Annotated in this window: 36 protein-coding genes and 1 pseudogene; 18 read left to right on the top strand and 19 right to left on the bottom strand. The window is 73.3% G+C overall.

The annotated features are described in order from the left end of the window. Positions 1-203: 203 nt before the first annotated feature. Positions 204-398, bottom strand: a complete 195-nt coding sequence (locus ACYUD3_RS28725; RefSeq protein ID WP_470975845.1) for a hypothetical protein — start codon at positions 396-398, stop codon at positions 204-206. Positions 399-670: 272 nt separating this feature from the next. On the opposite strand from ACYUD3_RS28725, the gene ACYUD3_RS28720 reads away from it, so the two are divergent. The 5 genes from ACYUD3_RS28720 to ACYUD3_RS28700 all read left to right on the top strand — a co-directional run bounded on the left by ACYUD3_RS28720 (position 671) and on the right by ACYUD3_RS28700 (position 6,462). Continuing rightward, complete coding sequence (locus ACYUD3_RS28720) at positions 671-1,063, top strand: ankyrin repeat domain-containing protein (RefSeq protein ID WP_470975842.1); 393 nt, start codon at positions 671-673, stop codon at positions 1,061-1,063. Positions 1,064-1,479: 416 nt separating this feature from the next. Next, a complete protein-coding gene (locus ACYUD3_RS28715; RefSeq protein WP_470975839.1) occupies positions 1,480-2,898 on the top strand; it encodes a HEAT repeat domain-containing protein in 1,419 nt (472 codons plus the stop codon). A gap of 182 nt (positions 2,899-3,080) precedes the next feature. Beyond that, positions 3,081-4,211 carry a glycosyltransferase family 4 protein gene (locus tag ACYUD3_RS28710; RefSeq protein WP_470975836.1) on the top strand — a complete coding sequence of 377 codons (1,131 nt, stop codon included), beginning with the start codon at positions 3,081-3,083 and terminating at the stop codon, positions 4,209-4,211. Further along, positions 4,208-5,482: a glycosyltransferase gene (locus ACYUD3_RS28705; protein ID WP_470975833.1), complete on the top strand. Its 1,275-nt coding sequence runs from the start codon at positions 4,208-4,210 to the stop codon at positions 5,480-5,482. Before ACYUD3_RS28710 ends, ACYUD3_RS28705 begins: the two co-directional genes overlap by 4 nt. Then, entirely contained in the window at positions 5,479-6,462 is a 984-nt protein-coding gene (locus ACYUD3_RS28700; protein WP_470975830.1) for an SGNH/GDSL hydrolase family protein, read from the top strand. Before ACYUD3_RS28705 ends, ACYUD3_RS28700 begins: the two co-directional genes overlap by 4 nt. A 191-nt stretch (positions 6,463-6,653) precedes the next feature. Here ACYUD3_RS28700 and ACYUD3_RS28695 read toward each other — a convergent pair whose 3' ends face one another. The 5 genes and pseudogenes from ACYUD3_RS28695 to ACYUD3_RS28675 all read right to left on the bottom strand — a co-directional run bounded on the left by ACYUD3_RS28695 (position 6,654) and on the right by ACYUD3_RS28675 (position 11,459). Then, positions 6,654-7,523: a 5-oxoprolinase subunit C family protein gene (locus tag ACYUD3_RS28695; RefSeq protein ID WP_470975827.1), complete on the bottom strand. Its 870-nt coding sequence runs from the start codon at positions 7,521-7,523 to the stop codon at positions 6,654-6,656. 191 nt (positions 7,524-7,714) lie between these two features. After that, positions 7,715-8,326, bottom strand: a pseudogene (gene pxpB, locus ACYUD3_RS28690) (5-oxoprolinase subunit PxpB); the annotation flags it as partial. Between the two features lie 240 nt (positions 8,327-8,566). Further along, positions 8,567-9,319, bottom strand: a complete 753-nt coding sequence (locus tag ACYUD3_RS28685) for a LamB/YcsF family protein (protein ID WP_470975824.1) — start codon at positions 9,317-9,319, stop codon at positions 8,567-8,569. Between the two features lie 32 nt (positions 9,320-9,351). Next, positions 9,352-10,176 (bottom strand): putative hydro-lyase, encoded by an 825-nt coding sequence (locus ACYUD3_RS28680; protein WP_470975821.1) that lies wholly within the window; start codon positions 10,174-10,176, stop codon positions 9,352-9,354. Continuing rightward, complete coding sequence (locus ACYUD3_RS28675) at positions 10,173-11,459, bottom strand: MFS transporter (protein ID WP_470975818.1); 1,287 nt, start codon at positions 11,457-11,459, stop codon at positions 10,173-10,175. Before ACYUD3_RS28675 ends, ACYUD3_RS28680 begins: the two co-directional genes overlap by 4 nt. A gap of 134 nt (positions 11,460-11,593) precedes the next feature. On the opposite strand from ACYUD3_RS28675, the gene ACYUD3_RS28670 reads away from it, so the two are divergent. The 4 genes from ACYUD3_RS28670 (at position 11,594) to ACYUD3_RS28655 (ending at position 19,470) form a co-directional block, all read left to right on the top strand. Beyond that, positions 11,594-12,289 carry a GntR family transcriptional regulator gene (locus ACYUD3_RS28670; protein WP_470975815.1) on the top strand — a complete coding sequence of 232 codons (696 nt, stop codon included), beginning with the start codon at positions 11,594-11,596 and terminating at the stop codon, positions 12,287-12,289. Between the two features lie 82 nt (positions 12,290-12,371). Continuing rightward, positions 12,372-13,898, top strand: a complete 1,527-nt coding sequence (locus tag ACYUD3_RS28665; RefSeq protein ID WP_470975812.1) for a hypothetical protein — start codon at positions 12,372-12,374, stop codon at positions 13,896-13,898. Between the two features lie 18 nt (positions 13,899-13,916). Continuing rightward, complete coding sequence (locus tag ACYUD3_RS28660; RefSeq protein WP_470975810.1) at positions 13,917-14,795, top strand: hypothetical protein; 879 nt, start codon at positions 13,917-13,919, stop codon at positions 14,793-14,795. 127 nt (positions 14,796-14,922) lie between these two features. Further along, a complete protein-coding gene (locus tag ACYUD3_RS28655) occupies positions 14,923-19,470 on the top strand; it encodes a hypothetical protein (RefSeq protein WP_470975806.1) in 4,548 nt (1,515 codons plus the stop codon). Between the two features lie 96 nt (positions 19,471-19,566). On the opposite strand, the gene ACYUD3_RS28650 is transcribed toward ACYUD3_RS28655, so the two are convergent. The 6 genes from ACYUD3_RS28650 to ACYUD3_RS28625 all read right to left on the bottom strand — a co-directional run bounded on the left by ACYUD3_RS28650 (position 19,567) and on the right by ACYUD3_RS28625 (position 27,356). After that, positions 19,567-21,123, bottom strand: coding sequence for a GMC family oxidoreductase (locus ACYUD3_RS28650; RefSeq protein ID WP_470975804.1), 1,557 nt, complete (start codon positions 21,121-21,123; stop codon positions 19,567-19,569). A gap of 23 nt (positions 21,124-21,146) precedes the next feature. Continuing rightward, positions 21,147-22,709, bottom strand: coding sequence for an APC family permease (locus ACYUD3_RS28645; protein WP_470975800.1), 1,563 nt, complete (start codon positions 22,707-22,709; stop codon positions 21,147-21,149). Between the two features lie 145 nt (positions 22,710-22,854). Further along, complete coding sequence (locus tag ACYUD3_RS28640; protein ID WP_470975797.1) at positions 22,855-24,321, bottom strand: aldehyde dehydrogenase family protein; 1,467 nt, start codon at positions 24,319-24,321, stop codon at positions 22,855-22,857. Positions 24,322-24,448: 127 nt separating this feature from the next. Beyond that, a complete protein-coding gene (locus ACYUD3_RS28635; protein WP_470975794.1) occupies positions 24,449-25,534 on the bottom strand; it encodes an S-(hydroxymethyl)mycothiol dehydrogenase in 1,086 nt (361 codons plus the stop codon). Positions 25,535-25,768: 234 nt separating this feature from the next. Continuing rightward, complete coding sequence (locus ACYUD3_RS28630; protein ID WP_470975791.1) at positions 25,769-26,596, bottom strand: IclR family transcriptional regulator; 828 nt, start codon at positions 26,594-26,596, stop codon at positions 25,769-25,771. A 235-nt stretch (positions 26,597-26,831) separates the two neighbouring features. Continuing rightward, positions 26,832-27,356 carry a hypothetical protein gene (locus ACYUD3_RS28625; protein WP_470976339.1) on the bottom strand — a complete coding sequence of 175 codons (525 nt, stop codon included), beginning with the start codon at positions 27,354-27,356 and terminating at the stop codon, positions 26,832-26,834. Positions 27,357-27,777: 421 nt separating this feature from the next. On the opposite strand from ACYUD3_RS28625, the gene ACYUD3_RS28620 reads away from it, so the two are divergent. The 4 genes from ACYUD3_RS28620 (at position 27,778) to ACYUD3_RS28605 (ending at position 32,278) form a co-directional block, all read left to right on the top strand. Beyond that, entirely contained in the window at positions 27,778-30,591 is a 2,814-nt protein-coding gene (locus ACYUD3_RS28620) for a nitrate- and nitrite sensing domain-containing protein (protein ID WP_470975788.1), read from the top strand. Further along, on the top strand, positions 30,588-31,007 hold the full coding sequence (locus ACYUD3_RS28615; protein WP_470975785.1) for a roadblock/LC7 domain-containing protein: 420 nt from the start codon (positions 30,588-30,590) through the stop codon (positions 31,005-31,007). Before ACYUD3_RS28620 ends, ACYUD3_RS28615 begins: the two co-directional genes overlap by 4 nt. A 10-nt stretch (positions 31,008-31,017) precedes the next feature. Further along, positions 31,018-31,419, top strand: a complete 402-nt coding sequence (locus ACYUD3_RS28610) for a DUF742 domain-containing protein (RefSeq protein WP_470975783.1) — start codon at positions 31,018-31,020, stop codon at positions 31,417-31,419. Positions 31,420-31,672: 253 nt separating this feature from the next. After that, positions 31,673-32,278 (top strand): GTP-binding protein, encoded by a 606-nt coding sequence (locus tag ACYUD3_RS28605; RefSeq protein ID WP_470975780.1) that lies wholly within the window; start codon positions 31,673-31,675, stop codon positions 32,276-32,278. A gap of 49 nt (positions 32,279-32,327) precedes the next feature. Here the strand turns inward: ACYUD3_RS28605 and ACYUD3_RS28600 are convergent, their stop codons facing one another. The 3 genes from ACYUD3_RS28600 to ACYUD3_RS28590 all read right to left on the bottom strand — a co-directional run bounded on the left by ACYUD3_RS28600 (position 32,328) and on the right by ACYUD3_RS28590 (position 35,742). Further along, positions 32,328-33,947: an EAL domain-containing protein gene (locus tag ACYUD3_RS28600; RefSeq protein WP_470975777.1), complete on the bottom strand. Its 1,620-nt coding sequence runs from the start codon at positions 33,945-33,947 to the stop codon at positions 32,328-32,330. A 182-nt stretch (positions 33,948-34,129) separates the two neighbouring features. Further along, positions 34,130-35,320 carry a lipid-transfer protein gene (locus ACYUD3_RS28595; protein WP_470975773.1) on the bottom strand — a complete coding sequence of 397 codons (1,191 nt, stop codon included), beginning with the start codon at positions 35,318-35,320 and terminating at the stop codon, positions 34,130-34,132. Next, positions 35,317-35,742 (bottom strand): Zn-ribbon domain-containing OB-fold protein, encoded by a 426-nt coding sequence (locus tag ACYUD3_RS28590; protein ID WP_470976337.1) that lies wholly within the window; start codon positions 35,740-35,742, stop codon positions 35,317-35,319. Before ACYUD3_RS28590 ends, ACYUD3_RS28595 begins: the two co-directional genes overlap by 4 nt. A gap of 174 nt (positions 35,743-35,916) precedes the next feature. Here ACYUD3_RS28590 and ACYUD3_RS28585 point away from each other — a divergent pair, with 174 nt between their 5' ends. Next, entirely contained in the window at positions 35,917-36,723 is an 807-nt protein-coding gene (locus ACYUD3_RS28585; RefSeq protein WP_470976335.1) for a M15 family metallopeptidase, read from the top strand. Positions 36,724-36,770: 47 nt separating this feature from the next. Then, entirely contained in the window at positions 36,771-37,307 is a 537-nt protein-coding gene (locus ACYUD3_RS28580) for an NUDIX domain-containing protein (RefSeq protein WP_470975770.1), read from the top strand. Here ACYUD3_RS28580 and ACYUD3_RS28575 read toward each other — a convergent pair. Beyond that, a complete protein-coding gene (locus tag ACYUD3_RS28575) occupies positions 37,298-39,664 on the bottom strand; it encodes a glycoside hydrolase family 31 protein (protein ID WP_470975767.1) in 2,367 nt (788 codons plus the stop codon). The two genes, ACYUD3_RS28580 and ACYUD3_RS28575, sit on opposite strands and share 10 nt — an antisense overlap. A 178-nt stretch (positions 39,665-39,842) precedes the next feature. On the opposite strand from ACYUD3_RS28575, the gene ACYUD3_RS28570 reads away from it, so the two are divergent. Continuing rightward, the gene (locus tag ACYUD3_RS28570; protein WP_470975764.1) at positions 39,843-41,810 is read left to right on the top strand and encodes an acetoacetate--CoA ligase; all 1,968 of its coding nucleotides are present in this window, start codon (positions 39,843-39,845) and stop codon (positions 41,808-41,810) included. Between the two features lie 80 nt (positions 41,811-41,890). On the opposite strand, the gene ACYUD3_RS28565 is transcribed toward ACYUD3_RS28570, so the two are convergent. Then, entirely contained in the window at positions 41,891-43,207 is a 1,317-nt protein-coding gene (locus tag ACYUD3_RS28565) for an aminotransferase class I/II-fold pyridoxal phosphate-dependent enzyme (protein ID WP_470975761.1), read from the bottom strand. Positions 43,208-43,252: 45 nt separating this feature from the next. On the opposite strand from ACYUD3_RS28565, the gene ACYUD3_RS28560 reads away from it, so the two are divergent. Together ACYUD3_RS28560 and ACYUD3_RS28555 are read left to right on the top strand one after the other, a co-directional pair. Further along, positions 43,253-44,542, top strand: a complete 1,290-nt coding sequence (locus tag ACYUD3_RS28560; RefSeq protein WP_470975758.1) for an MFS transporter — start codon at positions 43,253-43,255, stop codon at positions 44,540-44,542. A 28-nt stretch (positions 44,543-44,570) separates the two neighbouring features. Continuing rightward, entirely contained in the window at positions 44,571-45,467 is an 897-nt protein-coding gene (locus ACYUD3_RS28555; RefSeq protein ID WP_470975755.1) for a hypothetical protein, read from the top strand. Between the two features lie 98 nt (positions 45,468-45,565). Here the strand turns inward: ACYUD3_RS28555 and ptsP are convergent, their stop codons facing one another. Then, the gene (gene ptsP / locus ACYUD3_RS28550; protein WP_470975753.1) at positions 45,566-47,236 is read right to left on the bottom strand and encodes a phosphoenolpyruvate--protein phosphotransferase; all 1,671 of its coding nucleotides are present in this window, start codon (positions 47,234-47,236) and stop codon (positions 45,566-45,568) included. A gap of 96 nt (positions 47,237-47,332) precedes the next feature. After that, on the bottom strand, positions 47,333-47,782 hold the full coding sequence (locus ACYUD3_RS28545) for a PTS sugar transporter subunit IIA (protein WP_470975750.1): 450 nt from the start codon (positions 47,780-47,782) through the stop codon (positions 47,333-47,335). Between the last annotated feature and the right edge of the window lie 361 nt (positions 47,783-48,143).

Raw genomic sequence — 48,143 nt, 5'->3', positions numbered from 1 at the left:
CCCCCCCCCCCCCCCCCCCCCCCCCCCCCCCCCCCCCCAGGCCCCGGCTGACCGTGATCAGCGGGTGGAGGACGTCGGTGGCGCTGTCCGCCGCCGTCCGGGCCAGCTCCCGGCTCCGGGCGATCTGCGCGCTGCCTGGCTTCAGGATGCGGGGGAGGGGGCGGGCCACGGCTGTCTCCTGGAAGTGCGTACGGGACGGGGGATCAGAACTTGATGCCGCCGAGCAGGCTCGCCAGGCTCTCGCCGCCTGCCTTGATGCTGGGGGCGATGGCCGTACTGGCCATGTAGAAGCCGAACAGGGCCGAGACCAGCGCGTGCGACGCCTTCAGTCCGTCCTTGCGGAAGAACAGGAAGACGATGATGCCGAGCAGGACCACACCTGAGATGGACAGGATCATTTGAGTTCTCCTGGTTCGCGGGGACAGTCACCATGAGTACTTCCAGGCTCACAGGATGTATCCATACGATAAAAGGTGCAAAAGGGTGGATTTCTGTGAATTTCCCTCGTTCGGCGGCACTTGGCTTGCGCCGCCCGAACGGGATAATTCCGCCGAACCGGCCTGTCGGTGATCTTTGCCACGGCGGACGTGCCCCAGTCCCACGACGAGCCAGTACCCTGGCGATTCACCCGTACGGCAGAGCGCCGGCACCGAGAGGCGGAGACGAACCCATGGCTGAAGCCCCCGACCCCGAGGTCGTGGAGCTGGCGACCAAGATCTTCGATCTGGCCCGGCAGGGGCGGACCGAGGACCTCGTGACCTACCTCGACGCGGGAGTTCCGGCCGAACTCACCAACGACCGCGGCGACTCCCTCGTGATGCTCGCCGCCTACCACGGCCACGCCGGGGCCGTCCGCGCGCTCCTCGCCCGGGGCGGCGCCGCCGACCGGGTCGGCGACCGCGGCCAGACCCCCCTCGCGGGGGCCGCCTTCAAGGGCGCGACCGAGGTCGCCAGGGTCCTGCTGGAGGCGGGCGCCGACCCGGCCGCCGGCACTCCCTCCGCGATCGACACCGCGCGGATGTTCGGCAGAACGGAACTGCTGGAGCTGTTCGGCGCGCAGTGAGCCGTACGGATCGTGGCCGGCCGCGCGGGTGTGCGGCGGGGTGGGCGACCGGTCTTCGGGCGCTGTGTTTTCAAGCGCTTCAAGAAGCTCGGGGAAGCAGCTCACGGCCACCGGGTGAACAAGTTCTGATCAGGTAAATCGACGACCACGGGGGAGGCGGTACAAGGCCGCCGGAAATTTCGGTCGCGGCAGCTGGAACGGCCGGGTCATCATGACGTCGTGATTCACGGACGCGATGGCTGGGCAGGTGTTGCCGCACCGCGCGGGCCGTGATGCGGTCCGCAGGGCCACCGACGAGAGGCAGAGGAAGATGGTCTACAGCAAGCAAGAGACGGCGGGCGCCCCGACGTGTTGTCACGCGGCCAGGTAGTGCACGATCCCCGGTTGCGTCGACGCTTGATGTGAGGCTGTTTCCCATGTTCGATCCGGTCATAGCGCCCAGCGGAACCCTGCTGGGGCTCCTCCAGAGGGGCCGCGGCGACGGCACGCTGCACGCGCTCACCGCCCCGCGCCCCCAGGCGCTCGCGGCCCTCAACCACTGTGTGCTGCGCGATCCCCGCCACGACTGGCAGGTGGAGAACCGCTCCCTCTACTACGCCCGGCTCTACCTCGACCTCGACGGCGGTCTGGACGAGATCGAGGCGCACCTCTTCGACGCCGAGGACGCCTTCGACACCGAGGAGTCCCGCACCGGCCTCGCCCTGGCCGTCCTCGGCCACCTCGCCTCCTACGGCCGGCGCGACGCCCTGGAGCTGCTGCGCCGCTACGCCGCCACAGGCGCCAACTGGGCCTGGGCCCTGGACGAACTCGCCCTGCGCGACGACGACGCGGGGCTGCGCGCCCTGGCGACGCCCGTGCTGGCCCGGTTCGCCACCGACGCCGACGGCGAGGCCGAACTGGCCGCCGCCGTCCGCGACTCCTTCGAACCGCGGCCCTGGCGGCTGTGGGCCGAGGACCCGCGCGAGTACGTCTCGCTGCGGGTGCGCGCCGCCCAGGAGACCGGCTGCTTCGACCGCTGGCAGCGCCAGATGCGGCCCAGCGGACCCCGCCCGGGCTGGAGCGTCGCCGCCGTCTTCGAATGGGCCCAGCAGGGCCTGGAGCGCGGCGCGGCGCTGCATGTGCCCGCCGCCCGATGTCTGGCCGCCGTCGCGGGCCCAGAGGACCGCTCCGAGATCCTGCGCGCCGCCCAGAACGGCTCGGACGGCGCCCGCTGCACCGCGCTGCGCTACCTCGCCGACAGCCATGACCCGGCCGTCCTCGACCTCGTCGAACAGGCCGTGGCCACCGGGACGCCCCCGGTCGTCGAGGGCGCCGTCGACGCCTTCGAGCGCATGCGCAGCGTCGCCGCCGTCGACCGCGCGCGCGGGTGGGTCCACCGGCCCGATCCGCTCGGCGCCGCCGCCGGACGCGTCCTCGCCTGCCGGGGCGCCACCCGCGACAGCGACCTCGTCCTCGGCGCCCTGCGCGAGGCCGTGCGCGGCGAGGGCTGCGACGCGCCGACCCTGTGGCCCCTCGTCGACGGCGCGGGCCGCCTCGGCATCGTCTGCGCCGCCCCCGTCCTGCGGCACATCTACCGGGAGACGGCCTCCTCCCATCTGCGCGGCCACTGCGCCCGCGCGCTGGCCGCCACCGACCCCTCCTTCCCCGCCGGGTTCGGCGTCGAGTGCCTCTGGGACTGCGAGGAGTCCACCCGCGAGATCGCCGCGCGGCACGCCGAGACCGGGGACACGCGCGTGGTGGAACGCCTGCGCCGGCTCGCCGCCGACCCGGCCGAGGAGGCGGAGGTCCAGACGGCCGTACGCAGCCGGATCGGGCCGGATACCGCCGCCTTGTGATCGTTCCTGATTGAAACCGGGCCCCTCTCTGCGTGCAGAGTGAACAACCGGCGACCCTGGGGTCAGACGGACATGGACGCTGTCTGACCTGCCCGGGCGTGCAGCGCAACGCTCATGGGACGTTTGTCGTTCGGAAAGATCCACTTTGACGCGTCCACGTCCGGCGCGGAGACAACACCCGTATGCGTGTCGTCATCGTGACCGAATCCTTTCCCCCCGACGTGAACGGCGTGGCCCACTGCGCGCTCCAGACCGCCCGGCACCTCGTAGATCGCGGTCACGCCCCCGTCGTCGTCGCCCCGGCCCCCGCGCCGGGACAGCGGCCGGACGCCTCGGCGCCCTGCCCCGTCGTCCACGTCCCCTCCCTCCCGCTCCCCGGCTACCCCCAGGTCCGCGTCGCCCTCCCCAGCCGGCGCCTCGCCGCGACGATCGTCGGACACCAGCCCGACGTCGTCCACCTGGCCAGCCCCTTCGTCCTCGGCGTGCGAGGCATGGCCGCCGCCGCCAAGTTCGGCGTCCCCGCCCTCGCCGTCTACCAGACCGACCTCGCCGGCTACGCCCGCACCTACATGGGCGCCGGGGAAGCCGCCGCCTGGCGGCGCATCCGCTCCGTGCACTCCGCCGCCGACCTCACCCTGGCGCCCTCCAGCGCCTCCCTGCACGACCTCTCCGCACACGGCGTCCCCAGGATCAAGCTCTGGCCGCGCGGCGTCGATACGGTACGGTTCCGTCCCGACCTCCGGGACGAGGCGCTGCGCCGCGAACTCGCCCCCAAGGGTGAGCTGATCGTCGGCTATGTCGGCCGGCTCGCCCCCGAGAAGCAGATCGAACTGCTCGCCGGGGCCTGCGGCCTGGACGGCGTCAAGGTCGTCATCGTGGGCGACGGGCCCAGCCGCCCGGCGCTCGCCGAACAGCTCCCCGGAGCGGTCTTCCTGGGCCGCCGCACCGGCGCCGAACTCGCCCGCCTCTTCGCCTCCTTCGACGTCTTCGCGCACACCGGCCCCTTCGAGACGTTCTGCCAGACCGTCCAGGAGGCCATGGCCAGCGGCGTCCCGGTCGTCGCACCCGCCGCGGGCGGGCCGCTCGACCTCGTCGCCCACGGCCGCACCGGCCTCCTCGTCCCCGTCGGCGACCGGGCCGCCGTCCGCGACGCGATCGCCTCCCTGGCCGCCGATCCCGCCAAGCGCGCCGCGTACGGCGCCGCCGCGCGGGCGATGGTCGAGGGCCGCACCTGGGCGGCCGTCGGGGACCAGCTCATCGGGCACTACGCGGACGTCCTCGCCGCGCGCCGCCGTCAGGTGGTGGCGGCATGAAGACCGACGCCCTGCGCATCGTCCGCCTCGCCAACTTCGTCGCCCCCGCCTCCGGGGGCCTGCGCACCGCTCTGCGCGAGCTGGGCAAGGGCTTCAAGGAAGCCGGCCACGAACCCGTCCTGATCGTCCCGGGCCCCCGCCACACCGACCAGGAGACCGAACAGGGCCGCGTCATCACCCTGCCGGGCCCCCTGGTCCCCGGCACGGGCGGCTACCGCGTCCTCACCGACAAGACCCGCGTCGCCCGCGTCCTGGAGGAGCTCGCCCCCGACCGCCTTGAGGTCTCCGACCGCACGACCCTCAGGTGGACCGGCCGCTGGGCGCGCCGCGCGCGGGTGCCCGCCGTGATGGTCTCCCACGAGACCGCCGACGGCGTCCTGCGCACCTGGGGCCTGCCCGAAGGCGCCGCCCGGCGGGCCGCCGACGCCCTCAACGTCCGCACCGCGCACACCTACGCGCGCGTGGTGTGCACCACCGAGTTCGCCGAGCGCGAGTTCGTCCGCATCGGCGCCCGCAACGTCGTACGCGCCCCCCTCGGCGTCGACCTCGTCGAACGCCACCCCGCGCTGCGCGACCCGGGGCTGCGGGAGCGGTACGCGCGCGCCGACGAGGTGCTGCTGGTGACCTGCACCCGGCTGTCCGTGGAGAAGCGGCCCGGGACCGCCCTGGACGCGCTCGAAGCCCTGCGCGCGCGAGGGGTGCGGGCACGGCTGGTCGTCGCCGGGGACGGGCCTCTGCGCGCGCGGCTCGAACAGCGGGCGCAAGGGCTGCCGGTGACCTTCCTCGGGCACGTCCGCGACCGCGCGGAGCTGGGCGCCCTCCAGGCGTCCGCCGACGTCTGCCTGGCCCCCGGGCCCGCCGAGACGTTCGGACTCGCCGCGCTGGAGGCCATGGCCTGCGGGACGCCCGTCGTGGTCAGCGCCTCCTCCGCGCTGCCTGAGGTGATCGGGGGCGCGGGGGCTGTCGCCGCCGATCGGGGGGAGGCGTTCGCGGATGCTGTTGAGGTGCTTCTTGGGAGGGGGGAGGCGCAGCGGCGGGGCGAGGCACGCGCGCGTGCTGAGTGCTTCGGGTGGAGCACGGCGGTAGACGCGTTTCTTGTTGCGCACGATGCGACGGTGCCGTGTCGTTCTGGCGAGAGGGTGGGCGACGCGACGATACCGTCTCGTTCCGACGTGCCGGGGGACGACGCGACGATACCGTCTCGTCCCGACGTGCCCGGAAGCGGCGCGACGGCACCGTCCCGTCCCGACGTGTCCCGGAGTCTCGCATGAGCCCCGTCCGTTTCGTCGCTCTGGGGGACTCGCTGACCGAGGGGGTCGGTGATCCTGTGGGTGAGGGCTGGCGGGGGTGGGCGGCGCTGTTGGCGGGTGGGCTCGGTGGGGAGCCGGCCGTGTTCACCAACCTGGCCGTCAGCGGCGCGCAGACCCGGGACGTCGTCGAACGCCAGCTGCCGACCGCCCTCGCGCTGCGTCCTGACGTCGCCTCGGTCGTCGTCGGCGTCAACGACACACTGCGCTGCACCTTCGACATCCACGCCGTCACCGCCCGCCTCGACACGGTCTACGGCGCCTTCGCCCGCCGGGGCGTGACCCTGCTGACCGCCTGCCTGCCCGACCCCGGCGCGATGCTCGGCCTCCCCGGCGCCCTCGCCAGGCCGCTCGCCCGGCGCCAGCGCGCGGTCAACACCGTCGTCCACGCGCTCTCCGAACGCCACGGCGCCGTCCACCTGCACGCCGCGGAGGGCGCCTGGCTCGCCGACCGCGCGATGTGGAGCGCCGACCGGCTCCACCCCGGCGAGCGCGGTCACCGGCAGCTCGCGGTGCGCTTCCACGCGCTGCTGGCCGACGCGGGGCTCGCCGACGGGCCCGCGCCGGCCCCGGAACCCGAGTTCCCCGTGCCCACGCGCACGGAGAGCCTGTGGTGGCTGGCGACCCAGGGGAGCGCGTGGGTCGCCCGGCGCTGCACCGATCTGCTGCCGCAGTTGCTGACCCTGGCGGCCGACGAGGTGCGGCACCGGGTGCGGGGGACCAGCGCGCGGCTCGATCTGCGGGCCGCCGCGGCCGTGTCGGCGGCGTTGGGGGCGGTGTCCGTGTCGGCGGCCTCGGCTTCGGCGGCGGCCATGGGGGCGACGGCTTCGATGACCTCTATGGGGTCGGCGACAGCTATAGGGACGGCGGCTTCCGGGGTGCCTATGGGGGGCTCTGGGGTTCCCGGGGTCTCCATGGGGAAGCAGCGGTCAGGGGCGGTGTGAGGGAGGGGCGGGACGCGCTGCTGGGGGGGGCGTTCGATCGGAGGCCGACTGAACGTGGCCGGTCCGAGCGGCGGTGCCCGGGGGATCTCCGGGCACCGCCCCTCTCGTCCCGCCGGTTCGGGGGGTGCTGCCCCTGGTGCTCGATCCACGGCGCCGGTGAGGCGGCAGTCCATGGCGCTCGGGCCGCCGCCTCACCGGCGCCGTACCGCCAGGAACCGCACCGGGGTGCCCGGGACCGCCTGGGCCGCCGCCGCCAGGTCCGGGGTGCGGACGACCGCGATGACCGGGTAGCCGCCCGTGGTGGGGTGGTCGGCGAGGAAGACGACCGGGTGGCCGTCGGGAGGGACCTGGACGGCGCCCAGGACCATGCCCTCGCTGGGGAGTTCGTCCGTGCGGGCACGCTCCAGGGGCGGGCCCTCCGTGCGCAGGCCGATGCGGTTGCTGGCGGGGGAGACGCGGTACGCGCGCGTGGTGAACGTGAGCAGCGCCTCCTTGGTGAACCAGTCCGCGCGCGGGCCCAGGGTGACGCGCAGGAGGAGTTCGGCCGGGGGCGCCGGCTGGGGGGCGGCGTCCACGCGCGCGGGAGGCGCAGCCGGGGTGCCCAGGGGGAGGACCGTGCCGTTGGCCAAGGGGGTGGGGCCGAGGCCGGAGAGGAGGTCGGTGGAGCGGCTGCCCAGAACCGGCTCGACCAGGAAGCCGCCGGAGACGCCGACATAGGAGCGCAGACCGGAGGTGGGGGTGCCGATCTCCAGGAGGGTGCCCGCGGGGACGTGGACCGGGGCACCCCAGGGTGCCGGGCGGCCGTCCACGGTGACCGGGCAGGGGGCGCCCGCGACGGCGACCGTGACGGCCGAACGGGGGCGCAGGGCACAGCCGTTGAGGGTGGTCTCCAGGACGGCGGCCTCCGGCGGATTCCCGACGAGCCGGTTGACCAGCGCCGCCGCGAAGGGATCCAGCGCACCCGAGCGGGGCACACCCAGATGCGCGTGCCCGGGACGCCCCCGGTCCTGGAGAGTGGTGAGGGCACCGGCGCGTACGACGGCCAGAGCGCGGTCGGTCACGTGCGGGTCCTTGGGTCTGCCGGGGGTTTGGGGGCTGCCGGGTTCTTCGCGGTCACGGGGGTCACCGGGTCGTTCGGATTCCCCGGGTCCCCCAGAGCCGCCGAACCCTTCTGATCCCCCGGGCCCCTCGAAGCCGCCGAGCCCTTCGAGTTCGCCGTGTCCTCCGGATCGGCCAAGTCCGCCGCCCCCTTCGCCCCCATCGGCACGAACCGCACCCGTGTCCCCGGCGACAGCAGTGCAGCGGGCGTGCGGGTGTGGTCCCACAGCGCCACCTCTGTCGTGCCGATCAGCTGCCAGCCGCCCGGGGACGAGCGTGGGTACACGCCCGTGTACGGGCCCGCGAGACCGACCGAGCCCGCCGGGACGGCCGTACGGGGGGTCGTGCGGCGGGGGACGGCGTACCGCTCGGGCAGGCCGGTGAGGTAGCCGAAGCCGGGGGCGAAGCCGCAGAAGGCGACGCGGAACTCGGTGGCCGCGTGGACGCGGGCCACCTCGTCCTCGGGGACGCCCCAGTGCGCGGCGACCTCGGCCAGGTCCGGGCCGTCGTAGCGCACCGGGATCTCCACGACCGGCTCCGCGCGCGCCGTGACCGGCGGGATGTCCGTGCCGGCCAGCTCGGCGGCGACGCGGGAAGGGTCCGTGAGGCCGTCCAGGAGGACCGTACGGGCCGCGGGGACGAGTTCACGCACCGTGAGCACTCCGGCCGCCCGGCGGCGCTCCAGCTCGGCGTGCAGCGCCTCGGCCTCCGGCCCCGAACTGGCCTCGACGAGCAGGGCGTCGTCGCCGACACGCAGCACACGCAGCCGCGCGCTCATACGGTCACCTCCTGACCGGCCTGCGGGGATCCTGGGACCGGGTGCGCGGGGCGGACCCGGAGATCCGGAGCCGGCCGACGCGCTCGCGTGAACTGCGCCAGGAGTTCCGGTCCCGTCCCGCGCGCCCGCGCAGATCCTGCCCGTGGTCTCCTCCGCGCCGACCCGCGCGCCCGCGTGGGCCGAGCCCGGAGTCCCAGCTCCTCACCCCGACCGTAACGCCCCGCCCCCTCACGCGAACGCCCCCACCCCGACCCCGGCCTCCTCCAGGCGCCGTCTCACCCGGCGGGCCAGGTCGACGGCGCCCGGGGTGTCGCCGTGGAGGCAGAGGGAGCGGGCGTGGACGGTGATCGGGGTGCCGGTCACCGAGGTGACCCGGTGGTCGCGGGCGAAGCCCAGGGAGCGTGCGACGACCGCCTCGGGGTCGTCGATGACGGCACCCTCCTGCGCGCGCGGGACGAGCGTGCCCGCGTCGGTGTAGGCACGGTCGGCGAACGCCTCCTGGACCGCCGGGAGGCCCGCCTGCGCCGCGAGGTCGAGGAAACGGGAGCCGGGCAGGCCCAGGACGGGCAGGCCGGGGGCGGCGAGGAGGATGCCGTCGACGACCGCGCGGGCCTGCTCCTCGTCGTGGACGATCCGGTTGTACAGCGCGCCGTGCGGTTTGACGTACGCCACGCGCGCGCCCGCGGCCCGCGCGAAGACGTCCAGGGCGCCGATCTGGTAGGCCACTTCGGCGGCCAGCTCGGCGGGCGGCACGTCCATGGCGCGCCGCCCGAAGCCGGCCAGGTCCCGGTAGGAGACCTGGGCGCCGATCGTCACGCCCCGCCCGGCCGCCAGCGCGCACACGCGCCGCATGGTGGCCGGGTCCCCGGCGTGGAAGCCGCAGGCCACGTTGGCGCTGGTGACGACGGACAGGAGCTGTTCGTCGTCGGTGAGCCGCCAGCGGCCGAAGCCCTCGCCGAGGTCGGCGTTCAGATCGATCATGTGCGTCTCCTAGGGACGACGAGGACGGCCGGTCAGCCCACGCGGTACTGCGCGTCGCGGGCGTCGGTCAGGAACATCTGCCCCGGGGCGTGGGTGAGCGCGAACGGCGGCCGGGAGGCCATGACCGCCGCCTGCGGGGTGACGCCGCAGGCCCAGAACACCGGGATGTCGTCGGGCTCCGGGTCCACCGGGCCGCCGAAGTCGGGCCGTGCCAGGTCGGCGACGCCGAGCCCGGCCGGGTCGCCCAGGTGCACGGGGGCGCCGTGCACCGCGGGGAGCCGGCCGGTCTCCCGTATGGCCGTCTCCAGGTGCCGGGCGGGCACCGGGCGCATGGACACCACCAGGGGGCCCGAGAGGCGGCCTGCGGGGCGGCAGGGGCGGTCGGTGACGTACATGGGCACGTTGCGGCCCTGCTCGATGTGGCGGATCGGGACGCCCGCCTCGGACAGCGCCGACTCGAAGGTGAAGCTGCACCCGATGAGGAACGCCACCAGGTCGTCGCGCCAGTACGCGCGTGCGTCGGTGGGCTCGTCCACCAGTTCGCCGTCGCGCCACACCCGATAGCGTGGCAGATCGGTCCGCAGGTCGGCGCCCTCGGCCAGCGGCGTCGTCCAGGAGCCCGCGTCGGTCACGTCGAGCACCGGACAGGGCTTGGGGTTGCGCTGGCAGAACAGCAGCATGTCGTAGGCCCAGTCGGCCGGTACGGCGATCAGGTTGGCCTGGGTGTGGCCCGCCGCGACCCCGGCCGTGGGGCCCGCGAGACCTTCGCGGAAGCGGGCGCGGGCGGCTTTCGGACTCCACGCGTGCGCGCGCGGGTCGACGGCGGCGACAGGGCGGTCGTGGGCAGTGGCTTTCACGTCAGTTCCCTTCCCTTCGTCTCGGGCAGGCCCAGCAGGGCCAGTGCGGCGATGGCGTAGCCGATGGCGCCGAAGACCAGGGCGCCGCCCACGCCCCAGCTGTCGGCCAGGAAGCCGACCGTGGTGGGGAAGACGGCGCCCACCGCGCGGCCGGTGTTGTAGGTGAAGCCCTGGCCGGTGCCGCGCACGGCCGTCGGGTACAGCTCGGCCAGGTACGAGCCGAAGCCGCTGAAGATCGCCGACATGCAGAACCCGAGCGGGAAGCCGAGCACCAGCAACAGGGTGTTCGCGCCGTGCGGGATGTTCGCGTACGCCAGGATGCACACCGCCGAGAGCAGGGCGAACAGCCAGATGTTGCGCCGCCGGCCCAGCCGGTCGGTCAGGTAGCCGCCCGTCAGGTAGCCCAGGAAGGCGCCGGAGATCAGGAATGTCAGATAGCCGCCGGTGCCGACGACCGACAGCTCCCGGTCATTCTTCAGATAGGTCGGCACCCAGGTCGCCAGCGTGTAGTAGCCGCCCTGGACGCCCGTCGACAGCAGCCCGGCGAACAGGGTCGTGCGCAGCAGGGGCCCCTTGAAGATCGCCGTGAACGAGCCCTTGGCGGTGCCCTGTTCGCGTACGGCGCTCGCCCTGGGGGCGTCCTGGACGCGGCGGCGCACCCACAGGACCAGCAGCGCGGGCAGCGCGCCGGTCCAGAACATCACCCGCCAGGCCAGGTCCTCGCCGACGAACGAGAAGACCAGGGTGTAGACCAGCGCGGCCAGGCCCCAGCCGACGGCCCAGGACGACTGGACCGCGCCGAGCGTGCGGCCCCGGTGCTTCGCGCCCGCGTACTCGGCGACCAGGATCGCGCCGACGGCCCACTCGCCGCCGAAGCCGAGCCCCTGGAGGGCGCGGAACACCAGCAGGGCCTCGTAGCTGGGCGCGAAGCCGCAGGCGACGGTGAAGACGGCGTACGTGACCACCGTGATCAGCAGCGCGCGCACCCGGCCGATCCGGTCGGCCAGGACGCCCGCGACGGCGCCGCCGATCGCGGAGACGACCAGCGTGACGGTCGTGAACAGGCCGGTCTGGCCGCTGTCCAGGCCGAAGTACGCGGTCAGCGCGACCATGCTCAGCGGCAGCGTGAAGTAGTCGTACGAATCGAGGGCGTAGCCGCCGAACGCGCCCGCGAAGGCGCGCCGGCCGCGCGGGCCGAGTGCGTGCAGCCAGCCCAGGGGGCCGTCGTCGGCGTTCGTAGGGGAGGGCTTGGGGAGGGCCTGTGGCGGAGGGGTCGTGCTCATGGCGCACCTCGCGGGAGGGGACGGGAATGAGCCGTGCGGGAACTGGCCAGGATGCGTAGCACCGTAGAGGATCGTTCAACGATCCCTCAATACCCATGTTGTTTCGTTCAGGTGTCTGCGGTTGAATTCCGGGCATGGCGGAGCAGCTGACGGGACTGGCGGACGACCGCGCCCTCCTCGGGCGCACGAGCACGGCCGAACGGGTCGCGGACATCCTCAGAGGACGCATCGCCGACGGCTACTTCCCGCCCGGCACCCGCCTGTCCGAGGACAGCATCGGCGGCGCCCTCGGGGTCTCCCGCAACACCCTGCGCGAGGCGTTCCGGCTGCTCACCCATGAACGCCTCCTCGTCCACGAACTCAACCGGGGCGTCTTCGTCCGGGTGCTGAGCGTTCAGGACGTCGAGGACATCTACCGCACGCGCGCACTGGTCGAATGCGCCGTCGTCCGCGGCCTCGACGACCCCCCGTACGCCCTCGACGCCCTCGCCGCGGCCGTCGCCGAGGGGCAGCGGGCGCTGCGCGAAAGTGACTGGAAATCGCTGGGCACGGCGAACATCCACTTCCACCGCGCGCTGGTCGCGCTGGCCGGCAGCGAGCGCACCGACGAGCTGATGCGCAGCGTCTTCGCCGAACTGCGCCTCGCCTTCCACCTGGTCGACGACCCGCGCCGGCTGCACGAGCCCTACCTGGCGCGAAACCACCAGATCCTCCAGGCCCTCCGCGACGGCGAGCGCGACGCCGCCGAGGTGCTGCTCGCCGTCTACCTGCGGGACTCACGCGAACGAGTGACAGAGGCCTACGAACGCCGGGTGTCGGACATGCCCTGAAACGCGCCGGAATCCGGTCGGTCACCCCGGTGGCGGCTTCGCGTTTGGGCCGATGTCAGACCGAGGACCTAGTCTGTGCACCGTGACTTCGCCTGCAACGACGGACCGTGCTCCGGCCCAGCTCAGCGCGGCGCCGCGCCCCGCACCGGGCCCGGCCGCCGACGAGGGCCTGGCGCGCCGGCTGCGCGCCCTCGCCTGCACGGCGCCGATCCACGACCTCGACGCCCGCAAGGCCAACCTCGCCGGCGAGTACTCGGTCTACGGCATGGCGGAGATCGCCCTCGCGGCCATCGACCTCGTCACCCTCAACATGGACTTCGACACCGGCGCCGACCACGACCAGATCGTCGTCCGCCTGCTCCCCCGCATCGCCGCCCAGGCCCCCGACCGCACCCCCGCCGAGCACGAGCGGGTGGCCCGCTGGGTCCTGGAGAACCTCATCAACGTCGGCAGCGTCGACCGGGGCTTCCGCGCCGCCTACGGCACGTTCACGCAGGACGGCGTCTATGTGCGCCGCGACTACGACTTCAAGCTGATCGAGGAAGTCCCCGGCTACGGCGGCGCGGTGTACCTGCGCACCACCGACGAGGCCGTCAACGTCCTGGTCGGCGCCCTCGATACGGACGTCACCAGCGCGCAGATCGCCGCCGAGGTCAAGCTGGAGGTCCTCATCCGGCGCGGCCGGCTCGCCGACGCCCAGCTCGCCGCCGAACAGGCCCGCTACCGCACCGTCCAGTACTCCGAGACCCTGCGCCGCGCCCTGGAGGCCACCCGGCGCAACGTCCGCGCGGTCGACTGGCTCAACACCGTGCCCGACATGATCGCCGAAGCGCTCGACCACGTCGCCGAGCGCTACCGCCACGAGAACGCGATCCTCACCAACATCCGCAAGGCGCGCGACGAGATCGAGGACGCCGAGAACAAGCGCCGCGCCGCCGAACTCGTCGACATCGTCAAGGACTGCATCCGCCGCCACACCCAGCTCCAGTCCCGCCTCCTGGAGGCCGGCCCGCTGTTTCGCGCGGAGCAGGACCGGCAGGCGTTCTCCACCCCCATGACGTCCTCCGGGATAGACCTCTACGGCCATCTCGTCGCCCCCGTCCTGCCGCTGCCCCTGGAGCAGGCCGCCCGCGTCACCGGGGCGTTCTTCGCCCGGGGCGCCGGAATGCGCACGCCGGTGTCCGTGCGGGTCGCCGACCTCGTCGAGATCCTGCTCACGCCCCCCGTCGAACGCGAGCACCTCGGCGCGGAGATGCCGGAGCCCGACCTCATCGCGACCCCCGACGACAGCCGGTTCAGCGAGGAACAGCTGGCGGCGGCCAAGGAGTTGCTCGACCTGCCCGCCGACGCGCCCAGGAGGCTCTCCGGGCTGCTGGCCGAGGCCCGCCGCGCCGACCCCGAACTGCCCTACCTGGTGGCCCTGCTGGCCGTCCACGCGGCGAGCCCCGCCGTGGGCACCGCCTACCGGCAGGGCGAGGAGAAACTGCTGTTCGCCGTGGACGACGGCACCGAATTGGACGACCCCGAGTTCGGCGGGGCCGACCTGATCGTCGGAACCGCACTGTTGGACGCCGCCGCGATGACCGCGGACCGGACCGAGGCGGCTTGATGTTCTGGAGTTCTTGCTGTGAGTGAGCACGTCGAGTGGAGCGAACCGGAGGCCCCCGCCCCCTCGGCCCCTGCCCCCCTGACCCCCGCGGACGCGGCCGACGCCGCCCGGCTCGTCGCCTTCGGCCTCCAGCCCAAGCTACAGCCCGCCCGCGACCAGGAGTACGCCGAACTCCTGCGCCGCTACCGCGAGGACCCCGCGTTCGCGCGGCTCGCCGACGCCGTCGCCACCGGGCTCGGGCTCGTCGTCCTGGAGGTCTCCCCGCGCGCGGGGATGGCCGTCACCGCCGGCGAAGACTCCGTGTTCGCCGTCCGCATGGGCGACTACGCGCGCCGCACGTCCGCCGACGGCGGCGACCGGTTCCTGCACGGCCTCGCGCACCTCGCGGTGGCCGCCATGGCCTTCCCCCGCCCCGAGGACCTCGCCGACGACGGCTATATCGGCCGCGTCAGCGTGCACGGCGTCGACGCGTTCGTACGGCAGGCCTGCCGGCGGCTGGAGGAGCGGGCCGCCGAGGACGGCGAGAACACCGACCCGGCGTCCGACGCGCCCGGTCTGGAGTCCGCGTGGCGGGTGTGGACGCGGCGCAGCGCGACCGGCGCCACCAAGGACGCCCGCCGCCTCGCCGGGTCCACCACCGGCATCGTCGGCAAGGCCGTCGCCTTCCTCACCGACTCCGGGTTCCTCCAGCGCACCGGCGACGACAACGGCGGCACCTACCGCACCACCGCCCGCTACCAGCTCCAGGTACGGGACCTGGCCGGCACCGCCGCCCTGGCCGAACTCCTCGAACTGGGCGTCGTACCCGTCACCGACGGGACGCCGACGCTGATGCCCGCCGAGGAGAGCGAGGACCTGGAGCTGGTCGCCGACGCCGGGCTGCCGTTCCACTCCTGAGCCCCCCCGAAGACCCCTGAGCCCCCCTCAAGCAAGCCGCCGCGAGACACCTGAAGCGCTTTAAAGAGCTTCAAAGCGCTTTAAAACGCTTCAAGAAACACCGCACGATTCAACGACGAGAGCCGCCATGTACGAGCTGTCCCGGGTCCGCCTCTACTCCATCGGGCCTGCCGGTGCGCGCTACGCCGACACCGTGCTCGACCTGCGAGGGGTCGGCGACATCGTCCCCGACCCCGCCCCCACGCAGGCGGAGTTCTTCGCGGACGAGCCCGTCGGCCCGCCCCGCAGGCCCGCGCCCGCGGGCGTGCTGTTCCTGGAGAACGGCGGCGGCAAGTCCGTCCTGCTCAAGCTGATCTTCTCGGTCATGCTCCCCGGCCACCGCAACACCCTGGGCGGCGCCTCCTCCGGCGTGCTGCGCAAGTTCCTCCTCGCCGACGACTGCGGCCACGTCGCCCTGGAGTGGCAGCACGTCCTCACCGGCGAGTGCGTCGTCGTCGGCAAGGTCAGCGAATGGCGCGGCCGGCAGGTCTCCAACGACCCCCGCAAGTTCGCCGAGGCCTGGTACTCCTTCCGCCCCGGACCCGGCCTCTCCCTGGACAGCCTCCCGGTCGCCGAGTCCACCGCCGTACGGCCCCCCGTGGAGGGCGCCTCGGGCGCTCAGGGGCGCCGGCGGACCATGAAGGGCTTCCGGGACGCCATCACCGACGCGGACAAGGCCTACCCGCACCTGGAGGTCCACTGGGAGGAGATCCACGACCGCTGGGTCGAGCACCTCACCGAACTCGGCCTCGACCCCGAACTCTTCCGCTACCAGCGCGAGATGAACGCCGACGAGGGCGAGGCCGCCGGCCTGTTCGCGGTCAAGAAGGACTCCGACTTCACCGACCTCCTGCTGCGCGCCGTCACCGACACCCGCGACACCGACGGCCTCGCCGACCTCGTCAGCGGCTTCGGCAGCAAACTCGGCCGCCGCGCGGAACTCATCGCCGAACGCGACTTCACCGCCGGCTCGGTCGACCTCCTGGGCCGCATCGTCGAGGCCGCGGAGACCCGCGCACGCGCGCGGGACGTCCACGCCGGCGCCGAACGACGCACGCGCGCGCTGGCCCGCCGCCTCTCCGCGCGCGGAGTGCGAGAACGCGTCCGGGCCGCCGACCTCGCCCAGCGCGTCACGGCCGCCGCCTACGCCGTCACCCACTCCGAGGGCGCCCGCGAGCGCAGCGCGCTGATCGCCGCCGAACTCGCCTTCCGGCACGCCTCCCTGGCACTCACCGCCGCCGAGAAGTCCGCCGCCGCCCAGAAACGCGAACTCGCCGACGCCCGCACCCTGCACTCCGCCTGGCAGGCCGCCGAGGTCGTCCTGCGCCACCGCGCGGCCTCCGACCGCGCCGCGCGGGTCTCCGCCGCCATCCAGGAAGCCGAACGCGACGCCGCCCCCGCCCTCGCCGCCCGCGCGAAGGCCGCCGTCGACCTCGTGCGCGCGCTGCACGCCGCCGCCGGCCGCGCCGAAGCCCTCGCCAACGAGGAGGAGGAGCGCTCCGCCGCCCTCCAGGACGTCAGCGAGACCGCCTACCGGGACAACACCGCCTCCGCCACCGAGGCCCAGCGCGCCCGCAGCGAGGCCCAGCACCTGCGCCAGCGCCTCACCGAGGTCGAGCAGGAGATCGCCGAGGCCGTCCGCGCGGGCTGGCTCGACGACAGCACCCCCGACGCCGACCCCGCACGCGCCGCCCTCGCCGCCAGCGACGCCGAGAAGACCGCCGTCGCCGCCTGGGACACCGCCCGCGAAGCCGCCCGCCGAGGCGCTGAGAGCGCCCGTGAGGCCGCCGCGGCCGAGTCCCGCGCCGAACTCACCGCGGCCCGCGCCGCGGACGCCGCGACGGCCGCCGGACGGTCCTACGAGGCCGAACAGCGCATCGCCGAAGCGCTCGCCGCCGAAGAACGGCTCGCCGCGCTGCTCAGCGCCACCGAAGCGCTGACCGCCGCCGACCTCGACCGGTACGCCGACGAACTGCGCGGACTCCTCGACGACGCCGTCACCTCCGCCGAACGCCAGCTCTTCGACCTGCGCACGGCCGCCGCCGACGACGCCCGCATCCTCGGCGCCCTCGGCGACGGCGGACTCCTCCCGCCCGGACCCGACGTCCTGGCCACCGTCGAGTTCCTCGGCGAGCACGGCATCCCCGCCCTGCCCGGCTGGCGCTACCTCGCCCAGTCCGTCGACGCCGCCGACCACGCGCGCGTGCTGGCCGCCCGGCCCGAACTCGTCGACGGCGTCATCATCACCGACCCCGACTCCCACGCACGCGCGCGGGACGCCCTCTCCGACGCCGCCCTGCTGCCCCGCTCCACCGTCGCCGTCGGCACCGCCGCCGCCCTCCTCGCCCCCACCCCGGCCCCCGACACGACCGACACGGGCGTCTTCCTGGTGCCGCCCAACCCGGCCATGCACGACGAACACGCCGCCGACGAGGAACGCCAAGCCCTGCGCGCGCGGGCCACCGAGCGCGACGAGGAGATCCGCCGCCTCGCCGCCCGCCTCGGCAAGGACCGCGAACTGTCCGCACGGCTGAACTCCTGGCGCACCGGCTGCCCCGCCGGACGGCTCACCGAGATGGCCCAGACCGCCGAAGAGGCCCGCGCCTTCGCCGAGGAGACCGAGGCCGAACTCGCCGAGGCACGCACCACGCGCGCGGAGGCCGAGGAGACCGCCGCCGAGGCCGCCCAGGTCCGCGACGAGAAACAGGAGGCCGCCCAGAAGACCCGCCGCGCGGCCGACGCCCTCGCCGGACTCGCCTTCCGGCTGCGCGAACGCGCCGGCTGGCAGGTCCGGCTGCGCGAACTCGCCGACGAGGCCGCCGAGTCCGAGGCCCGCGCCCAGACCTGCCTGGAGCGCGCCCGCGCGGCCGACGAGGACCGCCGCGCCACCCAGCGCGCCGCCGACGACGCCCGCCGCACCGCCCGCGCCCTGCGCGCCGAGCGCTCCGAGATCGCCGGCGCCCCCGACGACGTCCCCGTCGACGACGCCCAGACCCCCGAGACGTCCCTCCCCGCCCTCAGAGAGGCCTACCGGGCCGCCTCCCAGGTCTACGAGAAGGTCGGCGTCGGCGCCGACCTCCGAGCCGAACAGGCCCGCGCGGAGAGCGACGAGAGCGCCGCCCGCGCGGAGCTCGACCGCCTCAGCAACAAAGTCCGCACCCGCGCGGAACAGCTCCTCCAGTCGCCCGACGGCTCCGACAGCCCCTCCCGGCAGGCCGCCGCCGCCCGCGCGGAAGAGCTCGTGCAGCTCCTGGAGACCCGCATGTCCACCGCCAGCGAACAGCTGGGCCGGCTGCGCGGCGAACACGAACGCCTCGCCCCCGAGGACGGCGAGGAGCACACCGGGCTCTCCGAGGAACTCCTCCCGCGCGACGCCGAGCACGCGCAGGCCCTCCTGCGCACGGCCACCACCGAGCTCTCCGCCCGCGCCGAAGCCCTCGCCCAGGCCCGCGAGGCGCACGCCGAACTCCTCGACGCCCACCGCGCGGCCGAGGACGGCGCCGGCGGCTTCGACGAGATCGCCGCCATGCTCCGCGACCTCCTGCGCGAACACACCGCCGACGACGACCAGGAGACCCCCGAGCCCTACCCCGGCTCCCTGGACGACGCCCGCACCTCCGCCGCCGAGGCCCGCCGCTCCCTGCGCGGCTGCGCGGGCGACCTCTCCGCCGCCGAGGCCGCCGTACGCGAGGCCGGCGACGTCCTCGTGCGGCACGCCAACTCCACCCGCTACGAGCAGGTCCGCACGCCCGCGCGGCAGCAGATCCGGGAGCTGCCCGCCGCCGCGCTGCCCGAGCACGCCCAGAAGTGGGCCGACGCCTTCGCGCCCCGGCTGCGCGTGCTCACCGACGAACTCGCCCAGCTGGAGCGCAACCGCGACTCGATCGTGGACCGGCTGCGCGGCCTCGTCGAGTCCGCGCTCGCCACCCTGCGCTCCGCCCAGCGGCTCTCCCGGCTGCCCGAAGGGCTCGGCGAGTGGTCCGGGCAGGAGTTCCTGCGCATCCGCTTCGAGGAGCCCGACCAGGCCACGCTCACCGAACGGCTCGGCGAGGTCGTCGACGAGGCGACCCGGGCCGCCGTGAAGAAGAACTCCGACCTGCGGCGCGACGGGATGTCCCTGCTGCTGCGCGGAGTCGCCGCCGCCCTCCAGCCCAAGGGCGTCGCCGTCGAGATCCTCAAGCCCGACGCCGTGCTGCGCGCCGAGCGGGTGCCCGTCGGGCAGATGGGCGACGTCTTCTCCGGCGGCCAGCTCCTCACCGCCGCCATCGCCCTGTACTGCACGATGGCCGCCCTGCGCTCCAACGACCGGGGCCGCGACAAGCACCGGCACGCCGGCACCCTGTTCCTCGACAACCCCATCGGGCGCGCCAACGCGACGTACCTGCTGGAGTTGCAGCGGGCCGTGTCGGACGCGCTCGGCGTCCAGCTGCTGTACACCACCGGCCTGTTCGACACCACCGCGCTCGCCGAGTTCCCGCTGGTCATCCGGCTGCGCAACGACGCCGACCTGCGCGCCGGGCTCAAATACATCACCGTCGAGGAACACCTCCGGCCGGGACTCCCGAGGGAGATCCCGGCCGGAGAGGCGGTGCACACGGAGATCACGGCGACACGGATGTTCAAGAGGCCGGCGTGAGGGGCGTAACGCTTTAAAGCGCTTTAAAGAACCTAAAGCGCTTTAAAACTCCCCGCCCCCCCGAACCCCCAGGCCCCCGAGCCCGCCCAAGCCCCCTCAAGCAGCCGCATCCTCCCGCACCATGTCCGCGCACTTCTCCCCGATCATCATCGTCGTGATGCACGGATTCACGGTCACCAGATCCGGCATCACCGACCCGTCCGCCACCCGCAGCCCCTCGACCCCCTTCACCCGCAGCCGGGCGTCGAGCGGAGCGGACGGGTCGTCGTCGGCGCCCATCTTCACCGTGCACGCCGGGTGGTAGACGGTGTTGTGCGTCTTGTGGATGTAGTCGAGCAGCTCGTCGTCCGTGCGGACGTCGGGCCCGGGGGCCAGCTCCGCGCCGGCCCAGCCGGACAGGGCGGGCTGGGCCGCTATCTCCCGGGCCAGCTTCAGGCCGTACGTCATGACGCGGGCGTCGTGCTCGTGGGTGAAGTAGCGGGGGTCGACCTTCGGCTTGTCGCGGTAGTCGCGGGTGCGCAGCCGTACCGTGCCGCGCGACTTGGCGCGGGTGACGTTCGGGGTGAGGCAGAAGGCGTTCTCCGAGGTGGGGTAGCCGTGCCGGGCGGTGTTCATGTCGAACGGGACCGAGCCGTAGTGGAACATCAGGTCGGGCCGGTCGAGGCCGGGCTCGGTGTCGTAGAAGATGCCCGCCTCCCACCACTGGCTGGACGCCGTCGGCATGGGCTGTTTGGCCTCCCACATGATGACGCCCTCGGGGTGGTCCTGGAGGTTCTCGCCGACGCCCGCCGAGTCGACGACCACGTCCACGCCGATCTCCCGCAGATGCGCGGCCGGGCCGATCCCGGAGAGCATCAGGAGCTTGGGGGAGTCGATGGCGCCGCAGGACAGGATCACCTCGCGGCGGGCGCGGACCGTACGGGTGTGGACCAGGTCCGGGTCCAGGTACTCGGCGCCGGTGCACCGCCGCCCCTGAAGGACCAGCTTCTTGGCGCGCACGCCCGTGCGGACGTCCAGGTTGGGCCGCTTGCCGAGGACCGGGTGGAGGTAGGCGACCGAGGACGACTGGCGGATGTTGTTCTCGTCCGAGTTGATCTGGAACCAGTTCGCGCCGCGCACGACCGTACGGCCGCTGTTGAACGGTGTCGTCGGGATGCCCGCCTGCGCGCACGCCTCCAGCAGGGCGGTGCCGCAGGGGTCGTCGCCCTTCAGGGTGCGCAGCTTCACCGGGCCGCCGCGGCCGTGGTGGTCGCCGGGGGCGTCGTTGTTCTCCAGCCGCTTGTACAGCGGGAACACGTCGTCCGCGCCCCAGCCGGCGCACCCGCCCGCCGCCCACGCGTCCAGGTCCTCGGCCGGGGCCCAGAAGGCGATGCAGGAGTTGTGCGAGGAGCAGCCGCCGAGCACCTTCGCGCGCGCGTGCCGCATGAAGGAGTTGCCGTAAGGCTGCGGCTCGACGGGGTAGTCCCAGTCGTAGCCGGACTCCAGCAGCCCCATCCAGCGGTCCAGTTTCAGTACGTCGTCGTCGCCGACGTCGCTCGGGCCCGCCTCCAGGACGCAGACCGTGACCGCCGGGTCCTCGGACAGCCGGGCCGCGACGACGTTGCCCGCCGTGCCGCCGCCGACCACTACATAGTCGAACTCTTCGGTGTTCATGGTGAGTTGTTCTCCTCGGTGGTTCAGTCGGCCACGGCCGCTTCGGCGCTCTCCAGGCGGTGTTCGGCGAGGACGCCGGTGCGGTGGCGCTGGACGAACCAGTAGTAGGCGAAGCCGCCGCCCGCGATGACCGCGACGAACAGCACGGCGCCCCAGCGCAGATACCAGTGGAACGGCGCCGCCGCGTTGTAGACCGCGGCGCGCGGCCAGATCAGATTGAGGGTCATCGCGCCGCCCCACAGCACCGCGACGACGTTGACGGGCAGCCCCCAGCGGCCCAGCGAGAACTTCCCGTCCCCGGCCGGACGCCACGTCCCGCGCACCCGGGCGATCAGCATCGGCACGGTCACGCCCAGGTAGGCGAGGTAGATCATGATGATGCCGATGCTGGTGACGACGGTGAAGATCTGCGGCTGGCGGATGTTGACGACCAGGATCGCCAGCGCCAGCACACCGATGATCACCGTCGGCAGGACCGGGGTCTGGAACTTCGGGCTGACCTTCGCCAGCCGCGAGGACGCGGGCAGGTTGTTGTCCCGGGCCATCGCGAACGCCAGCCGGATCGCCGCCGTGTGCACGGCCAGCGCGCACACGGTGACCGCGATCAGCACGCACCACAGCATCGCCTTGCCGGCCGTCGGCCCGAGCACGTCCAGGACGATGTACTGCAACCCGTCCGTGGACAGCTTCTCGCCCTTCAGGTTCGACACGCTCATCAGCGCGAGCAGCAGGATCAGCCCGCCGAGCACGAACGACGCGACGATCGCCCGGATGATCGCCCGCGGCGCGTTGCGCGTCGGATCCAGCGACTCCTCACCGAGCGAGGCCGCCGTGTCGAACCCGTACATGACATAGGCCGAGGCCAGCGAGGCCACCAGGAACGCCCCGAGATACCCGTTCCCGTACGACGCCCCCGTCCCGTTCGTGTCCATGACGACCTGCGGCCCGCGCGTGATGTGCGCGGCGAACAGCGCGATCAGGACGACCGTGGCGATCAGCTCGATGAACACGCCCGCCGTGTTGATGGTCGCCATCAGCTTCACCCCGAACGCGTTGACGAGCGTGGTGAAGAGGATGAGCACGGCGGCCAGGATCACCGCGTTGGTCGCGACGTCGTACGTGCCCGTGCCGTCGCCGACGAACTGGAAGAAGGACGATATCTGCGGCAGCGTCAGCTGGTAGGCGAGGGCGACGGCGGCGATGGAGACGATCGAGGCGATCAGCATCATCCAGCCGGCCAGCCAGCCCAGATGGGGGTTGCCGACCTTCTTCGACCAGTTGTAGACCGAGCCGGCCACCGGGTAGCGGGCGGCGAGTTCGGCGAAGCAGAGGGCGACGGTGAACTGGCCGGCGAAGACCATCGGCCACGACCACCAGTAGGCGGGGCCGCCGCTGCCGTAGCCGAAGTAGAAGAGCTGGAAGGTGCCGGTCAGGATGGAGATGTAGCTGATGCCGGCGGCGAAGGTGTGGAAGTTGCCGAGGGTGCGCTTGAGTTCGGGTTTGTAGCCGAACTCGGCGAGTTCGGTGTCGTCCTGGGAGGCGGCGGTGGGTTGGTGGGGGTCGGACGGTGGGGTGGTGGTGGTCATGAGCTGACTCCTGGGGGAGGGGAGGGAGCGGCTCGCGCGGGTGCCGTAGAACTGTGCGAAACGGGGCAAAACGCTGGAAAGTCGATCGGCTGAAGGCAGGGGGCGGCCCTGGGCGGGTGCGCCCCCGTGCCCTCAGTGCGGCGCGCTAGGCGAACCAGCCCTGCGGCTTCGGGTCGGTGTTGCGCCAGATGTGCTTGGCCTCGCGGTACTCGGCGAGCCCGGCGGGACCGAGCTCACGGCCCGTGCCGGACTGCTTGAAACCGCCCCACTCGGCCTGCGGGACGTACGGGTGGAAGTCGTTGATCCACACGGTCCCGGCCCGCAGCGCCGCCGCGACCCGGTTCGCCTTCGCCTCGTCGCTGGTCCACACCCCGCCGGCGAGCCCGTAGACGGTGTCGTTCGCGAGCCGCACCGCCTCCTCCTCGCCGGTGAACCTTTCGACGGTGAGGACCGGGCCGAAGGATTCCTCGCGGACGACCGACATGTCCGCGGTGCACTCGTCGAGGACGGTCGGCAGGTAGTAGTGCCCGTCGGCGAACAGCTCCCCGTCCGGACGTGCCCCGCCGCAGCGCAGTACGGCGCCCTCGGCGAGCCCGGCGGCGACGTAGGCCTCGACCTTGTCGCGGTGCGCGGCGGAGATCAGCGGGCCGGTCTGCGCCTGCTCGTCGAACGGCCCGCCCAGCCTGATCAGCCCCGCGCGCCGGACGATCTCGTCGACCAGCCGGTCGTGCAGCGCGTCCTCGACCAGCAGCCGGGCACCGGCCGAGCAGACCTGCCCGGAGTGCAGGAAGACGGCGGTCAGCGCCATGTCGACGGCCGCGCCGAAGTCGGCGTCCGCGAAGACGATGTTGGGGTTCTTGCCGCCGAGCTCCAGCGCGACCTTCTTGACCGTCCCCGCGGCGGCGGCCATCAGGGCGCGGCCGGTGTGCAGCCCGCCGGTGAAGGAGACGAGGTCGACGTCGGCGTGCACGGCGAGCGGGGCGCCGGCCTGCGGGCCCGCGCCGAGGACGAGGTTGGCCGTGCCCGGCGGCAGCCCGGCCTCTTCCAGCAGGCGGATCAGGTGGATCGCGGTGTGCGGGGTCAGCTCGCTCGGCTTCAGCACGAACGTGTTGCCGGCCGCGAGCGCCGGGGCGACTTTCCACGCGGTCTGGAGCAGCGGATAGTTCCACGGCGTGATCAGCGCGCAGACGCCGACCGGTTCGTACACGACCCGGCTGTCGACGTCCGTCCGGCCAGTGTCGACGACCCGGCCCGGCTCGGCCGCGACGAGCTTCCCGAAATAGCGGAAGCAACTGGCCACGTCGTCGATGTCGTACGCGCTCTCGACGAGCCGTTTGCCGGTGTCGAGGGACTCCGCGCGGGCCAGCGCCTCCTTGTCGCGCTCCAGGAGCGCGGCCACCCGCAGCAGCAGGTCACCCCGGTCGGCGGCCGGGACGCGGGGCCAGGGTCCGGTGTCAAAGGCCTGGCGGGCGGCGGCGATCGCGTCGTGCGTGTCCTTTGGCCCTGCCTCGTCGACGACCGCCACGAGTGTGCCGTCGGCGGGGCATCGGATCTCACGGGTCGCCTTCTCGCGCGCGGTGCGCCACGCGCCGTCGATGAACAGGTCCGGCATGTGCTTCTTTACCTCCGCAAGTCTTCACGTTCGGTGATCAAAGCCTGAGGGGGCTGCTGCCCCGGTTCACGGAACCCATTCATGGCGGGAGGACGATGTGATGTTCGTCCGGTCCGGCCGGCGCCGCTCACGGCACCACCACCGACCGCAGCACCTCCCCCCGCCGCAGCCTCGCGAACGCCTCCTCCACCTGGTCGAGGGCGATCGCCTCGGAGACGAACGCGTTCAGGTCGAGCAGGCCGTACAGGTACTGGTCGATGAGGTAGGGGAAGTCGCGGCTCGGCAGGCAGTCGCCATAGGGGGACGGCCTGATGGCGCCGCCGCGCGCGAACAGCTCCGGCAGCGGCAGTTCGAGGCCCGACCCGGGCGCGGGGACGCCGGCCTGGACCAGCACCCCGGCGTCGTCGCGCATCCGGAACGCCTGGAGGAAGGTCTCCGGGCTGCCGACGGCGTCCACGGCGATGTCCACCCCATGGCCGCCGGTGAGTTCCCGTACCGCCTCGACCGGGTCCGTGCCCTGGGAGTTGACGGTGTGGGTGGCGCCGAACTTCTCGGCGCGGTCGAGCTCCCGGTCGTCGGCGCCGACCGCGATGACCTTCATCGCGCCGTTCAGACACGCGGCGGCGACCGCAGCGCCGCCCACGACCCCGCCGCCGACGACGGCCACGGAGTCGCCCCGGCCGACGTTCCCGGTGTTGACGACGGCGCCGTACCCGGCCGTCACCCCGCAGCCGACCAGCCCCGCCGCCTCGGGCCGTGCGGCCGGGTCGACCTTCACCGCCTGCCCCGCCGCGACCAGCGTCTTCTGCGCGAACGCGCCGATTCCGGAGGCGGTTTCGAGGGGTGTCCCGTCGGTCAGCGTCATCGGCCGGCCCGCTCTGCGGGGGGCGAGACAGTGCCAGGGCCGCCCCCGGTGACAAGGCCGGCAGTTCCCGCAGGGCGCCCGCGCGGCCAGGACGACGAAGTCCCCGGGCCGCAGTTCCGCGACCCCCGCCCCGACGGCCTCGACCGTCCCGGCCGCCTCGTGCCCGAGCAGCACGGGGAACCCGCCGTCGGCCGCGCCCTCCCGGCGGCGCAGATCGTCCGGGCACACCCCGCAGGCCTGTACGGCGACCAGGACGTCCCCGGGACCGGGGTCCGGGACGACGATCGTGCGCGTCCCGACCGGCAGACCTCTCCCGGTGGCGACGACGGCACGGACCTCATGCGGCACGACCTGCTCCTTGCGTTGGTGCGCCTTGTTGCGCCATACAGGATGGGTTGCGCGATGAGGGATATATTGAGAACGGCATCAAGTGGCCGTCAAGAGGCGTGAGTTAACCCTCGGGAAAACGCGGGGGGAGCGGGAAACCTGCGTGATACATGGGGACGGGGGTCGGCGGAGGTTCGTTTGTGGCGGGGGCGGGGGCTGACGGAGGTTCACCTGTGACGCCGTCCTGGCGCCCCTTCAGAACCCGTACCCCATCCGCCGCGACAGCTCCGACCCGGCGGCGACGGTCCGCTTGGCCAGCTCCGGCACCCGCTCGGTGCTCAGCCGGTACACCGGGCCCGAGACGCTGATCGCCGCGATGACCCGCCCGTCGTGCGCCCGCACCGGCGCCGACACCGCGGTCAGCCCCAGCTCCAGCTCCTCGGAGTTGACGCTGAAGCCCTGCTCGACGACCGCGTCCAGCTCGGTCCGCAGCGCCCCGGCGCCGGTGATCGTGCGCTCCGTGAACCTCGGGAGGGTGCTGGCGAGGACGCTCTCGCGCAGGGGCGGCGGCATATGGGCGAGCAGGATCTTCCCGCTGGACGTCGCGTGCAGCGGGGTACGCCGGCCGAGCCAGTTCTGCGCGGTGACGGAGGCGGTGCCGCGGGCCTGCATGATGTTGACGGCCGCGTCGTCGTCGAGCACCGCGATGTTGACCGTCTCGCCCAGCTCGTCGGCGAGTTCACGGCAGACGGGGACACCCTCCTGCGAGACGTCCAGCCGTACGGCCGCGGCGCCGGCCAGCCGCAGCACGCCTGCCCCGAGGTGATACTTCCCCCGGTCCTTGGCCTGGGCGACGAGCCCCCGGTTCTCCAGCGCGCCGAGCAGCCGGAACGCCGTCGACTTGTGGACGTCGAGCTCGTCCGCGATCTCGGTGACACCCGCCTCGCCGTGCCGCGCGAGGATCTCCAGGACGCTCACCGCGCGGTCGACCGACTGCACCGCGCTCGCGGTGCCTCTGCCGCCGCGCTGCTCCCCGCCCCCGGAGTTCTCCTCGCCCTCGGACTGCCTCTGCGTACGGGCCATAGCTCGACTCTCACCACCTGGCGGCCGTGTTCGGGCCGCGTCTCGGGGGAGCCCCCTGAGTGAGGGCGCTCGCCCCTGATTCTGTTGCGCATAGCGGGATTTGGTTCACTATGCGGAATACCCATGGTATCGAAGCGCGCCTACCCAAGAAGGGGGGCGCTACGCCCCTGGGTGGGCGTCGGCGCAGCGCACAGGGCTGAGGGGCCGGGGTGGTGGCCGTACCCCTCGGCTCGGCTCAGAGGTGCGACAGCTGTCCCGCCGCGCCCTGCTGCCTGCGTATCCGCTTCTGCTCCCGCTCCATCACCCGGGCCACCCGGCGCTCGCGGCGGCGGGCGCGGGCGGTGGAGCTGGGGGCGGAGACGACGCCGTAGCGCTGGCTCCACACCTGGCGGGTCACCCAGACGTCCAGCGCGGCCCAGGTCGCGACGACGGTGCTCGCTATGCTGCTGACGACCATGGGGAGGGCCAGCCAGGACCCCGCCATCGTGCACAGAAACGCGATCATCGCCTGGAGCAGGGTCACCGCGATGATCAGCACCGCGCGGACCGCCGACTCGCGCACCGGGTCCGGCATCCGGCGTCGGCGCGCGGGCTCCTCGATCCACAACGCCCGCTGCCGGGGCGGCTGTTCGCGCCGGGCGTCGGATCTGCCGGGCGCGACCGGAGTCCCGTAGGCCCGATTCTCCCCGCGCCGCCTCACCGCGTCGCCCCGCGCCGGCCGGGACCGCTCCGCCGAGTCCGCCGCGTCCATCGTGTCCATCGCCATGTCATCTCCCCACCGCCCGGCCCGCCCCCTCGCCCCGGTCCCCAAGGACCGGCTCCCCAGTGGCTGCCCGGCTCACGCTCTTCTACGCCCGCCCAGGTACGGCATGCGGCCCATGTGGCCGATTCCGCCCATTCGCAATGAGTAGGACGAACAACCCGCCCCGAAGATTCCCGCCCGGGGAAAAAATCTCGCCAACCCCGGCAGGAAACAGTTTGGCCACGACCATGATCCCGGCGGCCGATTCCAGGCGGCAATCTCCCGTAATGCCCGGACAACTCCCCACGCCCCGGCGGCGATCCGGAACATCTGGTTCCGGACTGGTCTTCGAGTTAACTGTGTGTCGGTAGTAGGCTCGCGGCGTTTGTTGACGCACATGCGTACCCCTGGCGGACAGGGGTCCGAACTAGGGGAGGCCATGCGGTTTCGCGGGAAGTCGATCCGCCGGAAGATCGTGGCGCTCCTTCTCGTGCCGCTGCTGTCCCTGACCGCGGTCTGGGGCTTCTCCACGGTGCTCACAGGGCGTGAGGCGAGCCGGCTGTACACCGTCTCCTCCCTGATGGAGAAGGTCGGTTACCCCCTGGAGGACACCGTCCGGGTCATCCAGCAGGAGCGCCGCCAGAGCCTCGTCTACCTCGCCGACCCCGACGCGCGGAACGCGGTCGCGGCCCTGCGCCGCACCCGCTCCGCCACGGACGAGGCCTTCGCGGAGTTCCGCAAGAACACCAAGGACCCCGAACTGCGCGACGGCCTCGACCAAGGCGACGTCGAGGGCCTGACCACCGTCCTCGACGCCTTCGCGGGCGTCGCCGACCTGCGCCGCGGCGTCGACGACAGCACCGTCACGCGCGCGCAGGCCCTCGACCTCTACAACCGCCTCGTCGACCCCTGTTACACCCTGCTGGCCAAGCTGGACGTCGTCGACAGCGTCGAGATGGACAAGCAGTACCGCGCCCTCGTCGCCGTCGCCCGCGCGCGGGAGCTGCTCTCCCGGGAGGACGCCCTCCTGGGCTCCTCCCTCGTCACCGGCGGCATCAGCCACGACGAGAGCCGCGTCGTCTCCGACCTCCAGGCCCAGCGCGAGGTCATCTACCAGATCAGCCTCCCCCAGCTGCCCGACGCCGAGCAGCAGCGCTACGACAGCTTCTGGTCGGGCGCCGGCACCGCGCCCCTGCGCAGCGCCGAACAGGCCGCCATCGAGGCCATGGAGAACGACGGCGTCCCCAAGGGCATCACCGCGCGCGCGTGGGACACCGCCGCGGGCAACGTCCTGGACCAGCTCGGCGACCTCGACGAACAGGCCGGCGACCGCTACCAGGACCGTGTCCGCCCGGTCGCCGTCGGCGTCATCGTCCAGGCCGTCGTCGCGGGTGTCTTCGGCCTCATCGCCCTCCTGCTGTCGCTGTTCCTGTCCGTGCGCGTCGGCCGCGCCCTCATCCGCGACCTGCGCCAGCTGCGCCTGGACGCCCACGAGGCGTCCGCCGTACGGCTGCCCAGCGTCATGCGCCGCCTCTCCGCGGGCGAACAGGTCGACGTCGAGACCGAGGTCCCGCGCCTGGAGTACGACAAGAACGAGATGGGCGAGGTCGGCCAGGCCCTCAACACCCTTCAGCGCGCCGCCGTCGAGGCCGCCGTCAAACAGGCCGAACTGCGCGCCGGGGTCTCCGAGGTCTTCGTCAACCTCGCGCGCCGCAGCCAGGTCCTGCTGCACAAGCAGCTCACCCTGCTCGACACCATGGAGCGGCGCACCGAGGACACCGAGGAACTCGCGGACCTGTTCCGCCTCGACCACCTCACCACGCGCATGCGCCGGCACGCCGAGGGTCTCGTGATCCTCTCCGGCGCCGCCCCCTCCCGGCAGTGGCGCAAGCCCATCCAGCTCATGGACATCGTCCGCGCGGCCGTCGCCGAGGTCGAGGACTACGAGCGCATCGAGGTCCGCCGGCTGCCCCGCATCGCCGTCACCGGACCGGCCGTCGCCGACCTCACCCACCTGGTCGCCGAACTCCTGGAGAACGCCACGGTGTTCTCCCCGCCGCACACCGCCGTGCACGTCTTCGGCGAGCGCGTCGCCAACGGCTTCACCCTGGAGATCCACGACCGGGGCCTCGGCATGGCCCCCGAGGCGCTCCTGGACGCCAACCTGCGGCTCGCCGAGACCCCCGAGTTCGAGCTGTCCGACACCGACCGCCTCGGCCTGTTCGTCGTCAGCCGCCTCGCCCAGCGCCAGAACGTCCGCGTCTCCCTCCAGACCTCGCCCTACGGCGGCACGACCGCCCTGGTGTTCATCCCCGAGGCCCTCCTCACGGACGACGTCCCCGACACCAACGGCATCGGCTTCCGCCTCGACCGCCCGCGCCCCAAGGAGGAGCTGGACGGCCGCATGCCGGCCCAGCTGCCCGGCGGCAGGCCCGCGGCCGTCCTGGACGGCCCCGTCGAGCTGGAGGCCCCCGTCGGCCTCGACGCGCTCACCGGCTACCCCCTGGGCGAGGACGACGACGCCGTCTTCCGCCGCCTGGACACCCCGCCCGCCGAGACGACCGTAGAACTGCCCCTGCGCCGCACGCCCAAGCTGGTCAGCTCCCACGGCCGCCCCGTCGGCGACCCGCGCGCGCAGGAGGGGCCCTACGGCCGCGAGACGGAGTACGAGGCAGACCGGGGGCCTTTCAGCGACGAACCCTTCGGCAGCGGCGGGGTTGCCGGGAGCGGCGCCTCCTTCGGCAGCGGCGGGGTTGCCGGGAGCGGTGCTCCCTTCGGCACCGGGGCTCCCTCCGGGACCGGCTTCGGGACCGACCCCGACGAGCGCCCCCTGGCCCCCCTCCCGTCCCGCCGCCGCGGCTCCTCGGCCCACCAGCCGCGCCCCGCCGAGCAGACGCCGCAGAACCCCGCCTCGCGGCCGGAGCGGGGGGCGGGGCCGTCCGCCCCCACCCCGCTGCCCCAGCGCCGCCAGGAGGCCCCTTCACAGCCTTCCGCGGACCCCGCCCAGGGCGTCCGCACCGGCCCGCTCCCGCGCCGGGTCCGGCAGGCCAACCTGGCCCCCCAGCTCAGACAGCGCCCCGCGCCGCGCGCCGAGGAACGGACCGACCTCGGCGAACGCGACGCGGACGAAGTACGCAGCCGTATGGCATCGCTCCAGCGCGGCTGGCAGCGCGGCCGTACGGAGAACGCCGAGGGCGACAGCGCCCAGCACGGCACAGCACCACGAGGAACGACTAAGGGGGACGGTCGATGACCGCACCGAGGACGACCGACCAGGGCGAGCTCAACTGGCTCCTCGACGAACTGGTCGGCCGGGTCGCCAGCATCCGCAAGGCCGTCGTGCTCTCCGGCGACGGCCTGCCCACCGGGGTCTCGCAGGACCTGACCCGGGAGGACAGCGAGCACCTCGCCGCCGTCGCCTCCGGCTTCCACAGCCTCGCCAAGGGCGTCGGCCGCCACTTCGAGGCGGGCAACGTCCGCCAGACCGTCGTCGAGCTCGACGAGGCCTTCCTGTTCGTCACCGCCGCCGGCGACGGCAGCGCCCTGGCCGTGCTCTCCGACCCGGACGCGGACATCGGCCAGATCGCCTACGAGATGACCCTCCTGGTCAAGCGGGTGGGCGTCCACCTGGCGACCGCCCCGCGCACCGACCTGCCCTACGGCGGGTAAGCGGGATGGCATGAGCACAGAAGGCCAAGGCCGGGACGACGGCCACTGGTTCGACGACGAGGCAGGCCCGGTCGTCCGCCCGTACGCCATGACGCGCGGGCGGACCACCAGCCCGGGGCAGCACCGCCTCGACCTCATCGCCGTGGTGGTGGCCGAACCCCGCGCGGAGGAGGCGGAGGACGACCACGGGCTCTCCCCCGAGCACGTGGACATCGTCGGACTGTGCCTGGACGCCCCGCAGTCGGTCGCCGAACTGGCCGCCGGGCTCGACCTGCCGATCGGCGTGGTGCGCGTCCTCGTGGGGGACCTTGTGGACGCCCAGTACGTCCACGTCAACCGTCCGGTGCCGCCCGCGGAGCTGCCGGACGAGAACATTCTGCGCGACGTGATCAGCGGCCTCAGGGCCTTGTGAGCGCGGAAGCGGGGTGGACCACATGAGCGAGCTTCGGACGACCGCCATGGTGTGCCGCCCCGCCTCCCTGGGCGCGCGGTATCCGGTCCCCCGGCCGGCAAACGCGTCGTCCCTTGCCGGTTCCGGCAACTTCCTGACCGGAACGGCACCCATCCGATATGCATACGGTCGTACGGCAAAGCAATGACCGGCCCCGCCGCGACGGCAACCCCCCGCCCACCCCACCCATCCCAGCAAGCAGGAGAAGTGAACGATGATCTTCGGGCGTTCTGAGCGCGGGAAGCCTCCGGTCGAGCCCGTCACGCTCAAGATCCTGGTCGCCGGCGGCTTCGGCGTCGGCAAGACCACCCTGGTCGGCGCCGTCAGCGAGATCAGACCGCTGCGCACCGAGGAGATCCTCACCGAGGCGGGCCGCCCGGTCGACGACACCACCGGCGTGGAGAGCAAGAACACCACCACCGTCGCCATGGACTTCGGCCGCATCACCCTGCGCGAGGACCTCACCCTGTACCTCTTCGGCACGCCCGGACAGGAGCGGTTCTGGTTCATGTGGGACGAGCTGACCGAGGGCGCCCTCGGCGCGGTCGTGCTCGCCGACACCCGCCGCCTGGAGGACTGCTTCGCCGCCGTCGACTACTTCGAGCGGCGCGCCATCCCGTTCATCATCGGCGTCAACTGCTTCGAGGGCGCCGACCGTTACCCCATAGCGGACGTCCGCCAGGCCCTCGACCTCGACGACGACATCCCCGTCGTCCTGTGCGACGCCCGCGACCGCCGCTCGGTCAAGGACGTCCTGGTCGGCGTGGTCCAGCACGCCATGGACTTCTCCATCAGCCGCCGGCACACCGTCGGGACCTGACCGGGGGAGCGGCCCGCACCTCCGCCGACGGGGGTACGGGCCGCTTCGCTCACCCCGTCCCGACCACCTCGGCCCCCCGCCGCACCGCGTACCCCGGCAGCCCCGCCCGCCCGACGACCCACGAGGCCCCGTACAGCCCCTTGGCGGCCTTCTTGAGGGGCGCCAGGCACGCGGCGGCCTCCCGGTGGTCCCGCACGCTCCCAGGCCCGCACAGGACCGTCGCCAGGGACAGCGTCACCGGCCGCCCGCCCGCCGACCAGGGCGCGTCGAGGACCGCCGCCGCGAGCGGGTCGAGCGCCCCGGGGTCGGCGAGCACCAGGAAGTCGTCCCCGCCGATGTGCCCCACGCGCGTGGACCCCACCGCCGCGTGCTGCAACGCCCGCCCCACGGCCCGGATCAGCTCGTCGCCCGCCGCGAACCCGGCCCCGTCGTTGACCTCCTTGAAGTGATCGACGTCCAGCCAGCTGAGCGCGAACGCACGGCCGTCGGCGATCCACCGGTCCACCTCGCCGGTGACCGCGTCCGAACCCGGCAGCCGGGTCAGCGGATTGAGCCCCGCCGCCTCCTCGACCCGCCGCTCGGCCAGCGCCCGCACGAGATCGGTGAGCCGTACGACGCCCACGCACCGCCCCTGCCGGTCGACGACCGCGACGTCGTCCGAGGCACGCTCCCCGCCGCCCGCGGCGACCACGTCCAGGACCTCCCACGCGGTCGCGTCGACGCCCACGGTCCGCGGCACGTCCCCCAGCCGCGCGGCCGGCCGGTCGGCGTACAGCGCGTGCCCGTAGCGCCCCGACATCGACAACAGGAACCGCGCCCGGTCCACCGCCCGCACCGGCGCACCCGCGCGGTCCACCAGCAGCACCCCGGACACCTCCGGCGAGCCGGTCAGCAGCGCCCGCACCTGCCCGGCGGACGCGGTCACCGGCAGCAGCGCGGCCGGCCGCACGAACTCCCGCACCGAAGGCCCCGAAGGAGCCGGCCGCGCGGAGCCGGGGGAGCGCTGCGGGACGTACACCTGGGTCGTCGGCAGCCGGGCCGGTGGTGCGAACAGCTCGCCCTGCGCCAGCTGCGCGCCGGCCTCCAGGGCGACGCCGTACTGCCGCTCGGTCTCCACGCCCTCCACCGCCAGCAGCGCCCCCGACCCGTCGCACAGCGTCCGCATCGCGCGCACGGCCGCGGGCCGCGCCAGCAGCGACGCGTCCAGCTTGACGACGTCCGGCGCGAGATCCGCGAGCAGCCGCAACGGCACGTCCCCGTCCCCGACCCCGTCCGCCGCGATCCGGAAGCCCGCCTCCCGCAGCCGTCCGACGGCTTCGAGCAGCGCCGCGCGCGGCACATGCGTGTGCGGCGGCACGACGTCCAGGGTGACCTCCCAGGGCAGCCGCCCGGCCTCCCGGACCGCGGCGTGCACCGGCGTCAGCCCGCCGAGGTCGGCCAGCGTGCCCGCGAACACGTTCACGTGCAGCGGCAGCGCGGTACCGCGCCGGGCCGCCGCGCGCACCGCCGACACCGCGAGCCGCACGTCCAGTTCGGGGTCGCGGCGAGCCTCCCCGAGGACGTCGCCCGTCTCCGGGCGGGCCAGCACCTCCAGCGCGGCCACCGCTCCCGTGGCCAGGTTGACCACCGGCTGAAAAGCGAACCGGAGAGTGTCCGTCCAGGCGTTCACGCCAGCATGATGACCTTCCCCGGGGCGCGCTCCGGCGCCGTTCATGAGACGTTCACACGGGTTTCCGGCCCGCTCGCCGTCCGTACCGACAACCACACGCCCCCTTGGCTCACGACCGATCGCTCTCCGACTCCGTCTGCCCCGCGCAGCCGCCTTTCACGACTGGCGGCCCGCCCCTTTCCTCACCGCACCGCGACCACCGCCGAACCATGCCCGAACAGCCCCTGGTTCGCGGTGATCCCCACCCGCGCCCCCGGCACCTGCCGGGCCCCCGCCCGCCCGCGCAGCTGCCACACCAGCTCGCACACCTGGGCGATCGCCTGCGCCGGCACCGCCTCCCCGAAGGACGCGAGCCCGCCGCTCGGGTTCACCGGAACCCGCCCGCCCGGCCCGGTCACCCCCTCCCGCAGCAGCTTCGCGCCCTCCCCTGCGCCGCACAGCCCGAGGTCCTCGTACCACTGGAGCTCCAGGGCGGTCGACAGGTCGTACACCTCGGCCAGCGACAGATCCCCGGGCCCGAGGCCAGCCTCCTCGTAGGCGGCCCGCGCGATGGAGGCCCGCAGGGTCCGCGCGGTTGCTCCGGCTCCGGTCGTCGCGTCCGTGGCGAGGTCCGGGAGGTCCAGGACCGTCACCGGGTAGCTCGGCGTCACCGTCGACACCGCGCGGACGCGCACCGGCTCGGCGATCCCGCGCCGGCGCGCGTACTCCACGCCGGCCAGGACGATTGCGGCCCCGCCGTCGGAGGTCGCGCAGATGTCCAGCAGCCGCAGCGGATCGGCCACCACCGGGGAGGCGGCGACCTCCTCGGCCGTCACCCGCGCGCGATAGCGGGCGTTCGGATTCAGCGCCCCCCAGGCCGCGTTCTTCACCTTGACCCGGGCGAAGTCCTCCAGGGTGTCGCCGTACACCGCCATGCGCCTGCGCGCGTAGAGCCCGAAGTACGCCGGGTTCGTCGCCCCCAGGAGCCGGAAGCGCAGCCAGTCCGGGTCGTCGGGGCGCTCGCCGCCGGCCGGCCGGAAGAACCCCTTGGGCGCCGCGTCCGCCCCCACCACCAGGACCACCTCGGACAGCCCCGCGAGGATGCGCGCCCGCGCCACGTCGATCGCCTGCGCACCCGAGGCGCACGCCGCGTACACGCTCGTCACCCGCGCGCCCTGCCACCCCAGCGCCCGCGCGAAGGTCGCCCCGGCGACGTACCCGGGATAGCCCCCGCGCACGGTGTCCGCGCCGACGACCGCGTCGACCTCCCGCCAGCCGACCCCCGCGTCCGCGAGCGCCGCCCGCGCGGCCGTCACGCCGTACTCGGCGAACCCGCGCCCCCACTTGCCCCAGGGGTGCAGCCCCACACCCAGCACCGCCACGTCCGCCGTCACGCCCCCACCTCCACGGGCCGCCACCACCATGTCGTCCACACCGCCTCGCCGTCCTCACCCAGCACCCCCGGCACCAGCTCCACCTCCGTCCCCACCGCCAGATCCGCGACCCCCACCCCCTCGGCCGCCTGCCCCAGCACCACCATCCCTTCCGCCACCAGCTCTACCGCGACCAACGCGTACGGCACCCACGGAAGTTCCCGGTCGCTCACGTAGGGTGACGGCGGCCGGTAACGGCAGTCGGTGTACGACCACACCCGCCCCCGCCGCGACAGCGCCACCTCCGCCAGCTCACCCCCCGCGCAGGCCGGGTTGCGGCAGTGGACGTCCTCCCGGGGGAAGAACACCGCCGCGCACACCGCACAGCGCGTCCCGAGCAGCCTGAAACCGTCGCCCTCCCCGGTGAACCAGCCGTCCACCACGGGCCTGCGCACACGTGCCACGAGACCTCCCCGCACCGAGATCTGACGGAACGTCAGGAGTGTGCCACGGGCGCCCGCAAATGGGCAGGGCGCGGTGCACGCCGCGCCTGAAGGGAGGTGGGCGCGCGGCGAGGCGGGGGAAGTGATCAGCCCATGACACGACGACACCGGCCCATGACACGCCGCCCCGGAGCCCTCCGCGGCTCCCTCACCGCCCTGCCCGCCCTGACCCTCGCCCCCGCGCCCGCACACGCGCAGGCGCCCACCGACCCCAAGGCCCCCGCCGGCTTCGTCGCCCTGGCGGACGTCGACCCCACGATCCTCCAGGAGATCCGCTACGTCACGCCCCACAACTTCGTCGGCGAACCCGTGGCCGGCTACCGCCAGCCCTTGTGCATCCTCACCCGCCCCGCAGCCCAGGCCCTCCACCGCGCGCAGACCCGCCTGCTGCCCCGGGGCCACACCCTGAAGGTCTACGACTGCTACCGCCCCCAGCGCGCGGTCGACCACTTCGTCCGCTGGGCGAAGGACCTCGACGACCAGGCGATGAAAGGGGAGTTCTACCCGGACGTCGACAAGTCCCGCCTCTTCGCGGACGGTTACATCGCCGAGAAGTCAGGACACAGCCGCGGCTCCACCCTGGACGTCACCCTGGTGAAGCTCCCCGCCCGCCCGACCCGCCCCTATGTCCCCGGCGAACCCCTGGAGCCCTGCCACGCACCCAAGGGAGAGCGTTTCCCCGACAACTCGGTCGACATGGGGACCGGTTACGACTGTTTCGACACCCTGTCGCACACCCTCGACCCGCGCGTCCGGGGTCAACAGCGCGCCCATCGACTGCTGCTGAAGAACACCCTGGAGAGTCTCGGTTTCGTCAACCTCGCCGAGGAATGGTGGCACTTCACCTACAAGCCTGAGGCTTATCCCGACACGTACTTCGACTTCCCCAACTCCCGTAAATCCCTCACCAGGGGGGATTGAAACCCGTCAACAAGACGCCCACCCCTTCTTTGGGTACAGTCCGCCGCGTGTCAGAAACTCAGCACACCACTTCGAACTCCGCACGGGACAGCCACTGTTCGAGCTGCGGAGCCCCCTATGGGGAGGGCGTCACCGGCTGGCCCCGCATCTGCCCGGCCTGCTCCACCGTGCACTACCGCAACCCCCTGCCCGTCGCGATCGCCCTACAGCCCGTGTACGACACCCAGGGCACCGCCCTGGTCGTCGTCACGCGGACGATCGACCCCGCGCGCGGGGGCCTCGCCCTGCCCGGCGGGTACATCGACGACCGGGAGGACTGGAAGCACGCCGTCGTCCGCGAGCTCAAGGAGGAGACCGGCATCGACGCCGCGAGCCGGGACGTACGCCTCGCGGACGCCATGAGCAGCGGCGACGGCCACCTCCTGCTGTTCGGGATGCTCCCCGAGCGGCCCGCCGACCGGCTGCCGGCGTCCGCCGAGACCGACGAGACGGACGGCTGGCAGCTCCTGCGCCGCCCCGAGGAGCTGGCCTTCCCCCTGCACACCCTCGCCGTACGGGCGTTCTTCGAGGGCCGCTACGTCTGAGCCGGCCCCCGCAGCCGCACCGGGCAGGACGGCTCACGCACGCCGTCCTCGCCCTCCCGCTCCACGACGACCCGCCCGTCCGCCCAGCGGGTGACGTAGCGCTCGATCTCCGGCTCCTCCCAGCCGTCGCCCCCGTCCCGCACCACAAGACCGCCGCCCGTCCGCCCTTGGGCGGGCGCCCACACCTCCAGCTCAAGACCGCCGTCGTCCCCCCGTACTGGGAGCACGGCCCCCGCGCGCGCGAGCACCGGCACCCGCCCCAGGGGAGCGTCCAGCAGCACCTGCCCGGGCCCCTCGTACGACCGCCCGGTCGCCGTGTCGTACCACAGCCCCTTGGGCAGCTGCACCGCCCTCCGGTCGACGTTCGGCCCGAGCACCGGCGCCACCAGCAGACAGTCGCCCAGCAGGAACGCGTCCTCGCAGTCCCGCAGTGCCCGGTCCTCCGGCGCGCCCCACCACAGGGGCCGCACATAGGGCGCCCCGGTGCGCCGCGCGAGCTGCGCCAGCGTCACGAAGTACGGCAGCAGCCGCCGCCGCTCCAGCAGCGCCTCGCGCGCGTGCTGAAGCACCTCGGGCCCGAACTCCCACGGCTCCCTGCGCCCCGCCTTGAGCGCCGAATGCGTGCGGAACAGCGGCAGATAGGCGCCCAGCTGGAACCAGCGCAGGTACAGCTCCGGCGACGGACTCCCGTCGAACCCGCCGACGTCCGGCCCCGAATAGGGCACCCCGCACAGCCCGAGCCCCACCACCAGCGCCAGCGACGCCCGCAGCCCCGGCCAGCCCGTGCCGACGTCCCCCGACCACGTCCCGCCGTAGCGCTGCATGCCCGCCCAGCCGGACCGGGAGAACAGGAACGGCCGCTCGTCCGGGACGAGCCCGCGCAGGCCCTCGTGGCCCGCCCTGGCCATGCACAGGGCGTACACGTTGTGCGCCTCGCGATGGTCTCCGCCGCGGCCCTCCAGGTCGTGCCGCGCCGATCTCGGCAGCGTCGTGTCGCCGAACGCGGCGAACGACGTCGGCTCGTTCATGTCGTGCCAGAACCCGGCGAACCCCTGTTCCAGCCGTTCCGCGTACAGCTCGCCCCACCACGCGCGCACGCGCGGCTGGGTGAAGTCCGGGAACACCGACTCGCCCGGCCACACCACCCCGCGCACGACCTGCCCCGAGGCGTCCCGCACGAACGCGTCCCGCTCCGCCCCGGCGTCGTACACCGCGTTGCCCGGCTCCGCGCGCACCGCCGGGTCGACGATCGACACCAGCCGGACACCGTCCGCCCGCAACTCCTCGGCCAATTGGGGCAGCTGGGGGAAGCGCTCCTGGTCGACGGTGAACACCTGGTGCGCGTCGTAGTGGTCGATGTCCAGGTGGACGGCGTCCAGGGGCAGCCCGTGCTCCCGGTAGCCGGCGACGACCCGCCGCACCTCCTGCTCGCTGCCGAAGCCCCAGCGCGCGTGGTGGTAGCCCAGCGCCCAGGACGGCGGCAGCGCGGGCGCGCCCGTGAGCGACGCCCAGCCGAGCAGCACGCGCGCGGGAGTGCCGACGACGACCCAGCAGCGCAGCGGCCCGCCCTCCACCCGCACCTCGCACGAACCGCCCCGGTCGTGCCCCGAACCGGCCCCCTCCTCGCCCTCCTTGAGGGTCACCGTGCCGTCCCAGGACGTGTCGTGGAACACCAGATGGGTGCCCGCGTCCGCGACCACCATCTGCACCGGCATCGTGATGTACAGCGGATCGTCCCCCGGCGCGAACGAACCGCCCGGGTCGGTGTTCCACAGCCGGTACGTCCCCCCGCGCAGCCGGGGCCCGTCCGCGCGCCCGCCCAGCCCGAAGAACCGCGCGTCCGCCGCGACCTCGGAACGCTGCATCCAGCGCGCGGGACCCCCGTCCAGCGGCTCCCACCAGCGCGGCGGCAGATCACGCCGCAGCACCACCCCGCCGGGCGTGCACACCTCGATCGCCCCGTGCCGCGACACCGTCACCGTCACCCGCTCGGCCACCACCCGCCAGCCGCCGTCCTTGTCGGGCTCCAGGACGGCCCGCGGATCGGGCTCCGGGCACTTTCCCGCCAACGCGTACGACGGGTCGGGAGAAGCCCCGTCCCAGCCCCAGAACACGGCACCGTTGACCGCCACCAGGACCCGCAGCTCCGACCGCTCGAACCGCACGACGCCCCCGCCGGGCCCCGGCTCCGCCTCCCGCACCGGACCGGGCACCCGTGCCCGCTCGGCCCCCCGGGGCACCAGCCCCGACGCGTCCGCGCGCCGCCTGCGCCACGCCGCCCGGACCGTACGCAACCCCTGCGTCGCCCCCACGAAACCGACCATCCTCACCGAACGCACCAGGTCACGACCGTTCATGCTGCTCACCCTGCCATTGAGCGCTCCACGCGCGCGTGCCGTTCAACTGCCGTTCACCCAGGGCGGGACCGGATCTTCACGACCGCCGCCCGGCGGAGCGCACCCTGGTGCAGAAGTCGATCACATGGCATCGTCCGTGTCAGCCGCCGCGTCACGCGCACAGCCCGGGAGCCGCCGCATGCCGACCCTGAACCCCCAGCCGCTCTGGCAGCCGGGCCCCGAGCGTATCGCCCGCGCGAAGGTCACCAGGTTCCAGGCCTGGGCGGCGACCAGGCACGGCGCCCCCGCCGACGGCGGCTACCCCGCCCTGCACCGCTGGTCCGTCGACGAACCCGAGGCGTTCTGGACGGCCGTCACCCAATGGTTCGACGTCCGCTTCTCGACGCCCTACGCGCGCGTACTGGCCGACCCCGCCATGCCCGGCGCCCAATGGTTCACCGGAGCCACCCTCAACTACGCCGAACACGCCCTGCGCACCGCCGCCACGCGCGCGCACGAACCGGCCCTCCTGCACGTCGACGAGACCCACGAACCCCGCGCGGTCACCTGGGCCGAACTGCGCCGCCAGGTCGGCTCCCTGGCCGCCGCCCTGCGCGGCCTCGGCGTACGCCCGGGAGACCGCGTCAGCGGCTATCTCCCGAACGTCCCGCAGGCGGTGACCGCCCTGCTCGCCACAGCCGCCGTGGGCGCCGTATGGACCTCCTGCGCGCCCGACTTCGGCGCCCGCAGCGTCCTCGACCGCTTCCAGCAGGTCGAACCCGTCGTCCTGTTCGCCGTCGACGGCTACCGCTACGGCGGCAAGGAGCACGACCGCCGCGACACCGTCGCCGAACTCCGCCGCGAACTGCCCACCCTCCGCGCGGTCGTCCACATCCCCCTCCTGGACACGCCCGCCCCCGAAGGCGCCCTGGAGTGGGCCGCCCTGACGGCCGCCGACGAGGAACCCGTCTTCGAACAGGTCCCCTTCGACCACCCGCTGTGGGTCCTGTACTCCTCCGGCACCACCGGACTGCCCAAGGCCATCGTCCAGTCCCAGGGCGGCATCCTGGTCGAACACCTCAAACAACTGGGCCTGCACTGCGACCTGGGCCCCGAGGACCGCCTCTTCTGGTACACCTCCACCGGCTGGATGATGTGGAACTTCCTCGTCTCCGGCCTCCTCACGGGCACCACGGTCGTCCTGTACGACGGCAGCCCCGGGTACCCCGGCACGGGCGCCCAGTGGAGCGTCGCCGAACGCACCGGCGCCACCCTCTACGGCACGTCGGCCGCCTATGTGATGGCCTGCCGCAAAGCCGGCGTGCACCCCGCGCGGGACTACGACCTCTCACGCGTCCGGTGCGTCGCCACCACCGGCTCCCCGCTCCCGCCCGACGGCTTCCGCTGGCTGCACGACGAAGTCCGCGCCGACCTGTGGATCGCCTCCGTCAGCGGCGGCACCGACGTCTGCTCCTGCTTCGCGGGCGCCGTACCCACCCTCCCGGTGTACACCGGCGAACTCCAGGCCGCCTGCCTCGGCACCGACCTGGAGGCCTGGGACCCGGACGGGCACCCGGTGGTCGACGAGGTCGGCGAACTCGTCGTGAAGGCCCCCATGCCGTCCATGCCGATCCGCTTCTGGAACGACCCCGACGGCAGCCGCTACCACGACAGCTACTTCGACACCTACCCCGGCGTCTGGCGCCACGGCGACTGGATCACCGTCACCGCGCGCGGGACGGTCGTCATCCACGGCCGCTCCGACTCCACCCTCAACCGCCAGGGCGTCCGCATGGGCTCCGCCGACATCTACGAAGTCGTCGAACGCCTCCCCGAGATCAAGGAATCCCTGGTCATCGGCGTCGAACAGCCCGACGGCGGCTACTGGATGCCCCTCTTCGTGCACCTGACACCCGGCTCCGTCCTCGACGACGCCCTCCTCGCCCGCATCAGACAGGCCATCCGCGAACAGCTCTCCCCGCGCCACGTCCCCGACGAGGTCGTCGAGGTCCCCGGCATCCCCCACACCCTCACCGGCAAACGCATCGAGGTCCCCGTCAAACGCCTCCTCCAGGGCACCCCCCTGGAGAAGGCCGTCAACCCCGGGTCCATCGACAACCTGGACCTCCTGCACTTCTACGAGGAGCTGGCCCGCACACGGAGCTGACGGGGATCCCTAGGGAGAAGCGGTTCCCTAGGGGGCCACTTATGGAGGGCGGCTCCCTAAGGAGCCCCGGCAAAGAGCGATCAGCCTCCATAGGTGGCCTCGGACTCACCCAGCACCGCCGCGAAGTCCACCGCCAGCCGCCCCCCGTCGTCCGGCTCGAGCCCCGCCACCGAGATCCGCACCCCGGGCCCCGCCGCCACCCGGAACCGCGCCCCGGCCGCGACCCACCAGCCGTACGACCGCAGCCCGTTGACCACCGCCGACTCGTCCCGCACGGGTACCCACACATTCATCCCGCCCGCCCCGTGCGCGACGATCCCGCGCGCGGACAGCTCCTCCAGCAGCGCCGTCCGGCGCAGCGCATAGGCATCCCGCGCGCGCGTCACGAGCGCGCGCGTGCCGTCGTCGGTCATCAGCCCGAGCACCGTCTCCTGGAGGAGATGGCTCACCCACCCCGAGGTCAGCAGCAGCCGCCCGTCGTGCCGGGCCAGCGTCGTCGCGTCACAGGCCGCCGCCGCCCACCGCAGGTCGGTGCCCAGGAACTTGCTCACCGTCCGCACATGCACCCACCGCGCGGGCCCGTCGGCCAGCGTCCACAAAGGCGCGCCGGAGACCTCCGAGGCATGGTCGTTCTCCACCACCAGCACGTCCGGCGCCGCCCCCAGGACCTCGGCGAGCGCGTCCCTACGCGCGCGCGTGAAGCAGCCGCCGTACGGGTTCTGCGCGCGCGGGCTGTACACCACCGCCCGCACCCCGGCCCGCAGTGCCGCGCGCAGGGCCTCGGGCCGCAGCCCCTGGTCGTCCACCGCCACGGGCACCACCCGCAGCCCCAGAGCGGCCACCAGGTCCAGCAGATGGTGATACCCGGGGTCCTCCATCGCCACGGCGTCCCCGGGCCGCAGCTCCACGGAGAACAGCCGCGCCACCAGATCGAGCGCCCCATGGGCGAACGTCACGTGCTCCACCGGCACCCCGTCGGGCCGCAGCCACTCCCGCACGACCTCCTCCAGCCGCGCGAGCCGGGGCGTCGACCGGTGCGAACGGGCGCCGGGGGACAGCCGCGAGGGCGGCGCGAGGCCCGGCAGCAGCAGCGGATCGGGATGCCCGCCGGCCAGGTCCCGCAGCCCCTCAGGCACCTTCGGCGGACGGCGCGGAGCCACCGCCGGGACGGCGGCGACCACCGTCCCGCCCCGGCCCCGGGTCACCACGATGCCCCGCGCGCGCAGCTCCTTGTACGCGGTGGCGACCGTCCCAGGGCTCACGCCCAGGCCGTCCGCGAGCCGCCGCACGGGGGGCAGCGCGGCGCCCGGGCCCAAAGCCCCCTCGGCCACGCCCTGTTCCACGGACGCGGCGATCTCCTTGGCCGTCGTCCCACTGATCGCATATTGTGTTGCCACATTGATGATTATGTATCAATACAAATGACAGCGCAAGGGGGAGCCGTGCCGCGAGAACGCCGCGCAGCGACAGAAGAAGCAGCCACCCGCAAACCCCGCATACCCGGCGGCCCCGACGGCCGCCGCATGCTCACCATCGCCCTCGTCGACCGCATCGGAAGCGGACTGTGGGCCTCCGTCTCCGTCCTGTACTTCACCTACGTCGCCCACCTCTCCCTCGCCCAGACCGGCACCCTCGCCGCCACCGCCGGAGCCCTCGGCATCGCCGGCGCACCCCTCGGCGGCCGGCTCGCCGACCGCTTCCCCCTCACCCGCGTCCTCGTCGCCGTCCAACTCCTGCGCGCCATCGGCTCCTTCGGCCTCCTCACCACCGACCACTACGCCCTCCTCCTCGCCCTGACCGCCCTCGGCGGCTTCGGCGACCGCGCCAGCAGCGTCCTCACCAAGCTCTACGCCACCCGCGTCGCGGGCCCCGACCGCGTCCGCTACCAAGCCGTCCAGCGCACCGTCGCCAACGCCGGCTGGGCCATCGGAGGACTCGCCGCGGCAGCCGCCCTCACCCTCGGCAGCGAAGCCGCCTACCGCTGGCTCCTCACCGGCGACGCCCTCTCCTTCGCCGCCGTCGCCCTCCTCACCCTCCGCTGCGGCGAACCCCCCTCACCCGCCCGCACCGTCACCGGCTCCGCGGCCCCCGCCCCCACCACCCGCCCGCACAGCCCCTGGCGCGACCGCACCTACCTCGCCTACGTCGCCACCGACACCGTCCTCTGCCTCGACGACGCCGTCTTCAAAGTCGGCCTCCCGCTCTGGATCGCCCACACCGACGCCGTCCCACCAGGCTTCTCACCCCTGCTCATGGTCCTCAACAACATCCTCGTCGTCGCCCTCCAAGTCCCCCTCGCCCGCTTCGGCACCACCCCCCGCGCCGCCCGCGGACTCCTCGCCCCCATCGCAGCCGCCTTCGCCACCGGCGGCGCCGCCATGGCCCTCGCCGACACCGCGGGACCCGCCACCGCGATCCTCCTCCTCACCGCGGCAGCCACCGCTTTCACCCTCGCCGAGATCCTCCACGCCACCACCGCCTGGGAACTCTCCGTCGCCCTCGCCCCCGACACCGCCCAGGGCGCCTACCTCGGCGTCCACGGACTCGCCCAGGCCACCCAGCGCAGCATCGGCCCGCTCGCCGTCACCGCCGCCATCGCCACCGGCCCCCTCGGCTGGGCCGCGTTCGGCACCACCACCGCCCTGACCTGCGCGATCCAGCACCGCCTCGTCCGCGAACGCCTCGCCCGGACCCCGTTGTCAGTGGTGCCGGTTACTGTGAGTGAGCATTGATCGACCGATCTGCACCACAGGGGGAACCATGACGGCCTACACCGACCAACGGACCATGCGCCGCGTCCTGCGCCGAGAGATCGCCGGCACCATCGGCCTGCTCACCGACGAACACGACTTCCGCGCCATGCGCCGCTACCGCAGCTTCGCCTTCGACAACCACGGCACCTACCTCCGCCAGATCGAAGCCATCCTCAAAATCCGTGCCGCCGAAGGCCAGCTCACCGCCATCGCCCTCTTCGACCCCCAGGACTACGCCGAATTCTGCGCGGACCAGGGCCTCGACCCCGACACCCCGCACAGCCGCACCCACTACACGGCCCGCCTCGCCACCACAGGCCCCACCGTCCCCTACGACGGCAGGCCCCTGACCGACCTCCTCCCCGCCCTCGTCGACGAAGCCGTCCGCCACGCCACCTGGGAGTACGCCGCCACCCTCCTCGCCCGCCTCGGCCCCTGCGCCGGCTGCGGCGAGGACATCGGCCGCGCCTCCTTCTCCCGCGCCTCCACCCTCCTCACCCGCATCCTCGACACCGCCCCACCCGGCAAACGCCACCTCGTGTGCAGCGTCTCCACCCACCCCGAAACCCTCGTCACCTCCCTCCACGCCGAATCCACCCCCCAAGGCACCACCCGGCTCGACGAGACCGAAGCCCTCGAATTCACCACCGTCCTCGCCCTCGGCATCGCCACCCGCCGCGCCGGCGGCCTCGTCATCCGCGTCAGCACCCCCGGAACCCGCGAACGCGTCTACGGCTGGCGCCTCACCGCCGAAGGACTCACCCCCCTCACCGCCGCCGAAGTCTTCGACGCCTACTGCACCGACGCCGAATCAGGCGACCTCATCGCCCCCGAACCCCACGTCGACTACTGCGCCCCACCCGACCTCGGCGAAGCCCTCAGCCCGCCCGGCCACCATCACTGACAGAGCCCCGGACCCCGACCTCGGCGCACACAACGGGGAGGGGCGCCCCACTCGAAAGCAGGACGCCCCTCCCCGGACCGAACCGGCCCGCCCTCCGACTACTCGCCCGACAGCACCGCCTGCGCGGCGGCCCGCGCCTCCTCGGCACTGTCAGCGGCCCGCGCCGCAGCCGCCGCCCGCTCGCACTGCGCCAGCGTGTGCTTCGCCAGCGCCGCCCGCACATAAGGAATCGACGCCGACCCCATGGACAGCGAGGTGACCCCCAGACCCGTCAGCACACACGCCAGCAACGGATCCGCCGCGGCCTCACCGCAGACCCCACAGCTCTTCCCCTCCGCGCCCGCCGCCTCCGCGGACAGCGCCACCAGATCCAGCAGCGCCGGCTGCCAAGGGTCCTGGAGCCGCGACACCGCACCGACCTGCCGGTCGGCCGCGAAGGTGTACTGCGCGAGATCGTTCGTCCCCAGCGAAAGGAACTCGACCTCCTGAAGAATCGACCGCGCCCGCAGCGCCGCCGACGGAATCTCCACCATCGCACCGAACTTCGCCCGCAGCCCGGCCGCCCGGCAGGCCTCCGCGAACGCCCGCGCGTCCGCCCGGTCCGCCACCATCGGCGCCATGACCTCCAGATGGACAGGCAGCCCCTCCGCCGCCTTCGCCAGCGCGGTCAGCTGCGTCCGCAGCACCTCCGGATGATCCAGCAACGCCCGCAGCCCCCGCACCCCCAACGCCGGGTTCGGCTCGTCCGCCGGCGTCAGGAACTCCAGCGGCTTGTCCGCCCCCGCGTCCAGCACCCGTACGACGACCCGCCCCTCGGGGAACGCCTCCAGCACCTGACGGTAGGCCTCGACCTGCTTCTCCTCCGACGGCGCGCTCTTGCTGTCGTCCAGGAACAGGAACTCGGTACGGAACAGACCCACGCCCTCCGCACCCGCCTCGACGGCGGCCGGCACATCCGCCGGACCACCGACGTTCGCCAGCAACGGCACCTTGTGCCCGTCCGCCGTCACCCCCGGCCCCGAGGACGCCGCCAGCGCGGCCTTCCGCTCCGCGGCAGCGGCCGTCAACTGAGCCTTCTTCTCCTCGTCCGGACCGACAAAGACCTCACCCGTGCTGCCGTCCACTGCGACGACCGTGCCTTCGGGCAGCTCACCCGCACCGGGCAGCGCCACCACGGCCGGCACCCCCAGCGCCCGCGCCAGGATCGCGCTGTGACTGGTCGGCCCGCCCTCCTCGGTCACGAACCCCAGCACCAGCGCCGGATCGAGCAGCGCCGTGTCCGCCGGCGCCAGGTCCCGCGCGACCAGCACATACGGCTCGTCACTGTCCGGCACTCCCGGCATCGGCACCCCGAGCAGCCGGGCCACGATCCGATTGCGCACGTCGTCGAGGTCGGCCACCCGCCCGGCGAGATACTCACCGGCCCCCGCGAGCAGTTCCCGGTACGAGGCGAACGCGTCGTACACGGCCCGCTCGGCGGTGCTGCCGACGGCGATCCGCCGGTCCACGTCCGCCATCAGCTCCGGGTCCTGGGCCATCATGGCCTGCGCCTCAAGAACCGCCTGGGCCTCGCCGCCGGCCAGGTTGCCCCGCGCCGTCAGGTCGGCCGCCACCGCGTCCACGGCCTGCCGGGCGCGCCCCTGCTCGCGCTCCGCCTCTTGCGCGGGGACCTGCTTGGCGGGCGGCTCCAGGACCGCCGTTCCCATGTGCCGAACCTCGCCGATCGCCACCCCGTGGCTCACGCCGACGCCTCGCAGCGTTGTCTCCATCTCACCGTCTCCGATAGGTCGCGGCGGGGTCCCGCCGCCCTTGCGCTGTTCCACCGGCCGTCGGCCTACAGCCGGTGTGTCACTGCCGCCAGCAAATCACTGCCAGGAGAACAGAGCGTCCCCGGACTTCACATCGCCGCTCTCGCTCACGTCCCCGAGGGAGTCCGGAGTGGCCTCGAGTGCCACGACCGGACAGACCGGCGACTTCCCGGCCGCCTCGACCGCCGCGGGGTTCCACCGCACGACAGCCTGCCCCCGGCGCACACTGTCCCCCTTGTTCACCAGCAGCTCGAACCCCTCACCGTTCAACTGCACGGTGTCGATACCGAGGTGTACGAGCACACCGTGCCCCTCGCTGTCGACGACGACGAACGCGTGCGGGTGAAGGGACACGACGACCCCGTCCACGGGGGCGACGGCCTCGGCGGTCTCCCGGACCGGGTCGATCGCGGTACCCGGACCGACCATGGCCCCGGAGAAGACCGGGTCCGGCACAGCGGCGAGCCCGATGGCCCGACCGGAGAGCGGGGACGTCACGGTGGTCATGAGGAGCCTCCCAGGGGGACGGAGATGTACTTGACCGTCACTGTTTGTTCCCGACGGCACACTGAGCAGCAGCGTATGTCATATGTAGTACCGGTTCCGCATGAGAGCGCCCGATCCGTGGCCCTGATCCGACAGAACCGTGGTCTAGTCCTAGGGGCTAGACCATAGGTCAAGCGATTTGCGTCCCGGAGCCCCGCTCCAGTACGTTTACGGCTCCGCCTCGACGGGAACCCGGTTCGCCACTGTGTGGGCCTGTTGGTTCTCCAGGGGGGTGGGAAATCCGGCTCAGAACTTCTGATAAAGTCGGAGCCGCCGGAAAGGAAACCGCGAAACAAAAGCGGGGAACTGGAAAGCACCGAGG

Source organism: Streptomyces sp. AMJ-169 (assembly GCF_055597585.1).
This window is presented reverse-complemented; position numbering and strand designations above follow the sequence as displayed.

Bases quoted from the DNA above. Each gene is read 5' to 3' on its own strand.
- ACYUD3_RS28725 (WP_470975845.1), bottom strand. From the start codon at position 398: ATGATCCTGTCCATCTCAGGTGTGGTCCTGCTCGGCATCATCGTCTTC.
- ACYUD3_RS28720 (WP_470975842.1), top strand. From the start codon at position 671: ATGGCTGAAGCCCCCGACCCCGAGGTCGTGGAGCTGGCGACCAAGATC.
- ACYUD3_RS28715 (WP_470975839.1), top strand. From the start codon at position 1,480: ATGTTCGATCCGGTCATAGCGCCCAGCGGAACCCTGCTGGGGCTCCTC.
- ACYUD3_RS28710 (WP_470975836.1), top strand. From the start codon at position 3,081: ATGCGTGTCGTCATCGTGACCGAATCCTTTCCCCCCGACGTGAACGGC.
- ACYUD3_RS28705 (WP_470975833.1), top strand. From the start codon at position 4,208: ATGAAGACCGACGCCCTGCGCATCGTCCGCCTCGCCAACTTCGTCGCC.
- ACYUD3_RS28700 (WP_470975830.1), top strand. From the start codon at position 5,479: ATGAGCCCCGTCCGTTTCGTCGCTCTGGGGGACTCGCTGACCGAGGGG.
- ACYUD3_RS28685 (WP_470975824.1), bottom strand. From the start codon at position 9,319: ATGATCGATCTGAACGCCGACCTCGGCGAGGGCTTCGGCCGCTGGCGG.
- ACYUD3_RS28675 (WP_470975818.1), bottom strand. From the start codon at position 11,459: ATGAGCACGACCCCTCCGCCACAGGCCCTCCCCAAGCCCTCCCCTACG.
- ACYUD3_RS28670 (WP_470975815.1), top strand. From the start codon at position 11,594: ATGGCGGAGCAGCTGACGGGACTGGCGGACGACCGCGCCCTCCTCGGG.
- ACYUD3_RS28655 (WP_470975806.1), top strand. From the start codon at position 14,923: ATGTACGAGCTGTCCCGGGTCCGCCTCTACTCCATCGGGCCTGCCGGT.
- ACYUD3_RS28650 (WP_470975804.1), bottom strand. From the start codon at position 21,123: ATGAACACCGAAGAGTTCGACTATGTAGTGGTCGGCGGCGGCACGGCG.
- ACYUD3_RS28645 (WP_470975800.1), bottom strand. From the start codon at position 22,709: ATGACCACCACCACCCCACCGTCCGACCCCCACCAACCCACCGCCGCC.
- ACYUD3_RS28640 (WP_470975797.1), bottom strand. From the start codon at position 24,321: ATGCCGGACCTGTTCATCGACGGCGCGTGGCGCACCGCGCGCGAGAAG.
- ACYUD3_RS28630 (WP_470975791.1), bottom strand. From the start codon at position 26,596: ATGGCCCGTACGCAGAGGCAGTCCGAGGGCGAGGAGAACTCCGGGGGC.
- ACYUD3_RS28625 (WP_470976339.1), bottom strand. From the start codon at position 27,356: ATGGACACGATGGACGCGGCGGACTCGGCGGAGCGGTCCCGGCCGGCG.
- ACYUD3_RS28620 (WP_470975788.1), top strand. From the start codon at position 27,778: ATGCGGTTTCGCGGGAAGTCGATCCGCCGGAAGATCGTGGCGCTCCTT.
- ACYUD3_RS28615 (WP_470975785.1), top strand. From the start codon at position 30,588: ATGACCGCACCGAGGACGACCGACCAGGGCGAGCTCAACTGGCTCCTC.
- ACYUD3_RS28610 (WP_470975783.1), top strand. From the start codon at position 31,018: ATGAGCACAGAAGGCCAAGGCCGGGACGACGGCCACTGGTTCGACGAC.
- ACYUD3_RS28605 (WP_470975780.1), top strand. From the start codon at position 31,673: ATGATCTTCGGGCGTTCTGAGCGCGGGAAGCCTCCGGTCGAGCCCGTC.
- ACYUD3_RS28585 (WP_470976335.1), top strand. From the start codon at position 35,917: ATGACACGCCGCCCCGGAGCCCTCCGCGGCTCCCTCACCGCCCTGCCC.
- ACYUD3_RS28575 (WP_470975767.1), bottom strand. From the start codon at position 39,664: ATGAACGGTCGTGACCTGGTGCGTTCGGTGAGGATGGTCGGTTTCGTG.
- ACYUD3_RS28570 (WP_470975764.1), top strand. From the start codon at position 39,843: ATGCCGACCCTGAACCCCCAGCCGCTCTGGCAGCCGGGCCCCGAGCGT.
- ACYUD3_RS28555 (WP_470975755.1), top strand. From the start codon at position 44,571: ATGACGGCCTACACCGACCAACGGACCATGCGCCGCGTCCTGCGCCGA.
- ptsP (WP_470975753.1), bottom strand. From the start codon at position 47,236: ATGGAGACAACGCTGCGAGGCGTCGGCGTGAGCCACGGGGTGGCGATC.
- ACYUD3_RS28545 (WP_470975750.1), bottom strand. From the start codon at position 47,782: ATGACCACCGTGACGTCCCCGCTCTCCGGTCGGGCCATCGGGCTCGCC.